This is a genomic window from Streptomyces sp. NPDC015144 (assembly GCF_043079735.1).
Classification (GTDB): domain Bacteria; phylum Actinomycetota; class Actinomycetes; order Streptomycetales; family Streptomycetaceae; genus Streptomyces.
In genome coordinates, this window is sequence record NZ_JBIBUU010000034.1 from 1 (window position 1) to 46,395 (window position 46,395).

Consider the following 46,395-nt stretch of genomic DNA (forward strand, 5'->3'; position numbering starts at 1 on the left):
GCGCGCGTCCTCCTCCGGAGGAACGACGCACGGTCCTACGGACCGTCAAGAAGATAAAGCCCTACGGGCTTTATGCAATTCCTCCGGAATTGCATAGTGAATTCCATCCGGAATTCACGCGGCGCGTAACTGCCGGGTGTGTCCTCCGCTCCGCTCACGGACACACCCTCACCTGCCGGCCTGTCACCTCGCTTTCGCTCATGGGGGCTTGGGGTGTGCCCGCTGTCGCGGGCGGCTGGCTACGGAAGGGCGGGGCTGGATGCGATCTGATGGAACGTGGGGGCCAGGGTGTCGAACCCGTGCATCACATCCGCCCGTACCAGGGTAGGGATCGGAAATCCGTCCCACCCCCTACAGGGATGGATCAAGGCTATGCATCACGAAACACTGCCAGGGGTAGATACTGGGTTTCTACGACACCACCGTCATTCCACTTCAAGGAAGAAGGAAACGCCCAGGAAGGCGCGCTCAAATTGACGGCAAACACATCCCACAGGAGCCGGATACCCGGAGCCGCTTACCATTCCCTGCCCCTCAAAAACACCCCGGAAATTTCGAGCATACGCGGCGGAACTTGAATTCGCTCACAGGCGATCAGGACCGCCGCGCCGCCGTCGACCATGCCCGGCGCGCGGAGGCCCTGCCGACGCGCGAGAGGAACGTGAATGGCAGCCAGATCCCCCGAAGGCGCTCCCGACCTGTCCCGGCGCCCCCACCCACTTCTTCGCGGGCGGCCTGGGCGATCCTCACCAGGCACATGGCCATTGAGGAGGACCTCCCGCAGCCTGCGGGACCGGAACGGCGGCGCGCCCCCGCGACGGGGGTTGCCCAAAGCGGCACGGCCGTGGGCAGCCGGAGGAGGCCGGCACGCGGTTGACGCAGCCACGGCCGCGCCCCGAGCGGAATGGGTGACGGCGGAACCGCCCGGACGGGCCGGAGCAACGGGGCCTGTCCGCAGGCGGTCCCGCTCCGTTCCTAGAAGAGCGTCAGGCAGCTGGCCTTATCGTTGATCCCTGTCGGGACGTTGATCGTGGGACCGTAGGCGCCGAACTGCCCGAGGAGGTTGGAACAACCACCAAAGACGCTGTAGGTGTCGAATAGCTGCATGGTGGCGCCGCTCCTGTTCCAGAGTGAGCTGATCTTGTTGTTCATGTCGTAGTTGGCGAGGTTGAAGGTACCGAGCCGGGGCACCACCCACAGATTCGGTGTGCCATTCGTGCTCTGGAACACGCACGCCTGGCCGTGCAGGCAGTTGTCCCACGCCTCCGTCCCGGTCGTACCGGTGATCTTGATCGGCTGGATCGACACCACAGCGTCGGCCGTCTTGCTCTCGGAGGGCGTTTCGGCTGCTGCAGCCGTGCCGGTCGCAGACGCGAGAACCATCGCGACCGCTGCCAGAGCAATACGCTTACGCATCAGATGAGCCTCCTGTCAGCACGTGCGGTGTGCACGCGAGTCCTCGTATCGTGATGCTCCGCGAGTTTGTGAGGTTGGGTGCCAGCGCACGGCAGGTAGGCAATCAGCGCGGAGAATACGCCTCCGAAGTTTGATTGCGGAACTGCCCGAAAGTCGCGTCGTGGGCTCTCTTGAACACGCGGCGGAGCTCTGGCGGGCTGAAGGATCCGTTCCTGTGACGGAGCCGAGGGCGTCGGCTTCTCGTGTTCTGGTCGGGCCTCGCCGCCCGTGGTAGCCGTGCAGCTGGTATTCGGACCGGTTCACCCCGGCAATGCCAGTGCCGGCGTGGACGGCGCCTTGATCCGCCCGGGGTCCATGGCCGCGAGCTTCGCGAGCGGGCCGTCGAGGGCGAGGCCGCGCTGCGCGGCGACGTGGTGACGGTCCAGCTGCTTGTAGAGGGTGTGCGAGCTCCCGAGGACGGCCGCAGCGCGGAAGGGCGGGCGGCCTCCAGCAGTTCGGGCCCCGGATCGACGGGAGGGGCCGTCTGCCGCGACGCGGCACGGCGGTGGTACGCCTTCTGCCGGCAGGCGGGGCGGCAAGTACCGGGAATCGGCACGCCCAGCCGTAACGGGCTGCCCGCACTCCTCGCATGGGCGGCCCGACCCGCGGTTGCCGTTACTGGTACGTGTGAGGGACGTCCGGCACGCCCGGGAGCACGTCACCCCCCGCAGCAGCGCCTCCGCCCCGCGGACCACGTCCAGGCCCGCATCCGGCGACGCACGCCTGGGGCGGGAGGGCCTCCCCGCGGCCGGCCAGGCCCCACCACTCCGAAGACGCCGCAGGCGGCTTCCCAAGCCCTCGTGGAACCTCAGCCCGACCTGGTAATTACTCCGCAGCGTTGATGCTGTTCGGGGGATTGAATACGCAGAACTCGTTGCCTTCCGGGTCGGCAACGACGATCCAGCGAAAGCCGTGTTCGCTGAGTTCTTCGGAGAGCCTCGCAACGCCGAGCCGTTCAAGGCGACTGACCTCGGACACCAGGTCTGCGGTGCCAAAGTCGAGGTCAAGGTGCATGCGGTTCTTGCCCTGCTTGGGTTCTGGGACGTGCTGCAGGAGAAGGGTTGGTGCAGGAGCGGGACCGACCAGGCTCAGGTAGGGGGATCCCTGGAAGCCGCGCCGGTAGTCCAGCGGGGCGAGCGCGGCGAGCCAGAAGTTCGCTTGCGCTTCGGTGTCGACACAGTCCAGCGTCACAACGATCTGCATGGCGGAAGGGTAGGAGGCTTGGTGCGTCCTGCCGATCCATTTTTCCGGGGACCTGCGACGGGGCCATCTCCGCGCGCAGTGAGTGGCACAGGGCTTCCACGCCCGCCTTGGAGGCGCAGTACGCGCTCATCATCGGCGCGGCCCCGATGGAGGCCAGGGACGCGATCTGGAGGTAGTGCCCGTGGGTGTCCAGCAGGTGCGGCAGGAACACCCGGGCGGTGACCGCGCTGCCGACGAGGTTGACCTCGATCACGCGTCGCCATCTCTCGGGGTCGGAGTCCGCGAACGGCCCGCCCTCGGCCACGCCCGCGTTGGCGACGACGATCGACGCGGGGCCCAGACGGCGGCGCACCTCGTCGGCGGCGCGCGCCATCGCCGCGTCGTCGGTGACGTCGACGTGTCAGTGCCCGGTGGGTGCGGGGAGCGTGCCAGCCACCCGGGCGAGCGCCTCCTCCTCCTCCAGGCCTAGCAGTGCCACCCGGGCGCCCCGGGCGGCCAACTCCCGGGCAACGGCCTTGCCGAGGCCGCGTGCCCCGCCCGTCACCACGGCCGTACGGCCGCTCAGCGGGTGTTTCCGGTCGGTCACGGGACTCCTTGGCGGTGTCGGTAAGGGCCCAGATGGCCTGTTCCGGCCATGGTGACCCGGGGGTGCCGGATGTGCGCGGCGGGAGTGGCGGGAGGTGGCCCCACGTGCGGCCGCGGGGCAGGAGGCCGGAGACCGCCGTTCGAGTCGCGGCGGGCGGCCGGCCCGTCGAAGGCGCCGGTATCGATGATCCCGAGCGTGTTCGGCCAGGAAGGGCTCTGGGATGTGTTCAGGGTTCGAGCAGGAGCCCGAGGGCGTGAGCGAACTCTGCCGGCTCGGCGCTTGCGCCGAGGTGATTGCCGGGCATGTCGATCAGAGGTAGGTCTAGAAGTTCAGCGAGTGCTTGGGCCGCCCGGCGCGCCATCTGGTGATGGCTCAGCACGCCAGCGCACAGCGTCACCGAAACGCGACGGATGGCCTCAACGTCGGGGACGTAGAAGACCGTGGGGCCGGCCATCCGCCCCAGGAAGTAGCGGTTCTTGTCGAGTTCCTCGGCCGGTAGCTCGGGTAGCGCCATATGGGCGGGAGGCGTCTGATCTGGTCCTGTGTGGTGGGCAGCGCCGCTGAGGTCGAAGAACTCTTGCGCTGCCCGCTGAGGATCAGCCTCTGCAGCATTGAACGCTGCGGCGGCTCGGCCAGTCAGGTCTGTGGCATCCAAGAGGGACACAAGGGGCGGCTCATGCAAGACGGCCCGGCCGACCACGTCAGGATGCTGCTTGCCCAGCTCCAGCAGCGTCACGGCACCACCACTGGTACCGACGAACAGGGCGGGCCCTCCGGTGAACCTGTCGACAAGTGCAGCAAGGTCCTCGGCAAGGACCTGGGGCGTGGGCTCGGCCATCCCTGGGACCGCACGGCTGGCACCGATACCACGCGGATCGTGGGTGACGACGGTGAACCGGCCTGCAAGCTCATGAGCCAGCGCCGCGAATCCGGACCGCCCAGTCGGCGCCCCGACGAGGAACAGCAGTGGCCCCTCACCCTGGACACCGAAGGCAATCGTGCAGTCCGGTCGGTCGAGATAGTCCACCGAACTCGTAATCCGATCACTGAAGTCCGCGATCTTCCGAGAGATCACATCAAGCGCACGGTCCAACTCCTCGCGTCTGTCGCGCACGCGCCGGCGATGAGCCGTCAGCAACTCCACTCGGAGCCTGGCCGGATCAGCCACCTTGTCGTCAGCGCCTGTGAACTGCGCGATATCGGCCAGTGGCATCCCCGTCTCACGGAGATGAACCAGCATGCGGATCAGCTCGACATCGGCCGTCGTGTATTGGCGATGCCCCGCACTGTCGCGCCGTGGAGACGGCACAACCCCCTGACGTTCGAAGTACCGCAACGTGTCGGGCTCCAGACCGATCCACGCCGAAACCTCCGCGATACCAAACAGCTCATCTGCCTCACTCATGCCTCAAGCCTCGCCCTTGAACCTCGGTACAGGTCAAGCGATCGTCAGCCGACCGCAGCTTCGACAAACCCAATTAACCGATGCCGGGCCGATCGGCGAGCCAGGCCGCCAGGCTCGATGCCTCCCGGTCGGGCAGCAGGTTGACAGGACGGCGGGTCTCGACGTCGACGTGTACGGTGCCGTAGTGGCGACCCTTACGGGTGGCGTACTCGTCAACGCCGACCACACGCGGGGCGGGTATCTCCGGCTCGGGAAGGGTGTCGACCAGGCGCAGGACGGTGCACCGGCTGACGCAGCCCCCGAGCGCGGAGCTCAGGCGGGCGTCGGCGCGGCCCGCCAGGGCGAGACCGATCGCGGCCAGCGTCGCGCGCAGCGGCTCGGTCCGCTGACCGTGTCGACAGGTCAGGCCGGGTATCTGCTCGACGAAGGTGCGGCGGATGCACCTCGCCGCAGGCGAACCGGCGGACCCTCAGCTGAAGAACGTCACTGTCCGGCCGGTGCTCGGGTGAGTCCGGTTCCGACCTTGGTCAGCATCTGGCCGAGGAGGTGGAGGGCTCGTGCCCGCGTCGGCACTCCGCGCGCTGTTCCGGCCCAGTAGGCGTCGGTGAGCTTCTCGGTCGCCGCGAGGATCCGGTCGTCGTCCTGGGTGGCCAGCACGAGGACGAACCGCACGTAGTCGCCGATGTCGGTGTCCTGGGGGTGCTGGAGGAGGAGAGTCTGCAGCGCGATGTCAGGGCGGGCAGGGTGCGGTCCGTCGGGAAGACGACGGCGAGGCTGGCGAGGGCGAGGCAAACCGCAGGGCATTCGGCCGACCAGCGGGCCAGCAGATGAGGAACGTGAGCCTGAACCACTCTGCGGGCCCGGGCTTCGCTGTCGGGATCGGCATGTTGCGGGGTGGCCGGCCAGGTATCGGCGATGTGGCGCTCAGCGACGGTTGCAGCGCTGAACAGCAGGTCGACGGCTTGGAATCGCTGTCGGGCTAGAGTCCGCTCATCAACGGCGAGGGCCGCGACCAGGACGAGGCCGTCGGCGGTGGCGGGCTGGCAGGTGTCCTGGGGCAGGATCTCGTTGTAGAAGTCGGCGAGGAAGCTCCGGTCGTCCCAGCAGGGGTCGGTCTCGGAGCCGAACAGCATCACGGCCTGGGGCGGCCTGCGGCCCGGCATGCGGTCGGCGATGACGTCCCGGAAGAGCTGCCGGATCGGCGGAACGGAGACATTCGAGCCGTGCCGTGCCTGCTCGGGTTCGGCGTGCGTGTCCATGACCAGCGCAGCCTACTGGAGCGTCTCGGGCCGACGGTCCGCCGCCTGGCGGGGACGGGTAGGTCGTCGGCCCTGAGTCCGCAGTGGTCAGCGGGGTGGAACTCAGCCGCGATCCTGGCCCACCAGCGCGGCGCCCACGCCGAGTCCCTCGCGGCCGGGCAGGCCGCCCGCGCACAGCTTCACCGCCTCGGCCCCGGCCGGTGGCGGCCTGCGGCCGCTGCGCGACCCGGATGTCGCCGGGCTCGACGAGGACGACGAGGAGTGGACGAGACCTTGGCGACTCCCCGGAAGCAGCATTGTTGCCCGGGGTGAGGGCCGGCCAGGGGAGGGTCCTTCCGGAGTCGAAACTGGGGCCTCGGGGGTCGCTGGTAAGGGTGCCGTCCAGGCCCTCGATGGGTCCGCATCCAGACCCCGGCGCCGGTTCGCGACTCCCTGGTCGGCAGCCTCCGGACAGTCGCTCACGCGTCCGCCTGCGGCACCTGAAGAATGCCTCTGACCTGGTGTTTTCCTGGGATTTATCTAACCTGGGAGGTTCTACTCAACATCTTCGGAGGGGACATCGTGAGCGAGAAAGACACCAGGTACGACGCCAGCCACATCCAGGTGTTGGAGGGGTGGGAAGCGATTCGGAAGCGGCCCGGGATGTATGTCGGCTCGACGAGTGAACGCGGCCTGCGTCAGATGGTGTTCGAGGTCGCGGACCGGGCGGTGAACGAGGTTCTGGCCAGCCGTGCCTCCTCCGTCGACATCACTCTGACGCCCGGTGGCGGCGTGTGTGTCGCCGACGACGGGCCGGGCGTTCCCATCGACGAGACGGAGGGCGCCAGCGTGCCCGGGCTCGAAGCCCTGCTCACTCAAATGCAGACCAGAGTGGATACCGGAGGCCACCGCGACGTGCCGCTCGGCTTCTGCGGCATAGGCCCTGCTGTCGTCAATGCCCTGTCGCGCCGGATGACGGCCGAGGTGCGCCGCGAGGGAGTCCGATGGGCCCAGGAATATGCGCGCGGCGTGGCGACCACCCCGCTCACCAAGGTGGGGGCAGCGACCGGATGCGGAACCACCATCACCTTCTGGCCCGACGCCGACATCTTCGGAACCACAGAGTTCTCGTTCGATGGACTGGAGGAGCGGTTCAGAGAACTGGCTTTCCTGAACCAGGGCCTGGACATATCGCTGACCGACCTGCGCCGCCTGGATGTGTCCCATTCGGTGCGGCTCCACTTCCCAGGCGGGACGCAGGACTTCGTTGACTTCCTCGACGGCCACGCAGCGGCGCACGCCCTTTTGGAGACCATCGCCTTCGGGCGAGAGGTTCCTCAGATGGCTGGGGAGATGGACATCGCCTTCCGCTGGTGCAGTTGCCCTGACGAGCGGGTGCGGAGCTTCGCCAACAGCTGGCCCACCGTCGACGGTACGCACGTGGTGGGATTCCGCGACGGGATGGCGGCCGCGGTCACCGCGTACGCGCGGGAGCACGGGCTGCTGACACCTATGGACCCCGACATTGGCGCCGATCGGATCCGCGAGGGCCTGACGGCGGTCGTGTCGGTGAAACTGGACCGCCCTGAGTTCGAGGGCGCCACGCGCGGCGTGCTGGGCAACTCCGAAGTGCGCGACTGTGTCGGACAAGCCGTACAGGACCACCTCGGCAGGTGGCTGAAGGAAGACCCGGAGCGGGCTGCAGCCGTCATCGACCCGATCGTCCAGGGTGCCCGCCGGGACTGACCGACAACGAACCGCCCTGCCGGTCCAGAAGACCGAGACCGACAGGATGTCGGAGCGCAGAGGCGCGCTGCCTTCAGCCCCGCAGATCGGTCCCCTCCGGGCCGCGTGGATGATGGCGCGGTGACAAACATCAGCGTCGCCCATGTGAAGGTCCACTTCCGGATGGAGATTGATGAGGACGGCTGTCCGCCCGCAAGCGTCGAGTTGTTCTGTCATGTTCTGTCCGTCGCTTCCGGCGAACGGGCGAGAGGTGATCTCATCGCCTGCCGCCACCCGGCGAACTGGGTGACGGTACGTGGGCGGTGGGGTGGCGGTGGTCACTGATCCAGACCGGCACCGAGTCCTACCGCTACCAGACCATCCAGGAATCCCTCTTCGTGTCCACGAGCTGACTCCCCCGTGGCTGTTCCCGGACTCCGAGATCACGGGAGCGGCTTCTGGCTCGCTTCGGGGTGATCGGTCCGAATCGGCGGTGTCAGCCGTTCCAGCCGATCACCAGCCCGGCAAGTACGAGTACGAAGCCAGATGAGCACACGACTCGTTGCTGACGAGACCATGCTTCCCACCCTCGTTGCCCCTTGCTCCCTACCGCAATCCCGACCGTGCCAACGATGAATGCACCGAACCCGAACCAGGCCATGCACCTATCGGAAGCGGCAAGACGCGGGATCGTCAAGAGGAGCTGCAACACCCGCCACTGCCTCTCAGCAGCACGGAGGGCCGGACCCACAGGGGTCCGGCCCTCCGGCACGTCCAAGGCGAGGGCCCCAGCCGCAAGGGGGCCGGTCGTCCTCCGGACCCGCTGTCTGCCGAGACCACGGCCCGGATCCGCCGGACGACGGCCCCGAACGGGCACCGGCGGATCGCGGGCGGATTCCCCGACAGATGGCCTGGTGACGGGCCCCGCCGCCGCGAACGGCTGTCAGCCCTGGTCAGGACCGCCACCGGCACCGCCAGAGCGCCGCCCGGGGACCGCCGCCGCACCGCCACCCGGCGAACTGGGTGGCGGTGCGGCGACGGTGGCCTGGCGGTGCTCTGGCGGTGCCGGGTGGCGGTCACGGAACGGGGCAGGGGCCCGCGCCGCGCCGCCCCTACGGTCTGCGGTCGGAAGGGCGGTCGCGGCCCGCAGAGCGGGGGACCTGGCGCCGCCGGCGCGGGGTCACCGGAGCACGATCGGGACGAAGACCGTCGCGAAGACGGTGGCGGCGCTCAGCACCACCATGAGCGGCGTAGCGAGAGCGGGGCGGTAGCGGGTCAGGCAGAACCGCCCGACCAGGACCATGGCGACAACGACGACGACCAGGGCGGCGACGACCAGGGCGAGCGAGGACATGGGACTCCCTTGGGTAGGTGCGCTCCGGTGAGCGCGGGGTGGTGGCAGCACGATCGACGAGCCGGGCCCAAGCAGCGCAAGGGCCGGAGCTGGGGCGGCTCCACCGGTGTCCCTTTAGTTATGTGGGGGTGAAGGCGGGATCTTTCACTGGCCTTCGAGGAATCTGCGCCGGCACCTACGAACCGCCCGCCCCGGTCCCTGCGTGGAACCTTTTCCCGCAGGGGTTTCTGCGTCGGCATCCGCAGAACGCTCGCCCTCCCGCACGCCGGGCCCGGGGCCGTGGGTCAGCATGTGGGTCAGCGGCGGGCAGGCGGCGCGGACGGGGCGAGTCACGCGGGCGACGCTAGGTACAGAGCGCCGAGGGCTGGAACGGGAAGCGGGGACCGTCCTGTACGGGCAGGACCACCTCCGGCGCATCAGCGCGGAAACGGTGCAGGGCGAGACCCTCGGTAGGTGTCTTCGCGGAGGATGTAGCTGATGGTGCCCATGGACAAGGTTCGTCGTCGTAGGGAGATCAGGCCGGTCATCTCCTCTGCGGCGAGAATGCCCCAGCTCCACTGTGCACGCGGGGGGTTTCGGCGGCTCGAGCGAGGGCCGTGCGGTTCTTCTCGTGGGCCTGGCCGAGGATGAGAGGCTTACCGGTGTGGTGTGCCGGACGGATGCGCCGCTGTAGATGCGGGTGAAGGCCAGTGCGTCGTCGGGGCTGAGGGCGCGCAGAGTCACCATGTGGCGGCCAGCTACCTCGCGGCGGGCCGGTCGGCGGGGTCGGGGACAAGGCACGCGGTGGTGAGCGAAGGTCAGACGCGGACTGCGTCGATCGCGGCTATTGCGTGGGAAGACCGCCTCATGCGGCTATCGGGTCAAGTTGACCTTGGTCAGCCAGCTGCGAAGGCGGCCAGCAAGGTGTCTGCTCGGACCTCCAGTTCAGACGTCAGAGCTCCCTTCACTGCCACCCTGACCTCATCGCCGCCGACCGCGCGGGCAAGCCGAATCTCGACCTGCCGATAGTCGCCGACCAAGGGATACGAGTACCAGCCGTCGGTCCGCTCGTCGTCGGTCGCCTCAACCGCGAGTGCCACCGTCTCCCAGTCAGTGGCATCGAAGCCGTAGCCCACATAGTGGGACAGCAACTCCAGGAACAACCGCAGGTTGCGTTCCCAGATCCATCCACCGACCTCTGCCATGGCTCTCCCCCAGTGCTCAGGAGGACAGCCTGTCACGAGCCAAGCCCTCGGGGATCAACCATCTGCGGCAGGAGGCAGAAACGCGATGGACGCGTCGGAGGCCACCCAGTTCTGGGGGCAGTGGTGGAGCTGACAATCACACGGTTGAACAGTGTCGCAGGGCTCCCACCGCTAGGCAGTGTCTTCAAATGATCATCACTAGTGGATCATGGTGTCGTGATACGTCGCCATGAACTGTCTGATGCTGAGTGGGAGTTCGTCCGGCCGTTGCTGCCCGAGTCTTTGCGGGGGCGGAAGCGGCTGGACGACCGCAGGGTCCTGAACGGGATCGTGTGGAAGTTTCGGACCGGTACAGCCTGGCGGGACGTGCCCGAGCGGCCGCTGCTGCCGTACGCGGTCGCCCCGGTCACCGGGCTCACGGCCCAGGACCTCCGGGCGCTGCGGGAATGGGTGCGGGAGATGGACGAGCTGCCGGACCCGGCACCGGTGCGGCCCCGGCGCTGCCGGGACTGCGGGGAGCGGGGCACCGTGGTGATCGGCGGCCGCCGCCGTGACCGCGTCCACGAGAAGTGCGGCTCCTGCTGCGAGTGCTACTGCCCCGACTCCTCGCCCGGCGACGCGTTCCAGCCGTGCGGGGACCTGATGCGGGAACAGTGCCTGGACTGCCGATGCTGCCGGGTGTGCGCGGGATGCCACTGCCAGGAGTAGCACCCGCCCCGCCCGTGCTTGGTACGGGCGCCATGGCCGAGGCCCGGCCGGTGACAACACCGGCCGGGCCTCGGTCGTTTCAGCTCAGGCGGCCCATCCGATGGAGGAGACGTAGCTGTAGCGGTCGTGTTCATGTTGACGTTCCTCGTTCGTGGATCCGATGTTGCGGCCCTTGATGAAGCAGTCGCGGGGCTGAGCGACTGCGAAGAGGGGTGCACTCCGCGAGCGACTGCACCATGAAGGCGTCCCTGGCCTCACGCGGTGTGGTCTCCCACTCTTCGGAGAGCGGGTCAGCGTGAAGTGCGGCGGCTGACGAGCGGGACGGCGTGAGTGGCGAGATGAAGGATGTGGGGCGGTACGGGGACGTGCTCCGAGAGCGCCGGGTCCGGTTCCGGTTCGCCCCATTCCGTATGCATGGGGAGAACGCCTGCCCATAGGCCCAGTTCGGTGTCGGGTCCGTCGCCGTCGTCCGGCGGGCCGGTGCGCACCTTGACGGAGGCCTCGTCGAGAGGGAGTGCCAGCAGTGCAGTCGCTGCGAGTTCCTTGCGGTTGGGGAGGCGTGCGTAGCCCCACTGACCCGCGGCGACGTGCTCGGTGAGGCACCGCAAGCCGTAAAGCTTCTCCTCAGGGTCGGTCACGGCTCGCGGTATGCCGTAGATCATCGCGCTGCGATAGTTGACCCCGTGCTCGAACACCGAGCGTGCCAGGACGAGGCCGTCGACGTGCGTGACGGTCAGGCACACCGACGCGTTCGGCGCGGCAAGCAGGCTCCGGCTTGCCACCGAGCCATGAAAATAGACCGTGCTCTCATCCACTCCGTACACGGTCGGGACCACCATCGGGGCACCGTCGACGACCACGCCGAGATGGCACAGAAACCCCGTGTCCAGGATGACGTCGAGATCTGCCCGGCTCCGGCTGCCCTGCTCCCGCAGGCGTCGATGGCGGGTGCGCTCCGTGACGGGCAGTGGCGTGTCTAGTGTCTCCTCAGTCATGCTGGCAGACGCTATCGATATTGGCGATTTCAAGCTACCGATCTGACGATATCCGTTGGAAGTGACTCGTTTCACGACGGATACTGTTGCCCGGGTCTGGCATCGAACTCCTGGCCGCGGGGTGCTCGCTGTTCACCGGGGCCAAGTGGGCAGGGACTCGTCTTCCGTAACCCGATACACATCAGCCGGAATCAAGGACGGCCAGCACGAGTACGGCGTGCTGCAGCCACTCCTCCCCGACCAACTCTCCGGTCCTGCGCAGGGTCGGCCCATGAGTTGACCAAAAACCCACGGGTCTCGCGGCGGCACGCCGTACGTCAGCGCCGTGCGTCCTCCGAGGCGTCCAGGAGTGGCAGGCCGGCCGCGTACCGGCGCAGGTATCGCGCAGTGGGAGTGTCCGCTCCGGCGACGGTGTCGGGGGTGCCCTGCGCGACCACTGCGCCTCCGTTGGGGCCGGCTCCCGGTCCGAGGTCGATCACCCAGTCCGCGGACGCGGCGACGGGGATGTCGTGTTCGGCCACGACGACGGTGTTGCCGGAGTCGAGCAACATGTCGAGCGCGTCGACGACCCGCTGGATGTCGGACGGGTGTAGGCCCGAGACGGGTTCATCGAGGATGACGAGGCCGGCCTTGCGGCTCGTCGCACCGCGCTGGATCGCGGACGCAAGTTTGAGGCGCTGGGCCTCGCCGCCGGACAGTTCGGTGGCGCTCTGGCCGAGTCGGAGGTAGCCGAGCCCGACCCGGTCGAGCGCAGTGAGGGTCTCCGTGAGCTGCCGGGGTTCGGTGAAGACCTCCCCGGCCTCGGCGACGGTCAGGTCCAGCACCTGGTCGATGGACAGCCCCCGGTAGGTGACCTCGAGGGCCTCGGGTCCGTAACGTCGGCCGTCGCAGGTATCGCACACCACCCACATGTCGGGGAGAAAGTGCATGTCGACGAGTCTGCGGCCGTAGCCGGTGCAGGTCTCGCAGCGGCCGCCTGTGGTGTTGAAACTGAACCAGGAGGCGTCTATGCCGCGCGCGCGTGCCGTATCGGTGGCGGCGAACAGTTTGCGGACGATGTCGAACGCCTTGCTGTACGTGGCCGGGTTGGACCGTGGCGTGCGTCCGAGAGGTTCCTGGTCGACCACGGCGACCCAGCCGAATCCGTCGAGTCCGGTCACCTCGCGCACGGCATTGGCAGCCGTGCCTTTGAGGGCGGCCGCCGCGCCCCCGGCAAGTGCGCCCAGGACGCTGCTCTTGCCGCTGCCACTGACCCCGGTCAGGCAGGTGAGCCGCCCGGCAGGGAGGCGCAGCAGCTCTGCGGCCGCGTTGTGGGCGCGCAGGTCGTGCAGTTCCACCCAGTCGGCGTCGTCGCGGACCGGGCGGAGGGTGCGGCGCAGCCGCGGCCCGTTGCCGGCCAGGTAGTGGCCGGTGACCGAGGCGGGGTCGGTGGCGGCCAGGGCGGGTGGGCCGGAGACCAGGACCTCGCCGCCGAGGCGGCCTGCGCCGGGTCCGATATCGATGATCCAGTCGGCGCGGGCGATCAGTTCGGGGTCGTGTTCGACGAGGAGGACGGTGTTGCCGGTTTCGCGTAGCTCCAGGGCGATGGCGAGAAGGTTTTTCTTGTCCGCCGGGTGCAGCCCGACGCCGGGTTCGTCCAGGACGAAGATGACGTCGCTCAGCTCGGTGCCGAGCTGAGCGACGAGCCGGGTGCGCTGCGACTCGCCGCCGGACAGTGTGGCGGCGCTGCGGGACAGCTGCAGGTGGGCCAGGCCGAGCCGGTCCAGGAGGCGGAGTCGGCGTCCGAGGTCCTGCAGCAGGGGCTCGCCGACGGTGCGTTGCCGGGTGTCGAGGGAGTCGGCGAGGTGCCCGGCCCAGCGGCGGACCTCGTGTACATCCACGTCCAGCAGATCGGGGTAGGTCAGGCCGCCGAGGCGTACGGACCGGGCGACCCGATCGAATCCGCTGCCGTGGCAGGTGCCGCAGGGCTGTTTGCGCATGTACGGCAGGTAGCGCTGTTTGGCTTCGGCCGTCCGGGCGTTGACGAACACTCGTTCCACCTCGGCAAGTGCGCCGCGCAGCGGTTGGCTGGAGGTGTAGGTCATTCGAGCCGTCTCGTTCTTGTTCGGGATGTCGACGGTGGCCTCGACCGCCTCGTCGCCGGTGCCGTGCAGGACGTTGTGCCGGAATGCCTCGGGCAGCGACTGCCAGGGGCGGCTGAGGTCCACGCCGCGTCTGGCGGCGAGTGCGGGGATGAACACGTGCTCTCCGGACCGCCATTTGGCGTACCAGGGGGAGGCGCCTTCGAAGAGGGGGAGGTCCGGGCGGGTGACGATGAGGTCTTCCTGGGCGTGCCATTGTCCACCGGCGCCGTGGCAGTCCGGGCAGCTGCCTTCGGGGGTGTGGCGGTCGAAGTGCGCGGTGGTCAGGGGGTCGGCGCCGGTGTCCGCGGCCGGGTCCGTGTCCGGGCCGATCCGTGGGAGGCGCGAGTAGAGCAGGCTGAGGTGCCCGTCGATCCCTGTGATGGTGGCGACAGTGGAGCGGGGGTTGCGGTTCAGGCGGCGCTGGTCGACCGCGAGCGTGGCGCCGAGGCCGAGGATGCGGTCAACCTTGGGGCGGTTGCGCTGGGTGATGTACTGGCGTACGAACGGCGAAAGGCCCTCCAGGTAGCGCAGTTGGGCCTCGCTGTGCAGGGTGTCGATGGCGAGCGAGGTTTTGCCGCTGCCGCTGACGCCGGTGAAGGCGACGAGCCGGCCTTTGGGGATGCTGACGGTCACGTCGCGCAGGTTGTTGGTACGGGCGCCCACGACGTGGATGGTGTCGCGCGTCTTGTCGGCTCCGGCAGCGTGCGGGTCCGGTACGGGCGGGGTCACGCCTCGTCCGCCTTCCCGCCGAGCTTGGCGAGGTCGGGGGCGAACACGGCCATCCACTGCGGGTGCAGTCGGTAGAAGACCACGTCATTGTCCCAGTCGAAGGCGTCGTCGCCGTAGAAGTCCTGGAAGTACGTGAGCAGGTCCGGCCAGTCGGCGGCCGGCTCGCCGTCTCGGGGGTTGAGGAGCTCCGCGGTGCCGTGTGTGAACACGCCCAGGTCCTCCCCGCGCATGTGCGCGGCGCTGACGGCGGGCCGGGCGGCGAGGTGCCGGGCCTTGGCGGCGCCGCGCGCGGTGCCGAAGTGCCATGTGCCGTGCAGGAAGTGCCCGTCCACGCCGCTGACCCGCGGCTCGCCCTTTGCCGTCACGGTGGACAGCGCAAGCGTGCACATGCCAGTGAGTACACCGGTGAGGTGCTCGGCGGTGAGCGTGCGCTCGCTGCTGATGATCGACCGCAGGTGCGCCGTGGAGCGGGCGAGCGAGGCGTCGAGGAGGGCTTGGAGCCGGTGGAGTTCGTCGGGTGTCTCACGCATGAGGGTCCTTGTCTGTCCGTCGTTCCGGCCCGCGCCACCACGACGCCGACCGGCGCCCACACTGTCTCCGTGAAACTGGACACCTTGTGTCGTATTTCTTGTGGTGTTTTCTGCACCCTGCTGGCGCCCGGAGCCGGGCAGGCATCAGAACGGCGGATCCTCCGGCCTCGGGTGTGTCGTCGGTATGGCGGGCGGCCCGGGCGGAGCGGATGCCGGGCGTGGGGGCCGGGGCGAGGGCGCGCCCGGGGTCACGTCGGTCGTCGTGCGGGCGGTCGGCGGCGAGGGGGTGCTGGTCCGACCCGCCGTGGACGGGGTTGTGGTCGGGCCGACCCCGGTTACGGCGATGGCAGTTGCTGCTCGTCGTGGAGGGTGCGGTCCAGGACGGTCATGAGGGCGCCGTTGGTTGCGGGGCGGTGGGCCGCGGGGCGGGCGAGGGTGCGCGGGGATTCCGTGCAGGTGTGCCTTTCACCGCCCGTGCGAAGGCGAGGGCGGTCGGGGGGACACGGGAGCGGTGCCAGATCAGCCCCAGTTCGGAGGGGGGCAGTCCGTCGACCGGGACGAAGGTGACAGAGTTGCGCCGCCCGTGGTAGTCGGCCGTGGATCGGCACAGCAGCATTGTGCCCCGGTTCGCCGCTGCCAGGCTCAGTCCCTCCTGAAGGGTGTTGACCAGCGGGCCTGCCGGGATCGGCCGCAGCTTGGGAGTGTGGTCCGGGGCCTGCGTCAGGCGCCAGTACGCGGGGGCGGGGCCGGGCTTGTCGCCCGCGCCCACACTGATGAGCCGGCAGTCGGCCAGCTCCTCCGCCGACACCGACTCCCGGGCCGCGAACGGGTGCCGGGCGGAGACGGCGAGGGTCTGCGGCTGACGGGAGAAGACCGGCCCGAGCACCAGGTCCTCCTCCTGTACCGGCAGGAGGACCACCGCGCAGTCCACCTCCTGGCGGCGCACCGGTCCGAACGGGTCCGACAGCGGGATCTCCGTCAGTTCCAGGGCGCATCCCGGGTGTTCTTCCTCGAACAGGGCTATCGCCTGGGCGAGGTAGTCGTCGACGGTGCCCTGGAAGCCGATCCGCAGTACCCCGCCCGCCTCTGTCCGGGCGGCTGCCCGGGCCTCGTCCAGGGCGGTGCGCAGAGCGTCGTACGCGGGCCGCAGGTTGTTGTGGAAGGACGTTCCCAGTGGGGTCAGTCGTACCCGGCGGCTGGTGCGCTCGACCAGCGGGGCGCCGATCCGTCCCTCCAGGGCGCGCAGCAGTTGGCTCACCCTGCTCTGGGAGACGTACAGTCGTTCGCCCGCCCGGCCGAAGTGCAGTTCCTCGGCGAGGGCGAGGAACGCCTCCAGCTCGCGGATCTCGATGCCGCTCACGGAATCCCGGCCCCCTTCGTCCGATCGATCAGTCCTGCTCATGGAAGGGTGAGGGATTGGCTGTTGTTCCCGAACGGTCCTGCGGATTGGCTGTTCGTATGGCACGGACAGAGGAAATCGCAGGCACGGGGACCGGAGAGGGGCGGTTCGCGGGACGCGGGGGCTGGCCCGCGGTCGCCGCCGTCTCCGGGGCGACCTTCACGGTGGTCACCTCCGAGATGCTGCCGGTGGGGCTGCTCACTCCCCTCGGCAACGCGCTTCGTGTGAGCGAGGGGACCGCCGGTCTGACCCTCACCCTCACGGGTCTGGTCGGTGCGGTCTCCGCGCCGCTGCTGACGCCGCTGCTCGGCCGGCTGGACCGGCGGGTGCTGCTGTGTTCCATGATGGCGCTGCTCGCGCTGGGCAACCTGCTGGCGGCGTGGGCCCCCGGCTTCGGGGTGATGGTGGTCGCCCGGGTCCTTGTCGGCGTCGGCATGGGTGTGGTCTGGGCGGTCGCCGCCGGTCTCGCTGTACGGCTTGTGCCGGGCGACGGCGTCGGGCCGGCCACCTCGCTCGTCTTCAGCGGGATCGCGGTGGCCTCGGTGCTGGGCGTTCCGGCCGGTACGTACATCGGGGAACTGGCGGGCTGGGAAGCTGCGTTCGCCGTTGTCGCGGCTCTTTCCGTGGTGGCTCTGATCGCGCTCGCGGCGCTGCTGCCGCCGCTCCCGGCCGAGCAGGTCGTCCGGTTCGGCGGCGTGCTGAAGCTGGGTGGCAATGCGCGGGTGGCGACCGGGCTGGGCGTGGTGGCCCTGCTGGTGACCGGGCATTTCGCTGCGTATACGTACGTACGGCCTGTGTTGGAGGAGATCTCGCGGGCCAGCCCCACGATGATCGGCACTTTGCTTCTCGTCTACGGCGTCGCCGGTGTTCTCGGGAACTTTGTGGCCGGTGCGGGGGCGGGCCGCTTCCCGCGCGGCACGCTCCTGGTGATCGCCTTCGTCCTGGCGTCCACGGTGGGGCTGCTGCCGCTGCTCGGCGGCTCGGTGCCGGCAGCCGGGGTGCTGCTCGCGGTGTGGGGCGTCTCGTACGGGGGCGTGTCAGTGAGTGTCCAGGCCTGGCTGCTGGCCGCCGCGCCGCAGGCCCGCGAGGCGGTGTCCTCCCTCTTCGTGGGTGTCTTCAACGGGGCGATCGCGTTGGGCGCGCTGGTCGGCGGTGTCACCGCGGACGGTGCCGGGGTCGAGGAGGTGATGTGGCTGGGCGGTGGTCTGGCGCTCGCCGCCCTGTTGGTGGGTGCCCTGGGCCGGGCCCCGGAGGGCGGCCGGACCGGTTAGACCGCTGCGGGTTTCCGGGGCGGGGGCTGGACCGCCGGGCGCGCAGCGTCCCGTACGCGGTCCGGGGTTTCCTTGGCCGAGGGGCAGGAAGTCCCGGGTCGGGCGGTGTGGGGCGGGCGAGGCGGCCTCGCCCGCGGTCATGGCCGCGGTAGCCCTCCGGCCCGGGGGTCCTCGATCTCGTCCGGCAGCTGGTTTCCGTTCAGGGTGTGCATGGTGCGGGGCCGGCGGTGGCCGTGTTCGGGCGCGTCGAGGGCCCGGGTGAGGAGCACCTCGGCCTCGGCGTGGAAGCCGATGCGGTGCAGGCGCGAGGACCGCGGATGCGGCGTCCGGGTCCCGGTGTAGCGGTGGTCCCGGTTCGTCTTCAGTGTGGTCGCGGGGCGCCGGACGAGTGTGTGCTCGCGGGCATGTGACATGCCGTCCGCCGCCTGATGGGGGCAGCGGAGAAGTGGTTGACGTGATTCCGCACAAACCCCCTTTCGCGGGCGATCTTGCGAATGACACGATCGGGGCGGAGTACGCGTCTTGTACCCATCTCCCGACCGAAAGTGTGACTGTCAACAGATGCCCATATCCCTCGGTGTGGCGCGCCGTACGGCAGGTGCGGCTGTGCTCTCTTTGGCCATCGCCCTGACCGGAGTTGCCTTCCCCGCCACCGCTCAGGCGGCCGTGACCTGCTCGGCCGGTGTGTGGAAGGCCCAGTACTACGCCAACACCACGTTCACCGGCGCTCCGAAGGCCACTGTCTGCGATACCTCCATCGCCGAGAACTACGGCCTCGGCGACCCGGCGGGCGTCGCCCTGCCGCGGGACAACTTCGGCGTCCGCTGGTCCACCAGTCGCAACTTCGGCTCCGGCGGTCCCTTCGATCTCACCGTCGCCGTCCAGGACGCTGCGCGGGTCTACCTCGACGGTCACCGCAAGATCAGTCTGTGGCGCAATGTCAGCCGGACCCAGAAGAAGACTCTTCGTCTCACCATCCCGCGCGGGGTCCATACCTTGCGTGTGGACTTCGCCGCCTTCACCGGCACTGCCAACATCGCCTTCGCCTACAAGCCCGTCATCGGCGCCGCCTACGACAAGACCGCTCCGCTGGCCCCGGCGGGTCTGAAGGCCGGCTATGCGGCAGGCACTCTGAAGACGACCCTGTCATGGTCCCGCAACTACGAGCTGGACCTGGCCGGCTACCGCGCCTACCGCCGCACCGGCAGCACCGGCGCCTGGAGCCGGCTCAACAGCACGCCGATCACTGGCGCCGCCTTCACCGACACGCCCCCGGCCACCGGCGCCACCTACGAGTACGCCGTCCGGGCCGTCGACCGCTCCGGCAACCTCTCCCCGCTGTCCTCGCCGTCGCGCGTCGTCAGTGCCGACAGGACGGCGCCCGCCACCCCCGTCGGGCTCACGGCCACGTACGACGGGTCCGGCGCCCGGCTCTCCTGGCCTCCGGTGAGCGGGGCGAGCTTCTATGAGGTGCAGCGGTCCCTCGCGTCCGGGGGGCCGTTCTCCTCCATCGCCGTCCCTGCTCGGAGCACCGTCCTGACCGACGTCGACGCCGCCGTGGGTACGACCTACTACTACCGTGTGCGGGCACTGGACGGCGCGGGCAACGCCTCCCCGTACTCCGCGCCCGTCCGGCTGGAGGTGACCGAGCCCAAGCCGCTGCCGCCGACGAGTGTCTCCGCCAACGGCCGGGTCGACCGCAGCACCGTCGGCTGGCGGTACGACGGTGACGCGTCCCACCGGTTCCATGTCTACGCCGCGGAGTCGGCCGCCGGCCCGTGGTCCCGGCTGACCGAGACCCCGGTCGCCGGCCCGGGCTACGACGACTTCTCGGCGCCCATCGGCCAGGTGCGCCACTACCAGGTCAGGACGGTCACGGCGCACGGCACGGAGTCGAACCCGTCGGCGACGGCCTCGACCACGCGCACCGGTGACGTCACTGCGCCGCACATGCCGTACGGGTTGAACGCGTGGAACGGCACTGATGGTGTGCACCTCGCCTGGACGGCCAACACCGACGACACGGACCACTACCTCGTCATGCGCAAGTCGATGTTCGGTGCGTGGGAGCAGGTCGCCGTGGTGCGGGACGCCGGGTATCTGGACGCCGGCGTGCCGGTCGGCGAGCAGTTCGGCTACACCGTCCGCGCCGTCGACACGTCCGGCAACGTCTCTCCCCTGCCCGAGCCCGGTTATGGAACCGTCTACGGCAAGCGTCTGCCGGTCTACGGGAAGCCGGCCGCGCCCGCCTCGGTGACCGCGACGGCCGAGAACGGCAACGTCACGGTGGAGTGGACCGCGAGCACGTCGACCGATGTGGCCGGCTACTACGTCTACCGCACCACCTCTTCGGACCCCGCGTCGGCCTACGCTGTCTCCCCTCTCGTCACCGGGACCACGTTCACGAACGAGAACGTGCCGGCCGGCCAGACGTGGCGCTATGTGGTGCGCGCCGTCAGCACGCACAGCATGTGGTCCGACTTCTCACCGACGGCCGAGGCCGCCGTGCCCTGCCCGGTCATGACCGCACCGGCCACTCCCCCGGTCACCGGCGGCAGGGGCGCGGACTACGTCCGGCTCAGCTGGGAGGTCGGAGCGTGCGACCAGGGTGCCACCGTCTCGTACAACGTCTACCGGTCCACGTCCGACTCGGATGTCTTCACTCCTGAGCACCGCATCGCTTCGGGCGTGACGGAACGGACGTACACGGACCCCGGCCTGGCTCCGGCTTACTACTACTACGTCGTCACCGCCGTGGCCGCCGACGGCACCGAATCGGCTCCGCAGGCGCGGCCGTTCGGCATCTCGACCCAGAGTCCCTGACGCCCCGTCCGGTCTCCCCGGACCCCGCCCGTCCGGACGCCCTCCCGGGGGGGGTGAACGTTCTGGGTCGGCCGCCCGTCTGCTTTGGGGTGGAGCGGCTCGGAGCCGTCGGCGTTGAAGTTGTGGAGCATCCCGGACCCGGTCCGGGCTGGTGAACGTCACCTCGGCGATCTCCGCCCCCGGCATGCGCTGCGCGAACAGCAGCGCCATCGGGGCCGAGGGGGTTGGTATCAGGGGGTGGTCGGCGTGCCGATGCCGTGCAGCAGGGTGTCGACCACGCGTGTGGCGAGGGTGTCCACGGCGGCGTCGGTGTCCGGTGCTTCGGCTGCTGCTTCGTGGATGAGTGCGTAGTACACGCGCCGCGCCCAGTCCAGATCGGTGTCGGGCCGCAGGAGTCCGGCGTCGCGAAGCCGGGTGAACAGCCGCTCGCACTGGGCCAGGACCGCGGCGTGCACGCGTGCGACTTCGGGGGCGTCGGTGGGGAGGGCGCTCATGGCGAAGCCCCATCCGATCTTCACGTGCAGCACGTTCGCGGTGGCCTGGTAGAGCGCTACGGCAGGTGGGGTGGTGTCCGGCCGGGCAGCTTCGACGGCGTCGTGGAACTGTTGTGTTGCCCATGCGGCCAGTGCTGCGATCAGGGCCTCCCGTGAGGCGAACCGCCGGTGCACGGTGGTCCGGGCGACCCCGGCGGCCTCGGCGATCTGTTCCATCGACGCCGCTGGGTTTGCGGACAGTACTCGCTCCGCGGCTTCGAGGATCGCGCGGACCGTGCGTTCGGCGTCGGCGCGGAGCGGTTTGGCGGAGGCTGGCAGCGCCATGGGAGTACGGCCCCTTCTGGTTCGGCGGACGACCTGACGATGGTACATCCGTGTGCCGACTCTCCAAGTAGTTGCAACAATCGTGTTGCATGTTCTACGTTCTCTGCGACAGGAAAGATGCTCTTATTCGTGGGGGACACCATGGATCTGCAACTGAACGGCAAAACCGCCCTGGTCACGGGTGCCAGTCGCGGCATCGGGCTGGCCGTCGTCCGGGCCCTGACCGCCGAGGGCGTCAGGGTCGTCGCGGCAGCCCGCACTCCCGCCCCGGAACTGGAGGCGGTCGGCGCGACGCTGGTCGCGGTGGACCTGTCCGACCCCGCCGGAGCCGAGAGCCTCGTCACCCGGGCCACGGCCGAGTTGGGCGGCATCGACATCCTGGTCAACAACATCGGCGGTGGTGACGGCGGTCTGAGCGGCGGCTTCCTGGACCTGACGGACGCACAGTGGGCACAGGTGGTGGACCTGAACTTCTTCGCGACCGTCCGTGTGACCCGAGCGGCCATGCCCGCCCTTCTGTCCGCCCGCGGCGCGATCGTCAACGTGTCCTCCATGGGCGCCCGCGTGCCGCACGGCGGCCCTGTCGCCTACACGACGGCCAAGGCCGCACTGACCGCGTTCAGCAAGGCCCTCGTCCACGAGTTCGGCCCGAAGGGGGTGCGGGTGAACACCGTCTCGCCCGGTCCGGTCCGCACCGACATGTGGGAGAGCCCGACCGGCTACGGCGCCGAGCTCGCCGCGTCCATGGGCATCCAGCAATCCGACCTCCTGGCCGGCCTGCCTACGGCGATGGGCATGCTCATCGACCGGCTCGTCGAACCGGACGAGGTCGCGGCCCTCGTCACATACCTCGTTTCACCGCTCGCCGCCGCGACCACCGGCGCCGACCATGTCATCGACGGCGGAGCGATCAAGACCGCCTGAACACCTTCCCTGACTCTCCAGTCGCGATCGGGGAGACAGGCCCCAGGGCCTGGGGCCTGGGGCCTGGGGCCTGGGGCCATGCCGGTGACGTCCCCTTGCCGCGGTCGCGAATCATCTGGCGGAGACTGCGGTGAACCCGGGCGCAGGTCGGGCAGTTGCCGGCGCGCTCTCGCGACCAGGTCGCCGGACCGGGACGTCTTGCGTTGGAGCACACTCCAACTCCTAGGTTCGGCAGCATGCGATACATCAAACTCGGGACGACCGGACTGGAAGTCTCCGCCATCGCCCTCGGCTGCATGAGCTTCGGCGAGCCGGACCGGGGCGGCGAGCCCTGGTCGCTGGGCGCGGACGCCAGCCGGGACATCATCAAGCAGGCCCTCGAGAGCGGTGTCAACTTCCTCGACACGGCCAACGGGTACAGCGCCGGGAGCAGCGAGGAGATCGTCGGCCAGGCGGTCAAGGACTTCGCCCGGCGCGAGGAGGTCGTTCTCTCCACCAAGGTCTGGATGCGGATGCGCCCCGGTCCGAACGGTGCCGGGCTGTCCCGCAAGGCGATCTTCGCCGAGCTCGACGCTTCCCTGAAGCGGCTGGGGACCGACTACATCGACCTATACCAGATCCACCGCTGGGACTGGGACACCCCGATCGAGGAAACCCTCGAGGCGCTGCACGACGCGGTCAAGTCCGGGAAGGTCCGCTACATCGGAGCCTCTTCCATGTACGCCTGGCAGTTCGCCAAGGCCCTGTACCTGGCTGACCTGAACGGCTGGACCCGGTTCGTGTCGATGCAGGACCACTACAACCTCATCCATCGGGAAGCGGAGCGGGAGATGCTCCCGCTCTGCGCCGACCAGGGCATCGGCGTGATCCCGTGGAGCCCGCTGGCGCGGGGCAGGCTGACGCGGGCCCGGGACACTGCTACGGCGCGCGCTGAGACCGACGAGGGCGGCAGGATCCTCTACCGCGACGGGGACCGGGCAGTGGCCGAGCGCGTCCACGAGATCGCGGGCAGGCGGGGTCTGTCGCCGGCCCAGGTCGCCCTGGCCTGGGTCATGCGCAACCCGGTGGTGACCTCGCCCATCGTCGGGGTCACCAAGCCTGCCCATCTGGCCGACGCGGTCGCGGCGGTGGACGTCGAACTCGACCACGACGAGGCTGCCTACCTGGAGGACCCCTACCAGCCGCACGAGGCCGCCTACCTGGAGGAGTCCTTCTACAAGCAGCGGTCCGTGGCGGGCTCTCGGTAGTCCGCGCTCCAGGAGCCTTCGACGAGACTTCAGTTCGCCGACGTGCGTGTCGGGAACCAGACGGACCAGTGCGGCGAGCAGCGCGGCGTGCGCGAGGACCGGCAGGTTGAGGGGTTGAGGTTGAGAAGGCCTGCGGCTTCCTCGCGGGCGGCCGGGTCGCGGTAGTGCCCGCAGTGCGCGGCCAGGGCGCGGGCGAGCCAGGCGTCGACATCGGTCTGAACGTACCGTCGGCTCGCCGGGTGAGCTCGTCGCGTACGGCTTCGTCGCCCTCCCGGGGCGCGGCGAGTGGGGCGAGCGGGCGGTGCGCCGGGGCGGCCGGGGGGTCATCTTCGGCCTGGTATTCGTGGTGGGATTCGGGAGCGGGTCGCTGTCAGAGGGGTGTACGACGGCCGAGCGCACTGGAGAGGGCGGCTCCGGTTCTGAGCTCGAGGAGGCAGATCGTTCGTCGCGCGTTGTGGGGCGGCCGCCCCTCATGTGTGCACGCTTCCCCGGAACGCCTGTCTATTTCAAGTCCTTGAGCAGATCGATGAGCGCGTCACCGTGGGTCAGCTGAGGGTGGTGTCCGGCACCCGGTACCGAGACGAGGCCGACATTCGGGAGCGCGGCAAGCTCGTTCGCGGCGCTTCGGTCGAGCGGGTCATCGCTTCCCGTGATGATATGGACGGGGCCGTCGAACCGCCTGAGCGCTTCCCGCAGCTCGGCGCGCCAGCGCTTCGATCCTGAGCGTACGAGCTGGCTGGCCACGTGCGCGGCACGGCCACGTCTGAGGTCGTCGACCGTGGTCGCGAGCGCCGTCGCGCTCGTATCCGCCCCAGTAAGTCGACGTGACAGCTGGTGTGGATCCGCGTGTCGCAGGTAACTGCGTACGAACGGCCGCAGCCTAGTCCCCCCGTCTGCAGGGGGTTGCAGGAAGAACGGTGCGATCAGCGTGAGGGATGAGACTCGAGCCGGAAGCCGGCCTGCCGCGAGCACGGCCGCGGCCGCACCGATGGAATGGCCGATGAGTTCGACAGGTTCCTCGCCCAGTACCGCTGGCAGCCAGCGTTCCCAGTCCCGAATGCCCGATCCGCCGCTCAGGCCGAGGCCGGGCAGGTCGACCGCTCGCGCGCCGATGCTCGCGGCGACGTCGGCCCAGGTATCGGCGTTGACCGGCAGGCCCGGCAGGATCAGCTTGCTGGATCCAGGTGCGCCGAGTTCGAATGTCCGCACGCCTCCTGCATCGATGAACCGCCGGTCGTCGCCCTTCGCCGCCCCGAACCGGTGTGCGGCCATGTAATCCGCCCAGCGTTCGAGCGAGATCCGTACGTCGGGCATTGGAATGCCATGCCTTGCGGCGAGTTCGATGGCGGGCCCGGTCGGGTATCGATCGGAGGACAGGAAGCCAAGGGTCTCCGGATCCGCTTTGGTGATCCGTTGGGGAAGGTGCTTGATGACACCGACCGGGATCCTCAGGCTCGGGACCTTCGCGCCGAGGTGCTGACCAACCTGGGTGAACAGGTCCGCGAGCGGCGGGGTCGCATCGTCAAGGATCCAGTACGCTTTGCCCGCAGCATGGGGATCGACCGCTGCCGCGGCCATGAAGTTCGCCATGTAGTCGACCGTCAGGACCGGGACGAACGTGGACTTCCCGGCGGGGAGTGCTGACGCGGTGCCGCGCCACATCTGCTCGACAGTGGTGGCGATCCCAATGTGTTGATCTGACTCACCGGTTGTGCTGTCGCCAATCACGGTGGCCGGATTGATGATGGTCCAGGGGATCCCGCGCTCGGCGGCCCGGGCTTGGAAGATGGCATCGGACTCGACCTTTGACGCCTCGTAGCCACCCAGCTCCGCATACACCGCCGCGCGGTGCTCGTCCGACCAAGGCACGGCAGCGGGATCCTGGCCACCGACGCGGTAGCCGGAAATGTGCACCAGGCGCTGCAACCGCGTGAGATCCGAAGCGAAATCGATCAGCTTCTCGACGATGCCGACGTTCGCGCTGCGTGCCTCCTCAGCCGGCATTCCGAATCGGAAGGAGCCGGCGCAGTTATGGATCTCGGTCACGTCCGCGAAGGTCGCCGTGCCGCCCGCCAGGATCTCAGGCGCGTCGAAGTCGACGATTGTCACGTTGACGGGTTGTGTCAGACCGTGCGTGCGGAGCCATCGCATGACGCGAGTTCCTGATTCGGCAGTGCGCACCACCGCGGTCACGTTCGCGCCTGCTTGGGCCAGGGTCATGACGAGGTGTCGTCCGATGAGCCCGGATGCTCCGAAGACCAGTGCGTGTCGTGACGTTCTATGGGTTCTCATCGGGTCTCTTCCGTGTTGTTGACGCGATGTGCGATGAGTTCGGACACAACTTCGGCGGCCGTGTGCAGCGGCTGGGTGCTACGCGTCGCGCGGGAGACAATGACCGCGCCCTCGATCGTCGAGACAATGACGGTCGCCAGGCTGCGGGCGTTCTCGGTAGCGATCCCGTCCGCTTCGAGGAACCTCGCGGTCAGGGCGATCCATGATTCAAAGGCCGTTGCGCAGGCGTGGCGCAGCCGTTCGCTCTCCGCACCCATTTCGAGCGTGACGACGGATACCGGGCAGCCGAGCCGGAAGTCGCTCTCGCCCACGATGGTGGCCAAAGTCTCGACGACGGTGCGTACCGCTGCGGCAGCGCCACCCGACGAGGCCACGGATTCGGCGATCAGAGCCTCGAACTGCTGAGTGGCGATTTCGATCGCGGCGGCCCCCAAACCCTCCTTCCCGTCGGGAAAGTGGAAGTAGATCGATCCCTTGGGGGCCGTGGCGTGCTCGATCACTGCGTTCAGGCCGGTGCCGCTGTAGCCGCTGGTTTGGATGAGTTCGAGCATCGATTCGGCGAGCCGGGCCCGGGTCTTGTCTCCCTTGGATGTCATACCCAAAGAATAGACCGGTCTATATATTTTCTGCAAATGATCCGCCTCGGCCCGGGGTCTGGAAGCACTCCTCGACGCTCCAGCGGGCACCGGCGACCCGGACCGGTTCGGACAGAGGTACGTCGGTGGGTGACCAGCACCGGTAGCAGGCACGGGCCAGTTCGACGGTGGACCGGTTGCGTCGGATGAGCAGGTGGTGATGGCTGCTGGTGCCGATGTGGATCCAGGCCCAGTCGTAGTACCGCGGGCCTCACGCGTGTCGAGCAGACGACGGCCAGGACGGCCGGTCCGGGGACTCCGAACGGGATCCCATCGGTCTGTTCGGCTGAGCGCCCGGTTGGCGAATTGGGTGGCAGTGAGGCAGCCGGAAGCGCTGATTGCGGTTTCGGCCGACGTCGGCGTGCCCCGGACCAGTGTCCGGGACACGCCGCTGAACAGCCCGGGCTGCTGCCGGGTGTCCGGGACGGCCGTTCACTGTTGTCTCGTCCGTCCTCACCAAGCACCGTGCTTCGGGAAGCAGGTAGCCGGCCGAGGTCGGCAGGACCTCGGCCGTGCAACGTCATGTTCCGTGAAAGGAATCAGTGGTGAGAAGACACCATCGGGGCTTAGGAATCGCGGCGGCATGCGTGGCCGCGCTCTTGGCGTTGGCCACTCCCGGCGCCGCCGATCCAGGACCGACTCCCCCGCCGCGGGATGACAGCGCCACCGAGACCGTGTACATGGTCAAGGGGTACGACGACACCGGGGACGTCCCCGGTGTCAGCTGTGCCTACCGCTGGAATACGGCGATCAAGGCCCTCAAGCAGTGGGGCTGGAAGAAGAGCAAGGGGACCTTTGTCCGGGTCGGCTTCTACGCCAAAGACACCGGCAGCTGTGACATCAACCTGGCCAAGAAAGACGGCACCCGGGATCTGGGCATCAAGGAGCTGGGCCGCCGACTCGCCTGGAACATCTACCTCAACCACTCCCGGTGGGGCCGTAGCGTCGACGTGATCGGCCACTCCATGGGCAGCCTGATCATCAGGGCGGCTCTCGCAGGCACCGAGCGCCACGAGAAGAACTGGCCGCCCTACGTCTATATCGAGGACGCCGTCACCCTCGGTGGTCCCCACCACGGAGCATGGGTCGCAGAGTTCTGCGGCATCGTGGACAACAACCGGCAGTGCAAGGACATGGCCGCGACGTCCGACTTCATGGCCTGGTTGCGCAGAACTGACGCCGCGCAGGGAAACGGCGGCACCGACTGGACGGCGATTGGGTCTGAAGCGGACGACGCGGTCCTGCCGGGAAGCTCGACTCCGCGCGGTGTCGGCGTCCGCCACCTCGTGCTCTACCGCGAGGAGGCGGGCATCGAGCACAGTGACCTGCGCGTCCTCACCAAGGGCAGGTACCCGATGAGGTACTCCAATGACGCCGGCTCCACCTGGACGGACATGCGCGCGGGAGCCGCACCGCTGCGCGCCGCCTTCCACGCCCTGTACTTCCACTCCCGCTGGTGAGCCTCGCTCAGGGCGGACGGTAGCCGCCGCGGCTCAAGGTCTCGCACCTGGAGCGTGCGAGGCCTTGAGTGCCACCTCTCATGCGGCCGTTCACCGCCGCAGGATATGGGCGTCGTCTGATGTCTACGTGAGTCGGCCCGTGAGGGACCCTGGTCCGGCCCGGCGTCCCGTCAGGGCGGACCCGCCCCGCGTGCCCGCTCCTGCTCCAGGAGGCCGGGCAGATCCCGCAGCCGGTCGAGGCCCCGTACCGGCTGCGCCATGCGGTGGTTCCGGGCGAGACGGCCGCGGTGCCTGTGGAGGAAGGCCCAGTACCCGGCCGTGAACGGGCAGGCGTCCTCGCCGACCCGGCGGTCCGGGCGGTAGGGGCAGGGGCCGCAGAGGTCGCTCATGCGGTCGATGTAGGCGCCGCCCGAGGTGTACGGCTTGGTCGTCATCCGGCCCCCGTCGGCGTACTGCGACATGCCGACCACGTTCGGCAGCATGACCCAGTCGTAGCCGTCGACGAAGCTGCGGTGGAACCAGTCGGTGACGGCGGCCGGGTCCCAGCCGCGCTGGAGCGCGTAACTGCCCAGGACCATCAGGCGCGGGATGTGGTGGGTCCAGCCCGTGTCCCGGACCTGGCGCAGGGCCGTCGCCAGGCACCGGGCCGATACCGCGTCCGCGTCCAGCTCCTGCCACCAGGAAGGGAGTGCGCCGGTGTGCCCGAGGGCGTTGTTCGTGCGGTACTCCTCGCCGAAGTACCAGTAGAGGTGCCACACGTATTCGCGCCAGCCGGCGATCTGCCGGACGAAGCCCTCCACCGAGTTCAGCGGTGCGCCCCCCGCCCGCCAGACGGCCTCCGCCCCCTCGACGCACTCGGCCGGGTCGAGCAGGCCCAGGTTGAGGGAGGCCGACAGGAGACTGTGGCTCATGGTGCCGTCGGCGGCGAGCACGGCGTCCTCGTACGCGCCGAAGCCGGCGAGTCGGTGGTCCAGGAAGCGCCGCAGGGCGGCGAGCGCCTGCCGGCGGTCGGCGGGAAACGTCCGGGGGCCGTCGCGGCCCACGAAGGAGACGTCCCCGTCGCGTTCCCAGCGGTCGAGGTCGTGCCGGACCTCCCCGTCGATCGCGTCCTCACGGGGCCGGTACGGCGCGGGGGCGCCCAGGGTGGGGGCTCCGCGCGGTGGTGGGCGGCGGTTCTCGTGGTCGAGGTTCCAGGTACCGCCGACCGGTTCGCCACCCTCCATCAGGATGTCGTGGTCCCGCCGGACGTGCCGGTAGAAGCTCTCCATGCGGAGCGTGCGCTGCCCGTCCGCCCACGCGGCGAACCGCTCGGGGCTGACCAGGAAACCGCGCGGCGGCAGCACGGTGACGTTGTCGAGTGACCGGACGAGACGCAGCGCGGCCCGCGAGGTCGGGTGGCGCACCGTCACCCGGCCGTCGCCCACGGCCTTCCGCAGTCCTTCCGCGTAGGTGTCCGCCCGCACGTACGTCACCCGGTCACCGAGTTCGGCGGCGCGGTGCCGCATGGCCGAGAGGACCAGGTGGGCCTTGGCCCGGTGGAAGCGGCGGCGCTGGAAGACGGACCGGGCCTCGATCATCACCACGGGTGCGTCCCGGGCCGGACCGCGGTCGCCGGGTTCCAGGAAGGAGGGCCCGAGCTGGTCCCCGAAGAGCCAGTGCGTGTCGGTCATCGGTGGTCCGTCCTCGTCCGTGGTCCGTCCTCATCCCCCGGCCCGCCGTCGGGCGCGGGGCCGCGCGGTCGCCCGGAGCTCCGCGCCCAACCGGGATTCGATCCCGGTGCCACGGCCGGATGCGGTCCGATCGGGTGATACGGCCGCGAGGCCACCGCCACCCGCATCCGGCGTGCGGGGGTCCCGCGAAGTAGTCACGGCACGCGGCGAGACGTTCGGTCCCGTCACCGCCCTCTCCCCGTCGGAGGCCCTCATGCCCCGTTCCCCGGAACTCCGAGGCCGTGTCGCGGTCGTCACCGGCGCCGCCCGAGGGCTCGGCGCCGGCCTGGCGCGACTGCTGGCCGCGCGCGGCATGCGCGTGGCCCTCCTGGGGCGGGAGCACGCCAGGCTCGCCGCCGTGGCGGTGACGCTGGGCACCGAGAGCCACTGCGTGGAGGTCGACGTCACCGACGACTCCGGCATGGCGAGGGCCGCCGAGGAGGTGGCGCGGATCCTCGGTCCCCCGTCGGTCGTCATCGCCAACGCGGGCGTCGCGGAGGGCGGCCCCTTCGAGAGCTCCGACCCCGCCACCTGGCGCCGGGTCGTGGAGGTCAACCTGGTCGGCAGCGCGGTCACCGCGCGCGCCTTCCTGCCGGGGCTGCGGGCCACCCGGGGCTACTTCCTCCAGGTCGCCTCCACCGCCGCCTTCGGCGCCGCCCCGATGATGAGCGCGTACTGCGCGTCCAAGGCGGGTGCCGAGGCCTTCGCCCGCTCCCTGCGGGCCGAGGTGGCGTACCTGGGCGTCGGTGTGGGCGTGGCCTACCTGCACTGGACCGATACGGACATGGTCCGCGACGTCGACCGCCACACGGTCCTGCGCGAACTGCGCGGGCACATGCCCGCCCCCGCCCGCCGCGTGTACCCGGTGGAGCAGGTCGCGTCCTGGCTGGTCCGGGGGATCGAGGGGCGCCGCCCCTCCGTCTACGCCCCTCCCTGGCTCCGGCTCGCCCAGGCCGGGCGGCCGTTCTTCCCCGTCGCGGTGGACCTGCTCTCCCGCCGCGCGATTCCCCTGCTCCTGAGGGAGAACTCGTTCGAGCAGACCGGACTGCTCGGCACGGGCGGCCGCATCGAGGAGAAGTTGATCGACCGCTCCGCCCCCCGGGCGACGCGCCCCGCCCGGGGCGAGTGACCAGGACCGGGGCGACCGGCCAGGCTCCCGCGGCGGTGTCAGCCCTCGTGGCGAGGGCCTGCGGCGCCGGGATCCCCGAGTCCGGCCGGATCCTGCCGGAGCAGGCCGTCCGACCGGCGCTCCCCCTCGGCCCGAGCAGGCCGAGGGGGAGCGCCGGTGCGTGCGTCCTCGGGGCGGAGGCCCGGGCGGTCGACCCGGCGGGGGAAGTCGGGCGGGGAGAGCCGGCGGGCGGGCGCTGAGGTCACGATGCCGTCGCGGTGCGGTTTCCCACCTGACCTGCGGTGTTTATCGCCTGCATCGATACGCAGGGAAATTTCGATGCGCAAACGATTCAAGTTGCGGGCGGGGTGCTGCCGGACGGAGCGTGAGGCCCACGGGGTCATCGAGGTCCCGGCCGCGCCGCTCGCGGCACATCCGGTGGACGCCCGCCGCCACCTGGAGGAGGAAGCGCCATGACCGCACCACGTCCGACCGGAGCCCCCGCCCCTTCACCGGCAGTCACGACCGGGGACGCCACCGGCGTGGACACCGATACCGACGACCGGCTCGCCCGGGGCCTGGCCGACGGCGACGAACAGTGCCTCGCCGCCGCCTACCAGCGCTGGGGGCCCCTGGTCCAGACCCTCGCGGCCCGCACCCTCGGTGACCCCCGCGAGGCGGAGGACGTGACCCAGCAGGTGTTCGTCGCCGCCTGGCGGGGCCGGGCCAACTTCCGCCCCGAGCGGGGCAGCCTGCCCGCCTGGCTCACCGGCATCACCCGACGCAAGATCGCCGACGCTCTGAGCGCCCGCACACGGCGGATCGAACTCGCGGCCAGCCTCGGTGCGTCCCTGAAGGGGGAGAGCCCGGTGCACGACGAGCCCGAGCGGATCCTGGACCGGGTGGTCCTCACCGAGGAGCTTTCCCGGCTTCCCCACGTCCAGCGGGACGTCCTCGAACTCGCCTTCTTCGCGGACCTGACCCAGACCCAGATCGCCGACCGGACCGGCATGCCGCTCGGCACGGTCAAGAGCCACGCCCGCCGCGGCCTCCAGCGCATGCGGCGCAGCCTCGTCGAACTGGCCGGCGCCGCCGGGGGCCGCTGACCGGCCCGTCCCGGAGGATCTGCGACGACCGGCAGCCGAGCGCCCGGCGAGCGTCCGGTCGATCCGGCCCCGGATCCGGTCCTGGGCCGCCCGCGGCCGGCCTGTCCGGTCGACCGACGGTTCCGAACCGGTTCACGGCCCGACCGCCCGGCAGACGGCTCCCGGAGGCCCGCCCCCGGGAGTGGCCGGGGCACGCGGGGTACCGGGCCCGGACGAGCGGTTCCGTCCCCCTGTCCCCCGCCCGCGCCGAGCGGGCGGCGCCCCGGCCCCTGAGCCGCCCGGGGCCGATGTCAGCGCCCGGCCCCGAAGGCCCCGGCGTCCCCGCCCTCCCGCCCGGTCGGATCCGCGAGGCCCTCGCCCTCCCCGTACAGCCGGGAGATCAGGGCGAGGGCCTCGCGCAGGCCGACGGGACGCACGGTGCCGGGCGCGGGCGTCCGGCCGAGCCAGCCGGGGCCCGCGAGGAGGACCTGGGGCGAGATGCGCGCTCCCCGCATCCCCAACGCCGTCCGCGCGACGCGTTCGGCCAGGGCGGGGTCGGCGGTGGACCGGGACTGGGACCAGAGGACGACGGCGGCTGGTCCTGACCGCCTGACCGCCGACTCGAGAGCCTCGGCGGGCACGGCCGCGCCGAGCATCATGGTCGGCACTCCGCGTTCGGCCAGGCCCGCGGCGAGCGCCTCCAGGGGCAGCGTGTGCTGCTCCGCGGGGACGCACGTCAGCAGGACCGGAGCCGCCGGGGAGGCGACCGCGGGCCCGGAGACGGCGGCCCGCCGCAGCGTCGTGGAGACGTGCCAGGAGAGCAGGTGCTCCACCTCGACGTACCGGTCGTCCGACGACTCCCACTTCCGGCCCACCGCACGCAGTGTCGGCGCCATGATCTCCTCCCAGGAGGTGACCAGGCCGTACTCCGCCAGCGCCGCCCGGAGCAGCTCTTCCATGGCGGGCGCGTCGAGCCGCACGGCGGCGCGAGCCAGCCCCCGGCACTCCTGCCGGACGTCTCCGAGCGGCAGACCGCTGCCGGCCGCCGACCGCCGGGAGGGCGCGGCCGGTTCGGGCAGGGGTTCCGGTGCGGCTTCCTCGACGGGTGCGGCCGGCCCGGTGACGGCGGTCCGGACCGGAGCGGCGGCGGTCACGCCGGGGGCGTCCGGCGTGACCGCCGCCGCTGCGGAGCGCTTCCGCCGGGCGGCCCGGGCCGCCTCGGCGGGCGGGATCCCGGCGGCCGTGAGACGGCACATCTCCTCCAGCATCGCCACGTCCGCGGGGCCCCACCGGCGGTGGCGGCCGTCGCCGCGCTCGGCCGGCCCGATCCCGTACCGGCGGTCCCAGGACCGCACGGTGGTCGGGGAGACGCCGAGACGCCGGGCCAGGGCGCCCGTGGTGATGCCGGGACCGGTGTCGTGCACGGTCACCACCGGGGGGTGCGGAAGCGGTGCGGGCAGGTGCGTGCGGAGCCGGGGCGCGCGGTCAGGAGGGCCGTGCCTGGGCCGCCGTGGGAAGGCGGTGGGCGACGCCGTCGGCCAGCCGCTCGAACCCCCCGCGCAGGAAGGGCGCGGCCAGCCGTGCGAGGCCCTTGGAGATGAGCGGCGCACGGTACGTCAGCCGTGTCGCCTGGCCCTTGTCGGCGAACCGCAGGTCGTCCAGCGCCGTGACGGTCTTGTTCTCGCCGCGGAACACCAGGCGGAAGGGCTCCCGGACGAGGAGTTCGTACCGGAGCCCGGTCGTGCGGAGCCGGGGCGTGTTGCGCCACCAGATGCCCCGCCGCACGGGCCCGTCGTCGAGCCGGACGCAGCGCACGGTGCCGGGGTCCCGCTCCCTGGGCACGGGCGAAGTCCTCCAGGTGGGTGATGGCCTGCGCCCCGGGTCGTCGCACCTCGAGCACCCGCTCCACGCTGATCACCATACGGCCTCCTCCGCCTCCCGCCGGTCCGCGCGCCGGGACCGGTCATCCGGGGCTTTCGGCCCGGCACCCGGACCGGATGCACCCCAGGGCGCGGGCCGTGCCCGCCCCGGTGTGCCGGCGGCCGGCTCACCAGCCCCACGTGCCCGGACCGCCCTTGAAGGGGCCTTTGATCCCCCGGGTGATCCACCCGCCGTAGAAGTCGCCTTCCTGGGCGGTCACCGGCTCCCCGTCGACCGTGCATCCCACCGCGGACGGATAGAAGGCGAGGTGGCCGCGGAGCGCCTCGTACGGGTGGAGGGGGTCCTCGTAGCTCCACGCGGCGCGGGGGACGACGAGCCCTGCGACGACGACGTCCCAGTAGGACGCGGTGCCCTTCCACTCGCAGTGGGTGCGGTCGGGCCGGGGGCGCAGGAACTCCGCGTGCACGTCGCGGCGGGGCAGGTAGTACGTCGGAGGGTGGCTGGTCTCCAGGACCCGCAGGCCCGCGCGCGTATCCGCGACGATCCGGCCGTCCACCGCCACCGTCACGCGGCGGTCGTCGCCGACCAGCCGGGGCGGGCGCGGGTAGTCCCACACGCTCTCCGTCGGCCGGTCACCGGGCCGGGCCGGTGACCGGCCGACGTCCGCTTCTCCTGCGTCGTCCATGGTGCTCTCCTCGGCTCTCGTCATGGCTGCGTTGCCCGTCCTTCCGCTGCGCACCGGTCGGCGGATGCGGCGGGGCCGCCCGGCGGGTGCGGACGGGTGAACGGTTCGCGGGTGGCCGGTTCGGTGCATCCGGGCGCTCTCCGGACGAGAAAAGGCATGGAAGCATCACAAAAGGTGCTTCGGGACATGTCCGTTCGCGTGCGGCCCGATCCGGTCGGGATAGGCCGCGGGCGACGGACGGAACCGCGGACAGGCAGGGAACCAGCTGTGCGACTCAAAGACGAACTTCCGGTGGACCATCACCTGGCCACCGTGTACCGCTGGGGCGCCGCCCTCTGCGGCTGCGTCCTGCTCGTGTTCGGCTGCCTCGGCTTCGCCGACGCGCTGAGCTCCTTCGACACCTCCGGCACGCGGATCGCCGGGATGACCACCAACACCGCACTGAGCTGGATCTCGGTGCTGACAGGACTCCTGCTCCTGGCCGGCGCGGTCGTGGGCGGGAACATCGCCTCCACCGTGAACATGTTCGTGGGCGGCGCGTTCCTGCTCAGCGGCTTCTACCACCTGTTCGTGCTCGACCGGCCCGCCAACTTCCTCGGTTTCGGCGTGACCAACGTGATGTTCAGCTTCCTCATGGGGCTGTTGATCCTCACGTTCGGCATGTACGGGCGGGTGTCCAGCAAGCTGTCGCACGACAACCCCTACTGGCGCAGGCGCCACCCGCGCGAGGCCGCCGCGGAGTCGCTCGCGCGCCGACGCCGCCTGGCCGCCGCGGCCCTCCCGTCCGGGGCCGCGCGCACCACGACGCCGACGCACCCCGGACCGGCCGGTCCGGCGGTCGTCGAGAGTCCCCCGAGGTGACCGCGGTCCTGGTCGTGGGGGCGACGGGGACGGTCGGCGGGCTCGCCGCGCGGGCCCTGCACCGGCGGGGCGCGTCGGTGGCCCTGGCCGGCAGGAACGCGGAGCGGCTCGCCGACCGGTCGCGGCTGCCCGGAGACTGCCCCCGGCGCGTTTTCGACGCCTACGATCTCGACGGCTGCGCGGCCCTCGCGCCCTGGGCGGCCCGCTCCCTGGGTCGCCTGGACCGGGTCGTGGTGGCCGTCGGGGTGGCGGGCTTCGGGCGGGCCGAGAGCGTCGACGAGGCCGCCGCCGAGCACCTCATGACCGTGAACGCCCTGGCGCCGATGGCGGTGGTCCGGGGCGCCCTGCCGGTCCTGGAAGCCGGAGGCGCGATCGGCGTCGTGACCGGCGCGGTCGTCGACGTGCCCCCGCAGGGCATGGCCGACTACGCCGCGGCCAAGACGGCGCTCGCCACCTGGCTCGCCGTCGTCGGCAGGGAACAGCGGGCCCGGGGCGTCCGGATCGTCGACGTGCGCCTGCCGCACCTGGAGGGCGGGTTCGCCGCCCGGGCGGTGACCGGGGAGCCGCCCGCGCTCCCGCCCGGGGCCGACCCGGCGGAGGCGGTCGAACGGCATCTGCTCGCGCCCCTGACCGGGGCCCCGGACCGCCCGCGCTGAGCGTCCCCCGGGCTCCGACGCGCCCTCGGAGGACCGGGTGCGGAGCGCGCATCCGCCGGAGCACTCCGTACGGAAGAGCTTGCCACCGACACCTTCGAGGAGCGTCCAGCCCATGCGACGACGTCCGTCCGCCGCGGAGCGCGTCTCCGCCGTCCTGCTCACCACGGCCCTCGCCTCTCTCGCGCTCGTGCCCACTGCCACCACGCGCCCGGACGGCCCGCCCCGCGCCGCCGGTACCGTCGGCCTCGGCCGCTACACCGGAACCTGGTTCCAGCTCGCGGCCGTGCCGCAGTTGTTCGAGCTCCAGTGCGCCAAGAACGTCAAGGCCGTCCACGGCGCGACCGGCCGTGGCGGGGTCGCGGTGACCAACATCTGCGCGACCTGGCTGGGGGCCTCCAGCCGGATCACCGGTGAGGCGCTTCCCCTCGACGCGAGGACGGCTACCGGCACGGCACCGGGGCGAACTACGTCGTCGCCGGCCTGGGACCCGCGTACGAGTGGGCCGTGGTGACCAACGAGAACCGCATCTCCGGCTTCGTCCTGTCCCGCACCCCGCGGCTCGATCCGGCGCGGACGGCCGACGTCCTGCGCGCGGTCCGGGGGGCCGGACTCGAGCCCCGGGCCTTCCGCACGACCCGTCAGGACGGCGGGGACCCCGCCTGGCGGCTCGCCCCCTGACGGCCGGCCGGCGCGTTGCTCCCACCGGAGCATCGGCGGATAGCCCGCCCCCGCCCGGGGGTAGCCCTCACCCCGGCCTACGCGCCCCGGCGCGCCGCCCCTTCTTCCCCGACGACCAGAGGAGACGTACCCCGTGCGCTGCGACGTCGCCATCATCGGGGCCGGGGCGGCCGGGCTGTCCCTGGCCTGGCGGCTCCTGTGCCCGCCGCGCGGAGCCGCCGTCCCCTCCGTCGTCCTCGTCGACGCGCCCCCCGGCCCGCTCCGGCCGCCGCCGCGCACCTGGTGCTACTGGGAGCGGGGAGCCGGCGAGTACGACGCCCTGCTCACGGCCTCCTGGTCCCGGGTACGGCTCCATGGCGGCGACGGGCGGCCGGTCCCGTGCGACCTGGGCGCACTGCGTTACAAGATGCTCGCCTCCGAGTCGTTCACCCGGGGCATCCGGCCGCGGCTCGCCGGACTGGTCCGCGTCGAGGCCGTCGCGGAGCACGTCGCCGACGGCCCCGGCGGCGCCTCCGTCTCCTGCCGCACCGCCGACGGCCGCGAGCGGCACGTCCACGCGCGCTGGCTCTTCGACACCAGGCCGCCCTCTCCCCTCCCGCCCAGCCGGGTGAGCCTCCTCCAGCACTTCAAGGGATGGTTCCTGCGCTCCGAGCGCCCCGTCTTCGCCCCCGACACCGTCGACCTGATGGACTTCCGCACCCCCCAGCCGCCGCAGGGGCTCTCCTTCGGCTACGTCCTGCCGCTGTCCCGGACCGAAGCCCTCGTGGAGTACACCGAGTTCAGCCGGGAGCCGCTGTCCGACGAGGCGTACGAGCGGGCCCTGCGGCACTACACCACCGCTCTCCTGCGGATCGGCGCGTGCGAGGTGCACGGCGTGGAACGGGGACGCATCCCGATGACGGACGCCCGCTACGAGCGCCGCACCGGCCGGAGCACCTTCCGCATCGGCGCCGCGGGGGGCGCGGTCCGGCCCTCCACCGGCTACGCCTTCGCGGCCATCCAGCGCCAGACGCGCGCCGTCGCGGCCCTCCTGCACGCCGGCCGCGACCCCCTTCCGCCGGCCGCCTACCCCAGGCGGTCGCTCCTCATGGACGCGGTCCTCCTGCGCGGCATCGACACCGGCAGGGTCTCCGGGCCCGACTTCTTCACGCGGCTCTTCGAGAAGGTCCCTCCCGAGCGGCTCCTGCGGTTCCTCGACGGGGACACCCGGCCGTCCGAGGAGGTGCGCATCGGCCTGCGCACCCCCGTCCTCCCCATGCTCCGCACCACCGCGGAGCTGCCCTTCCTCGCCCGCCGGGCCTGAAACGGCCCCTTCGTCACGAGAGCGGATCCCTGCCATGCGCGACAGCCAAAACGGCACCCCCGCACGAGGCCGCGACCGGAGGGCGGTCGTCCTGCCCGCCGCCGACGGACGGCTCAGGCCCCCGGACGGCCACCGGCCGACCTGCGCCGTCGTCGGCGGCGGGATCGCGGGGATCGCGGCGGCCACGATCCTCGCCGAACGCGGCGTCGCCGTCACCCTCTACGAACGGCAGCCCACCCTCGGCGGGCGCCTCGCGGGCTGGGCCGACCGGCTGGGCGACGGATCGGAGGTGACCATGAGCCGTGGCTTCCACGCCTTCTTCCGCCAGTACTACAACCTGCGCGGTCTGCTGCGCAGGATCGACCCGGGCCTCGACCGGCTCACCGGTCTGCCGGACTATCCGCTGCGGCACGGCTCCGGGCTGTACGACAGCTTCGCCCGTGTCCCCCGTACGCCGCCCTGGAGCGCGCTCGGCTTCGTCGCCCTCAGCCCCAGCTTCGGGTGGCGCGATCTCGGCCGCATGAACGCCCGGGCCGCGCTGCCGCTGCTCGACGTCCGCGTGCCCGACGTCTACCGGCGCTTCGACGGCATCAGCGCCCGCGCCTTCCTCCACGGCATCGGCTTCCCCCCGGCGGCCCAGCACCTCGCGTTCGAGGTGTTCTCGCGGAGCTTCTTCGCCGACCCCGACGAACTGTCCGCCGCCGAACTGGTGCTGATGTTCCACGTCTACTTCCTCGGCTCCTCCGAAGGACTCCTCTTCGACGTGCCGGACGAGCCCTACCCGCAAGCCCTCTGGGACCCCCTCGGCGCCTACCTGCGCGGCCACGGCGCCCGGGTCCTCACCGGCACCGGCGTCCGGGAACTGACACCGGCACCCGGCGGCGGGCACACCGTGCTGTCCGACGAAGGGCCCCGGCATGCCGACGCCGTCGTCCTCGCCACCGACACCGGCGGCCTGCGGGCGATCGCCGGGGCGTCCCCGGGACTCTGCGACGCCCCCTGGCGCGCCCGCATCGGCGCGCTCCGCACCGCGCCGCCCTTCCTCGTCTCCCGGCTCTGGCTCGACCGGCCCGTCGCCCCGCACCGCCCTGGTTTCCTCGGGACCAGCGGATTCGGCCCCCTCGACAACATCAGCGTCCTCGACCGCTGGGAGGGCGAGGCCGCCCGCTGGGCCGCCCGCACCGGCGGCGCGGTGGTGGAACTGCACGCCTACGCCGTGGATCCCGCCGCCCGCCCCCGGGAGCTCTCCCGGGAACTGGTCGGGCAGCTGCACCGCGCCTGGCCCGAGACCCGGGACGCCGCGGTCCTCGACGAACGGCACGAACTCCGCTCCGACTGCCCGCTCTTCGAGGTCGGCGGGCACCGGAACCGTCCGACGGTCCACACCCCGGACCCCACCGTCACCGTCGCCGGGGACCTGGTCCGCACGGAACACCCCGTGGCCCTCATGGAGCGCGCCGCCACCACGGGTTTCCTCGCGGCCAACGCCCACCTGCGCAGGTGGGGGCTGCGCGGACAAACGCTGTGGACCGTACCCCCGGCCGGCCGCTCGGCCGCCCTCCGGTTCCTCGCCCGGGCGGCCGGCGAAACCCGGTCGCCCCGCTGAGCACCGTGCAGTCCCCGGTGCCCCCTACCCCGGGAACCGCCCCGTGCTCCGCAGCCGCCAGCGGCGCTCCGCGTACGCCAGGTCGTCGCGCCAGAGGCGGGCCGACGCCGACCGCATCGCGGGGCGCAGCAGCGGGGCCAGGGCCCGGGCCGCCGCGAAGCCCGTGCGGTCCGAGGCCGCCATGACGGCCTCCACCACGGCGGTCCGGGGGCGGGCGGCACCCAGGGCGGTCAGCGGAGTGGCGTGGGTCTCGACGACGGAACCCAGGCCCTCGCCCCCGGTGATGCGCATGGTGACGGTCCGCGGCTCCGGCGCCGTGAAGGCCGCTGTCACCGGCACCACCACGCGGCCCGCCACCTTGAACGAGACCCGGACGACCAGGGCGTCCTCCTCGTCGCCGGTCCCGTCCGGCGGTACGGACAGGACCTCCAGGTCGACGAACGAGTACGGGTGCAGCCACGCGCCGTGCCACGGGTCCAGCCGGTTGGCGACGATGTCCTCGGCCTCGCAGACGCCCACGCCGGTGTGGACGGCCGTCACCGCCTCCGCGACGGGCGGCCTCGGCGGCACCATCGGGCGGTCCGTCGGCTCCTCGCCGCCGACCTCGTCGAGGCGCACCCAGACCAGTACCCCGTCGTCGTACGCGGGCCACGGCGCCCAGCCCGCGGCCGGGGAGCCGTCCAGGGCCAGGCCGTGCCAGCGGCAGATGAGCGTCCCGCACCGCACCACGCCGTCCTTCAGGGCAGCCCCGAGGTGGGGGCAGGCGCCCGGTCCGGCGCGCACGACGCCGTCGGCGTCGCGCCAGAGCACGACCTCCGTCCCCGCGACGGTCCGGCCCGTCGGCCGGTCGGCGCGGACGTCCCGGCCGGCCCCCACGACATACCAGTTGCCGGACGGGCGGGCCGTCGCCCGCTTCAGCGCCGCGGCGATCCCCGTCGGACGCGCCTGTCGCCAGGTCGCCCGCTGCTTCTCCCAGGGCAGCGGCGCGCGGCGCAGGCTCAGGGGCAGACGGCGCCGGTCGTCCCGGCGGCTCGGTTCGCTCACCGACCGTCCCTCCTGGTCCGTTCGTGCGGCCCCGCGGCCCCGCTCCGGCCCAGGGCCTCCTCCGGCCGGCCGTCGGGGCGGCCGGGGCCGTCCGTGCGGCCCGCCCGGCGTCCGCGGCCCGCGCCGCGCGCGGCCAGTGCCCGCGTGAGGCCCGGCAGCGCGATCGAGGCCCGCCGTCGCGTGCCGACCACCGCCCGTCGGTGCAGCACCGCGTACCCCTCCTTCTCGATGACCGTCAGGATCTCCTGGTACAGGACGAAGGCCGTGCGCACGCACGGCGCCGACACCGGGTCGAGCAGGTCGATGCCCGGTTCCGCCTCGCGGTACACGTCCCGGGTGAGGGCCGCGGCGGCGCGCATCGCGTCGGTGATGCGCGGGTCGCGGCAGCCGGTCAGTCTGCTCCACCGCAGCAGGTCCCGGTCCACCCCGGACGCGGCGAGCAGGTCCGCCGGCAGGTACACCCGGCCCCGGTCCAGGTCCTCCCCGACGTCGCGGAGGAAGTTCGTCAGCTGGAAGGCGGTGCCGAGCGATGCCGCGTACGGCTCGGCCTCCTCCCGCGCGCAGACGGTGCCCAGGACCGGCACCATCTGCAGTCCGATCACGGCCGCCGAGCCGTGCATGTAGCCGCACAGGTCCGCGTAGGTCGCGTACTCCCGCACGAAGAGGTCGCTGCGCATCGACCCGAGGAAGTCCTCGAAGTGGACCGCCGGGATCCGCAGGCGCGCGCGGGTGTCCGAGGCCGCCGCCACGGCCGGGTCGGTGACGGGTTCGCCCCGCAGGGCCGCCTGCCACTGGGTCTCCAGCGCGTCGAGCGAGGCCGCCCGCTCCCGAGGCGTCGTGCCGGCCGTCTCGTCCACGATGTCGTCCGCGCGCCGGGCGAAGCCGTACAGGGCGTGGACCGCGCTGCGGCGGGCCAGCGGCAGGAGGCGCGTGGCCAGGAAGTAGGTCCTGCCGTGGCGGGCGTTGAGCCGGCGGCACTCCGCGTAGGCCGCCCGCAGCGCCGGATCGCGCACCCCGGCGGCGTCGAGCTCCCGGGCCGTCACGAGCCCTCCAGCCGGACGGCGGCGTCGGACGCCGTGCGTCGGGCCGTTGTCCGTGGGGTCCCGGTGATCCGCTGGGCGGCCAGCTTGCCCGAGACGATGACCGGGGGCACCCCGACACCCGGGGTCGTCCCGCAGCCCGCGAGCACGACGTTCTCCGTGCCCCTGACGAGGTTCCTCGGCCGGAACGGCCCGGTCTGGGCGAAGGTGTGCGAGAGCGAGAACGGGGTGCCCGCGCTGTGCCCCTGGCCTGCCCAGTCGGCGGGCGTCACCAGGGACTCCTCCTCGATCGACGCGCCGAAGCCGGTCAGCCCCCGCCGCTCCAGTTCGGCGACCAGGGAGTCCCGGTAGGCCGGGGCGAGCTCGGCCCAGTGCGCCGGCCCCGGGCCGATCTCCGTGTTCGGGCAGGGCGCCAGGACGTAGTGCAGATGACGGCCGGGAGGCGCGAGCGTGGGATCCGTGGCCGTCGGGCGGGTGACAAGGAGGGAAGGATCGGTCATCAGCTCTCCTGTTCTGGTGAGTTCGTCGAAGGTGCGGGACCAGGCGGAGCCGAAGAGCAGGGTGTGGTGGGCGAGTTCGGGCCAGGTGCGGTCCGTCCCCGCGTGCAGGATCACCGCGCTCGGGGAGTGCCGGGTCCGCAGCGGACGGCGGGGCGCGCGCCCCAGGAGCCGGTACGAGAAGGGGAGTTCCGTGGTGAGCACGACCGCGTCGCACGCGATCCGGGCCTGCTCCGTCACGACCGCCGTCACCCGTTCCCCCGCCCGTTCGAGGGTCGTGACCCGCTCCCCGAACCGCAGGGCGGCGCCGGCGCGGCGGGCCGCGTCCGCCATGGCCGTGGGCACGGTGTGCATACCGCCGCGCGGGAAGAACACCCCGGCGACGGTGTCCATGTAGGCGATCACCGCGTAGGCGGCCAGTGCCCGCGACGGGGGGACTCCCGCGTAGAGGGCCTGGAAGGAGAAGACGCGCCGGAGCCGTTCGTCCGACAGGAAGGACCCGATCGCCCGGTCCAGGCGTCCGAGCCCGCCGAGGGCGGCCAGCCGGGCCAGGTCGGGATGGAGCAGCTGTGTCGGCGAGTCGAAGTTCGCGTCGATGAAGCGGCGCTCCTGCACCGCGTACAGCCTGCCCAGCCAGGCGCGCAGGCACAGATAGGCGTCGGCCTCGCGGGCCGAGGCGAAGCGTTCCACCTCGGCGGCCATGACGTCCGCCTCCGTGTGGACGTCGACGCGGCTGCCGTCCCAGAACCGCGCCCGGTACGCCGGGTGCAGCGGTACCAGTTCCACCCGGTCGTACAGCGAGTCCCCGACGGCCGCGAACGCCTGGTCCAGCAGGGCGGGCATCGTCAGGACGGTGGGCCCCGTGTCCACCCGGAAGCCGCCGAGCTCCATCCGGCCGGCCCGCCCGCCCGGCACCGGCTCACGCTCGACCAGCGTCACCTTCCGTCCGGCGCCCAGCAGGTGGAGCGCGGCCGACAGGCCCGCGAAGCCGGCTCCCACGACGACGACATGGTCCGTCCCGCCCCGCAGCCGCCTCATCGGCCCGCTCCCGACGCGGCCACCGCACGCCCGGTCGCCGCTCCGGTGCGCTCGCCGGCCCCCGCGCCGTCCCCGCCGGGGCCGGCCGCCGGGAGCGCGACGCCGCCGGCGTCCAGGAGGAGCCGCGCCAGGTGCTCGGCCGGTCCCGGCACCAGCTCCGTCTGCCGGAGGGTCCGCAGCGTACGCGCGCAGAGCCGGTCCGCCCGCTCGGCGACGTGGGCCCGGGCTCCGCAGGACTCCAGGAGCCCGATCACAGGGCGCAGCTCCCGCTCGGTGGCGGCGGGGGAGCCGACCACGGCGTCGAGGAGACGGAGCCCCCCGGCGTCGCCGTCGCGGACGCACAGCGCCCGCGCCACGGCCATGAGATAGGTCGCCTTGCCCGCCCTGAGGTCCTCGCCGGGTGGTTTGCCGGTGCGCCGCGGATCGCCGAACACCCCTTGAAGGTCGTTCTGGAGCTGGAAGGCGATGCCCGCGCACAGCCCCGCCCGGTTCAGGCCCCGGAGCGTCCGGCCGTCGGCCCCCGCCAGGAGGGCTCCCAGCAGCAGTGGATGCACCGCGGAGTACCGCGCCGTCTTCAGGACGGCCGTCCGCATCGCCCGTCCGGCGGACCGCGAGCCGGTGACCTGCGTCTGGAGGTCCAGGTACTGCCCGGCGACCATCTCGGTGCGCATCACCCGCCACCGGTCGCCGAGACCGGCGGAGTGCGGGGTCATCAGGAGCACCTCCGCGAACGCGTCGTCCGCCCAGGCGAGGGCCAGGTCACCCGCGAGGACGGCGCCGGAGCCCCCGAAGCCCGCGGACGGCCCGTCGAGGCCGTCCGTGCCGTACTGGCGCTCCAGCGAGGCGTGGACGGAGGGGCTTGCCCTGCGGGTCCGGGAGCCGTCCATGACGTCGTCGTGGATGAGCGCGCAGGTCTGGACGAGTTCAACGGAGGCCGCCATCCGCAAGGCCGCTTCGGCCTCGTCGTCGCCGCCCCCGGCGGCGCGCATGGCCCACCACAGCAACTGCGACCTGCGGTGTCCGCCACCGGCCGCGAAGGCGGCCACCCGGCCGGCGATGTCCGCGGCGAAGGTCCCGTCCACGGTCCGGGCCTCGGCGACCCGGCGCCGGAGGAGGTCGTCGATCACCAGGGTCAGGGCCTCGGGGACGTCCCTGTCGATGGAAGGGGGGTCGAGAGCGCGCATGTCGGTTCCCTTGCTGCCGTGCGTCGGGCAGTGCGGTGCGTCTGGATGTTCCGTACCGCGGTCGCGCGCGGATGCAGCAGATCATGGGCCGACCGGGGATTCGCACGTGCCGGTGCCGGCGCCCAAGGCGACCGTGGCCGGCGTCGACGCGTCGGCCGGAATGCTTGCGGGCGCCCGGGCCGAAGCGCGTTTCCTTCGTCCACGCCCCGGTCGAGCGCATGGCCGAGGTCGAGGCCCAGGGACCGTACGACGCCGTCCTTGCCGCGTACCTGCTGCGCAACGTCGCCGATCCCGACGCCCTGCTGCGCATCGCCCGCCGCCTCCTGCGGCCCGGCGGTCGCCTCGCCGTGCACGAGTACGGCCTCGGCGGACGGCCCGCCGACCGGCTCGTGCGGAAGGCCGTTGTGAACGGTCTCGTGAGGCCCTGGGCCCGGCTACACGGGGACGCGGAACTTCTACGAGCACCTCTACCGCAGCGTGCTGGCCTTCGGCACGGCCGATGCCTTCACCACCCGGCTCCGGAGTGCCGGGTTCACCCGGGTGCGCTGCCTTCCGCAGCCCGGCTGGCAGACGGGCATCACGAAGGTCAATGTGTCCGCGCCCTCGGGCAGCAGCGCCCCCAGCACCTTCTTGGCCGCTGTTCCTGAGATGTTCTGTCGGTAGAGGGAGCTCGGGAGGCTGTCCGGCACGTCTGTAATCTTTGTGCGATTTTCGAGCGCGGCCGCCGCCTGCCGTTTCAGCTGGCTGCCCGAGACGCCGTCCTGGTTCAGAAGCTGTTGCACCTGTGACCACTGGTGGATGAACGCCTCACTGGCTGTGTACTTCTCATCCGTGGCCCGGTAGTTCTCCATCATCACGGCGACAGCGCGGCCTCTGTCCTGGTCCTTGAGGACGGAGGACAGGACGGGGGCCTGGCTCTGGAGGGCAATCGGCGTGGCCATCCGCCCGCTTCGCCCTGTTGTGTTTTTCGCGGTCCTGCAAGAGGGCCGCTGGCCTCCGGGCCCGGCATGACTGTTGCCCCCTGTCTAAGGGATGGCCCGGGGGGTGGTGTCACCGGGCCCGAGGGTGGCGTCGGAGACGCTGATAAGAGGTCCGACCGCCGCCCGGCCGGGCGGTGGTCGGCCGGGCGGTGGTCGGCAGGTCTGCATGACGTGGATGCGCGAGAACGGCCCCCGAAGCCCAGGCCGGCACCGGTATCGGGCAAGTGGCCCAACAGCGAGCCGAAACTTCGGGCCGTCTCCGAGAAACTCGCCGCGATGTTCGGCACCGTCCTGGTGATCGTGGACCAGCCCGCCTCCATCGGCGCTCTGCCGCTGACCGTCGCCCGCGGCGCGGGCTGCCAGGCCTTCCACCTTCCCGGACTGGCCATGCAACGGATCGCCGACCTCTACCCGGGCGAGGCAGTGGCTATCACGTTCCACCGGCCGCCTCAGCCACATGCATCCCACAAGTCGCAGTGGGAGGCTGCGTAGCGGGAACACATGGCTTGCGTTGTTCAGTGTTACCGTGAACGGCATGTCGGCCCGCCGCGTGATCTGCGATTCCGGCCGTGCGGTGCGCACGGTCCGGTTCGGGGTGGCCACTTTCCGACGCGGTTCCAAAGCCATGGACCGACGCCCTGCGGGCCTGGTCTGGATCGAGAAGGCCGCCGCAACAGCGGCATCCCTCTGACGCTCATCGCTGAGACCCCCTTCGCTTAGGCGCCCTCGACGCGTACCCCCTGCGCCCGTAGACGGAGAGCAGCTGGGCCCGTCGCCGCGCAGCCGCCGCTTCGCCCCACAGCCTCGTATTTCCCTGGACCGCGTCGTCTTCGCTGTCCGTACCGCCCTGGAGTATTACCGTGATCACCGCCTCCGGCATCGAGCTGCGTGCCGGCGCCCGCATCCTCATCGAGTCCGCCTCCTTCCGTATCTCCA

The 46,395-nt window shown here is 71.4% G+C and carries 40 protein-coding genes and 5 pseudogenes; 19 read left to right on the plus strand and 26 right to left on the minus strand.

All coding sequences use genetic code 11. The annotated features are described in order from the left end of the window. Positions 1-975: 975 nt before the first annotated feature. The 6 genes and pseudogenes from ACF08W_RS33845 to ACF08W_RS33870 form a co-directional block, all read right to left on the minus strand. Entirely contained in the window at positions 976-1,416 is a 441-nt protein-coding gene (locus ACF08W_RS33845) for a peptidase inhibitor family I36 protein (RefSeq protein WP_392281645.1), read from the minus strand. An 864-nt stretch (positions 1,417-2,280) separates the two neighbouring features. Beyond that, on the minus strand, positions 2,281-2,658 hold the full coding sequence (locus tag ACF08W_RS33850; RefSeq protein WP_392281646.1) for a VOC family protein: 378 nt from the start codon (positions 2,656-2,658) through the stop codon (positions 2,281-2,283). 49 nt (positions 2,659-2,707) lie between these two features. Beyond that, a pseudogene (locus tag ACF08W_RS33855) lies at positions 2,708-3,244 on the minus strand (SDR family NAD(P)-dependent oxidoreductase); the annotation flags it as partial. A 226-nt stretch (positions 3,245-3,470) separates the two neighbouring features. Further along, positions 3,471-4,649, minus strand: a complete 1,179-nt coding sequence (locus ACF08W_RS33860; RefSeq protein WP_392281647.1) for an alpha/beta fold hydrolase — start codon at positions 4,647-4,649, stop codon at positions 3,471-3,473. 73 nt (positions 4,650-4,722) lie between these two features. Then, the gene (locus tag ACF08W_RS33865) at positions 4,723-4,875 is read right to left on the minus strand and encodes a transposase (protein WP_392281648.1); all 153 of its coding nucleotides are present in this window, start codon (positions 4,873-4,875) and stop codon (positions 4,723-4,725) included. 257 nt (positions 4,876-5,132) lie between these two features. Next, on the minus strand, positions 5,133-5,321 hold the full coding sequence (locus ACF08W_RS33870; RefSeq protein ID WP_392281649.1) for a hypothetical protein: 189 nt from the start codon (positions 5,319-5,321) through the stop codon (positions 5,133-5,135). Positions 5,322-6,469: 1,148 nt separating this feature from the next. Between ACF08W_RS33870 and ACF08W_RS33875 the strand changes: the two genes are divergently transcribed. After that, a complete protein-coding gene (locus tag ACF08W_RS33875; RefSeq protein ID WP_392281650.1) occupies positions 6,470-7,633 on the plus strand; it encodes an ATP-binding protein in 1,164 nt (387 codons plus the stop codon). Positions 7,634-8,792: 1,159 nt separating this feature from the next. Here the strand turns inward: ACF08W_RS33875 and ACF08W_RS33880 are convergent. Beyond that, the gene (locus ACF08W_RS33880) at positions 8,793-8,966 is read right to left on the minus strand and encodes a hypothetical protein (RefSeq protein ID WP_392281651.1); all 174 of its coding nucleotides are present in this window, start codon (positions 8,964-8,966) and stop codon (positions 8,793-8,795) included. 875 nt (positions 8,967-9,841) lie between these two features. Beyond that, on the minus strand, positions 9,842-10,150 hold the full coding sequence (locus ACF08W_RS33885) for a hypothetical protein (RefSeq protein ID WP_392281652.1): 309 nt from the start codon (positions 10,148-10,150) through the stop codon (positions 9,842-9,844). A 216-nt stretch (positions 10,151-10,366) separates the two neighbouring features. Here ACF08W_RS33885 and ACF08W_RS33890 point away from each other — a divergent pair. Next, positions 10,367-10,528 (plus strand): annotated as a pseudogene (locus ACF08W_RS33890) (transposase); the annotation flags it as partial. Continuing rightward, on the plus strand, positions 10,517-10,858 hold the full coding sequence (locus ACF08W_RS33895; protein WP_392281672.1) for a hypothetical protein: 342 nt from the start codon (positions 10,517-10,519) through the stop codon (positions 10,856-10,858). The pseudogene ACF08W_RS33890 and the gene ACF08W_RS33895, both read left to right, overlap by 12 nt. 290 nt (positions 10,859-11,148) lie before the next feature. Here the strand turns inward: ACF08W_RS33895 and ACF08W_RS33900 are convergent, their stop codons facing one another. The 4 genes from ACF08W_RS33900 to ACF08W_RS33915 form a co-directional block, all read right to left on the minus strand. Continuing rightward, positions 11,149-11,853: a pyridoxamine 5'-phosphate oxidase family protein gene (locus ACF08W_RS33900; protein ID WP_392281653.1), complete on the minus strand. Its 705-nt coding sequence runs from the start codon at positions 11,851-11,853 to the stop codon at positions 11,149-11,151. A gap of 317 nt (positions 11,854-12,170) precedes the next feature. Beyond that, entirely contained in the window at positions 12,171-14,705 is a 2,535-nt protein-coding gene (locus tag ACF08W_RS33905) for an excinuclease ABC subunit UvrA (RefSeq protein ID WP_392281654.1), read from the minus strand. Continuing rightward, positions 14,702-15,235: a pyridoxamine 5'-phosphate oxidase family protein gene (locus tag ACF08W_RS33910; protein WP_385212921.1), complete on the minus strand. Its 534-nt coding sequence runs from the start codon at positions 15,233-15,235 to the stop codon at positions 14,702-14,704. Before ACF08W_RS33910 ends, ACF08W_RS33905 begins: the two co-directional genes overlap by 4 nt. Positions 15,236-15,620: 385 nt before the next feature. Further along, positions 15,621-16,595 (minus strand): LysR family transcriptional regulator, encoded by a 975-nt coding sequence (locus ACF08W_RS33915; protein ID WP_392281655.1) that lies wholly within the window; start codon positions 16,593-16,595, stop codon positions 15,621-15,623. 98 nt (positions 16,596-16,693) lie between these two features. Between ACF08W_RS33915 and ACF08W_RS33920 the strand changes: the two genes are divergently transcribed. Continuing rightward, entirely contained in the window at positions 16,694-17,905 is a 1,212-nt protein-coding gene (locus ACF08W_RS33920; RefSeq protein ID WP_392281656.1) for an MFS transporter, read from the plus strand. A 137-nt stretch (positions 17,906-18,042) separates the two neighbouring features. Here ACF08W_RS33920 and ACF08W_RS33925 read toward each other — a convergent pair whose 3' ends face one another. Beyond that, positions 18,043-18,318, minus strand: coding sequence for a hypothetical protein (locus tag ACF08W_RS33925; protein ID WP_392281657.1), 276 nt, complete (start codon positions 18,316-18,318; stop codon positions 18,043-18,045). 193 nt (positions 18,319-18,511) lie between these two features. Between ACF08W_RS33925 and ACF08W_RS33930 the strand changes: the two genes are divergently transcribed. Continuing rightward, complete coding sequence (locus ACF08W_RS33930; protein ID WP_392281658.1) at positions 18,512-20,728, plus strand: fibronectin type III domain-containing protein; 2,217 nt, start codon at positions 18,512-18,514, stop codon at positions 20,726-20,728. Between the two features lie 230 nt (positions 20,729-20,958). Here the strand turns inward: ACF08W_RS33930 and ACF08W_RS33935 are convergent, their stop codons facing one another. After that, positions 20,959-21,546, minus strand: coding sequence for a TetR/AcrR family transcriptional regulator (locus tag ACF08W_RS33935; protein ID WP_385212929.1), 588 nt, complete (start codon positions 21,544-21,546; stop codon positions 20,959-20,961). A 141-nt stretch (positions 21,547-21,687) separates the two neighbouring features. Between ACF08W_RS33935 and ACF08W_RS33940 the strand changes: the two genes are divergently transcribed. Next, a complete protein-coding gene (locus tag ACF08W_RS33940; RefSeq protein ID WP_385213274.1) occupies positions 21,688-22,470 on the plus strand; it encodes an SDR family NAD(P)-dependent oxidoreductase in 783 nt (260 codons plus the stop codon). 236 nt (positions 22,471-22,706) lie between these two features. Beyond that, positions 22,707-23,717, plus strand: a complete 1,011-nt coding sequence (locus ACF08W_RS33945; RefSeq protein WP_392281659.1) for an aldo/keto reductase — start codon at positions 22,707-22,709, stop codon at positions 23,715-23,717. A 501-nt stretch (positions 23,718-24,218) separates the two neighbouring features. Here ACF08W_RS33945 and ACF08W_RS33950 read toward each other — a convergent pair. The 3 genes and pseudogenes from ACF08W_RS33950 to ACF08W_RS33960 all read right to left on the minus strand — a co-directional run. After that, complete coding sequence (locus ACF08W_RS33950; RefSeq protein ID WP_392281660.1) at positions 24,219-26,009, minus strand: alpha/beta fold hydrolase; 1,791 nt, start codon at positions 26,007-26,009, stop codon at positions 24,219-24,221. Beyond that, the gene (locus ACF08W_RS33955; protein ID WP_392281661.1) at positions 26,006-26,605 is read right to left on the minus strand and encodes a TetR/AcrR family transcriptional regulator; all 600 of its coding nucleotides are present in this window, start codon (positions 26,603-26,605) and stop codon (positions 26,006-26,008) included. Before ACF08W_RS33955 ends, ACF08W_RS33950 begins: the two co-directional genes overlap by 4 nt. 43 nt (positions 26,606-26,648) lie before the next feature. Beyond that, positions 26,649-26,855 (minus strand): annotated as a pseudogene (locus tag ACF08W_RS33960) (IS701 family transposase); the annotation flags it as partial. A 376-nt stretch (positions 26,856-27,231) separates the two neighbouring features. Here ACF08W_RS33960 and ACF08W_RS33965 point away from each other — a divergent pair. Further along, positions 27,232-28,104 carry an esterase/lipase family protein gene (locus ACF08W_RS33965; protein ID WP_392281662.1) on the plus strand — a complete coding sequence of 291 codons (873 nt, stop codon included), beginning with the start codon at positions 27,232-27,234 and terminating at the stop codon, positions 28,102-28,104. A gap of 170 nt (positions 28,105-28,274) precedes the next feature. Here ACF08W_RS33965 and ACF08W_RS33970 read toward each other — a convergent pair whose 3' ends face one another. Continuing rightward, positions 28,275-29,774 carry a cryptochrome/photolyase family protein gene (locus tag ACF08W_RS33970; RefSeq protein WP_392281663.1) on the minus strand — a complete coding sequence of 500 codons (1,500 nt, stop codon included), beginning with the start codon at positions 29,772-29,774 and terminating at the stop codon, positions 28,275-28,277. 253 nt (positions 29,775-30,027) lie between these two features. Between ACF08W_RS33970 and ACF08W_RS33975 the strand changes: the two genes are divergently transcribed. The 3 genes from ACF08W_RS33975 to ACF08W_RS33985 all read left to right on the plus strand — a co-directional run bounded on the left by ACF08W_RS33975 (position 30,028) and on the right by ACF08W_RS33985 (position 32,027). Further along, a complete protein-coding gene (locus tag ACF08W_RS33975) occupies positions 30,028-30,942 on the plus strand; it encodes an SDR family oxidoreductase (protein ID WP_385212945.1) in 915 nt (304 codons plus the stop codon). Positions 30,943-31,260: 318 nt separating this feature from the next. Next, positions 31,261-31,398, plus strand: coding sequence for a hypothetical protein (locus ACF08W_RS33980; protein WP_352280452.1), 138 nt, complete (start codon positions 31,261-31,263; stop codon positions 31,396-31,398). Further along, the gene (locus ACF08W_RS33985) at positions 31,395-32,027 is read left to right on the plus strand and encodes an RNA polymerase sigma factor (protein ID WP_392281664.1); all 633 of its coding nucleotides are present in this window, start codon (positions 31,395-31,397) and stop codon (positions 32,025-32,027) included. Before ACF08W_RS33980 ends, ACF08W_RS33985 begins: the two co-directional genes overlap by 4 nt. A gap of 290 nt (positions 32,028-32,317) precedes the next feature. Here ACF08W_RS33985 and ACF08W_RS33990 read toward each other — a convergent pair whose 3' ends face one another. The 3 genes from ACF08W_RS33990 to ACF08W_RS34000 form a co-directional block, all read right to left on the minus strand. After that, complete coding sequence (locus ACF08W_RS33990) at positions 32,318-33,439, minus strand: MerR family transcriptional regulator (RefSeq protein ID WP_392281665.1); 1,122 nt, start codon at positions 33,437-33,439, stop codon at positions 32,318-32,320. A 52-nt stretch (positions 33,440-33,491) separates the two neighbouring features. Then, a complete protein-coding gene (locus ACF08W_RS33995; protein WP_385212956.1) occupies positions 33,492-33,848 on the minus strand; it encodes a polyketide cyclase in 357 nt (118 codons plus the stop codon). Between the two features lie 205 nt (positions 33,849-34,053). Then, positions 34,054-34,572 (minus strand): DUF427 domain-containing protein, encoded by a 519-nt coding sequence (locus ACF08W_RS34000; RefSeq protein WP_352280448.1) that lies wholly within the window; start codon positions 34,570-34,572, stop codon positions 34,054-34,056. A gap of 267 nt (positions 34,573-34,839) precedes the next feature. On the opposite strand from ACF08W_RS34000, the gene ACF08W_RS34005 reads away from it, so the two are divergent. The 6 genes from ACF08W_RS34005 (at position 34,840) to ACF08W_RS34030 (ending at position 39,676) form a co-directional block, all read left to right on the plus strand. Further along, positions 34,840-35,433: a DUF4383 domain-containing protein gene (locus ACF08W_RS34005; RefSeq protein ID WP_392281666.1), complete on the plus strand. Its 594-nt coding sequence runs from the start codon at positions 34,840-34,842 to the stop codon at positions 35,431-35,433. Beyond that, entirely contained in the window at positions 35,430-36,089 is a 660-nt protein-coding gene (locus tag ACF08W_RS34010; protein WP_352280446.1) for an SDR family oxidoreductase, read from the plus strand. Before ACF08W_RS34005 ends, ACF08W_RS34010 begins: the two co-directional genes overlap by 4 nt. A 112-nt stretch (positions 36,090-36,201) precedes the next feature. Continuing rightward, positions 36,202-36,600: a lipocalin family protein gene (locus ACF08W_RS34015; protein WP_392281667.1), complete on the plus strand. Its 399-nt coding sequence runs from the start codon at positions 36,202-36,204 to the stop codon at positions 36,598-36,600. Beyond that, on the plus strand, positions 36,594-36,767 hold the full coding sequence (locus ACF08W_RS34020; RefSeq protein WP_385212970.1) for a hypothetical protein: 174 nt from the start codon (positions 36,594-36,596) through the stop codon (positions 36,765-36,767). Before ACF08W_RS34015 ends, ACF08W_RS34020 begins: the two co-directional genes overlap by 7 nt. A 133-nt stretch (positions 36,768-36,900) precedes the next feature. Next, a complete protein-coding gene (locus ACF08W_RS34025) occupies positions 36,901-38,070 on the plus strand; it encodes a lycopene cyclase family protein (RefSeq protein ID WP_392281668.1) in 1,170 nt (389 codons plus the stop codon). Positions 38,071-38,104: 34 nt separating this feature from the next. Further along, positions 38,105-39,676 (plus strand): FAD-dependent oxidoreductase, encoded by a 1,572-nt coding sequence (locus ACF08W_RS34030; protein WP_392281669.1) that lies wholly within the window; start codon positions 38,105-38,107, stop codon positions 39,674-39,676. Between the two features lie 24 nt (positions 39,677-39,700). On the opposite strand, the gene ACF08W_RS34035 is transcribed toward ACF08W_RS34030, so the two are convergent. Genes ACF08W_RS34035 through ACF08W_RS34050 form a run of 4 tightly spaced genes read right to left on the minus strand, consistent with a single transcriptional unit; the run spans position 39,701 to position 44,479 of the window. After that, the gene (locus ACF08W_RS34035; protein WP_385212978.1) at positions 39,701-40,720 is read right to left on the minus strand and encodes a DUF5914 domain-containing protein; all 1,020 of its coding nucleotides are present in this window, start codon (positions 40,718-40,720) and stop codon (positions 39,701-39,703) included. Then, on the minus strand, positions 40,717-41,763 hold the full coding sequence (locus ACF08W_RS34040) for a phytoene/squalene synthase family protein (protein ID WP_385212981.1): 1,047 nt from the start codon (positions 41,761-41,763) through the stop codon (positions 40,717-40,719). Before ACF08W_RS34040 ends, ACF08W_RS34035 begins: the two co-directional genes overlap by 4 nt. After that, positions 41,760-43,295 (minus strand): phytoene desaturase family protein, encoded by a 1,536-nt coding sequence (gene crtI, locus ACF08W_RS34045; protein WP_392281670.1) that lies wholly within the window; start codon positions 43,293-43,295, stop codon positions 41,760-41,762. Before crtI ends, ACF08W_RS34040 begins: the two co-directional genes overlap by 4 nt. Beyond that, positions 43,292-44,479: a polyprenyl synthetase family protein gene (locus ACF08W_RS34050; protein WP_392281671.1), complete on the minus strand. Its 1,188-nt coding sequence runs from the start codon at positions 44,477-44,479 to the stop codon at positions 43,292-43,294. The genes crtI and ACF08W_RS34050 overlap by 4 nt, the downstream gene beginning before the upstream one ends. A gap of 218 nt (positions 44,480-44,697) precedes the next feature. Here ACF08W_RS34050 and ACF08W_RS34055 point away from each other — a divergent pair. Next, positions 44,698-44,781 (plus strand): annotated as a pseudogene (locus tag ACF08W_RS34055) (ubiquinone biosynthesis methyltransferase UbiE); the annotation flags it as partial. A 165-nt stretch (positions 44,782-44,946) separates the two neighbouring features. Here ACF08W_RS34055 and ACF08W_RS34060 read toward each other — a convergent pair. Next, positions 44,947-45,420: a hypothetical protein gene (locus ACF08W_RS34060; protein WP_392281673.1), complete on the minus strand. Its 474-nt coding sequence runs from the start codon at positions 45,418-45,420 to the stop codon at positions 44,947-44,949. Positions 45,421-45,687: 267 nt separating this feature from the next. On the opposite strand from ACF08W_RS34060, the pseudogene ACF08W_RS34065 reads away from it, so the two are divergent. Further along, a pseudogene (locus tag ACF08W_RS34065) lies at positions 45,688-45,882 on the plus strand (transposase); the annotation flags it as partial. Positions 45,883-46,395 lie beyond the last annotated feature (513 nt).

What these genes read in the sequence shown, in the direction of transcription:
- ACF08W_RS33845 (WP_392281645.1), bottom strand. Translation starts at nt 1,416, where the DNA reads ATGCGTAAGCGTATTGCTCTGGCAGCGGTCGCGATGGTTCTCGCGTCT.
- ACF08W_RS33850 (WP_392281646.1), bottom strand. Translation starts at nt 2,658, where the DNA reads ATGCAGATCGTTGTGACGCTGGACTGTGTCGACACCGAAGCGCAAGCG.
- ACF08W_RS33860 (WP_392281647.1), bottom strand. Translation starts at nt 4,649, where the DNA reads ATGAGTGAGGCAGATGAGCTGTTTGGTATCGCGGAGGTTTCGGCGTGG.
- ACF08W_RS33880 (WP_392281651.1), bottom strand. Translation starts at nt 8,966, where the DNA reads ATGTCCTCGCTCGCCCTGGTCGTCGCCGCCCTGGTCGTCGTCGTTGTC.
- ACF08W_RS33885 (WP_392281652.1), bottom strand. Translation starts at nt 10,150, where the DNA reads ATGGCAGAGGTCGGTGGATGGATCTGGGAACGCAACCTGCGGTTGTTC.
- ACF08W_RS33900 (WP_392281653.1), bottom strand. Translation starts at nt 11,853, where the DNA reads ATGACTGAGGAGACACTAGACACGCCACTGCCCGTCACGGAGCGCACC.
- ACF08W_RS33910 (WP_385212921.1), bottom strand. Translation starts at nt 15,235, where the DNA reads ATGCGTGAGACACCCGACGAACTCCACCGGCTCCAAGCCCTCCTCGAC.
- ACF08W_RS33920 (WP_392281656.1), top strand. Translation starts at nt 16,694, where the DNA reads ATGGCACGGACAGAGGAAATCGCAGGCACGGGGACCGGAGAGGGGCGG.
- ACF08W_RS33925 (WP_392281657.1), bottom strand. Translation starts at nt 18,318, where the DNA reads ATGTCACATGCCCGCGAGCACACACTCGTCCGGCGCCCCGCGACCACA.
- ACF08W_RS33935 (WP_385212929.1), bottom strand. Translation starts at nt 21,546, where the DNA reads ATGGCGCTGCCAGCCTCCGCCAAACCGCTCCGCGCCGACGCCGAACGC.
- ACF08W_RS33940 (WP_385213274.1), top strand. Translation starts at nt 21,688, where the DNA reads ATGGATCTGCAACTGAACGGCAAAACCGCCCTGGTCACGGGTGCCAGT.
- ACF08W_RS33945 (WP_392281659.1), top strand. Translation starts at nt 22,707, where the DNA reads ATGCGATACATCAAACTCGGGACGACCGGACTGGAAGTCTCCGCCATC.
- ACF08W_RS33950 (WP_392281660.1), bottom strand. Translation starts at nt 26,009, where the DNA reads ATGAGAACCCATAGAACGTCACGACACGCACTGGTCTTCGGAGCATCC.
- ACF08W_RS33955 (WP_392281661.1), bottom strand. Translation starts at nt 26,605, where the DNA reads ATGACATCCAAGGGAGACAAGACCCGGGCCCGGCTCGCCGAATCGATG.
- ACF08W_RS33970 (WP_392281663.1), bottom strand. Translation starts at nt 29,774, where the DNA reads ATGACCGACACGCACTGGCTCTTCGGGGACCAGCTCGGGCCCTCCTTC.
- ACF08W_RS33975 (WP_385212945.1), top strand. Translation starts at nt 30,028, where the DNA reads ATGCCCCGTTCCCCGGAACTCCGAGGCCGTGTCGCGGTCGTCACCGGC.
- ACF08W_RS33980 (WP_352280452.1), top strand. Translation starts at nt 31,261, where the DNA reads ATGCGCAAACGATTCAAGTTGCGGGCGGGGTGCTGCCGGACGGAGCGT.
- ACF08W_RS33985 (WP_392281664.1), top strand. Translation starts at nt 31,395, where the DNA reads ATGACCGCACCACGTCCGACCGGAGCCCCCGCCCCTTCACCGGCAGTC.
- ACF08W_RS34000 (WP_352280448.1), bottom strand. Translation starts at nt 34,572, where the DNA reads ATGGACGACGCAGGAGAAGCGGACGTCGGCCGGTCACCGGCCCGGCCC.
- ACF08W_RS34015 (WP_392281667.1), top strand. Translation starts at nt 36,202, where the DNA reads ATGCGACGACGTCCGTCCGCCGCGGAGCGCGTCTCCGCCGTCCTGCTC.
- ACF08W_RS34030 (WP_392281669.1), top strand. Translation starts at nt 38,105, where the DNA reads ATGCGCGACAGCCAAAACGGCACCCCCGCACGAGGCCGCGACCGGAGG.
- crtI (WP_392281670.1), bottom strand. Translation starts at nt 43,295, where the DNA reads ATGAGGCGGCTGCGGGGCGGGACGGACCATGTCGTCGTCGTGGGAGCC.
- ACF08W_RS34050 (WP_392281671.1), bottom strand. Translation starts at nt 44,479, where the DNA reads ATGCGCGCTCTCGACCCCCCTTCCATCGACAGGGACGTCCCCGAGGCC.
- ACF08W_RS34060 (WP_392281673.1), bottom strand. Translation starts at nt 45,420, where the DNA reads ATGGCCACGCCGATTGCCCTCCAGAGCCAGGCCCCCGTCCTGTCCTCC.